Source organism: Pseudoalteromonas sp. SCSIO_11900, from assembly GCF_000576475.1.
Classification (GTDB): domain Bacteria; phylum Pseudomonadota; class Gammaproteobacteria; order Enterobacterales; family Alteromonadaceae; genus Pseudoalteromonas; species Pseudoalteromonas tetraodonis.
This window is the reverse complement of sequence record NZ_KK070025.1, coordinates 399,303-456,973: the sequence shown is the minus strand read 5'-3', so window position 1 is coordinate 456,973 and position 57,671 is coordinate 399,303. Positions and strand designations below refer to the sequence as shown.

The 57,671-nt window shown below is 40.2% G+C and carries 47 protein-coding genes and 3 pseudogenes (2 of these 50 cut by a window edge); 11 read left to right on the top strand and 39 right to left on the bottom strand.

The genetic code is table 11. The annotated features are described in order from the left end of the window. Nucleotides 1–32, top strand: partial view of an ABC transporter substrate-binding protein gene (locus tag BG00_RS16245; protein WP_036983934.1) — the final stretch only. 1,048 nt of this gene lie to the left of the window's left edge; only the last 32 of its 1,080 coding nucleotides appear in the window; its start codon lies off the left edge, out of view; the stop codon is at nucleotides 30–32. A gap of 52 nt (nucleotides 33–84) precedes the next feature. Here BG00_RS16245 and BG00_RS16240 read toward each other — a convergent pair whose 3' ends face one another. The 14 genes from BG00_RS16240 to BG00_RS16175 form a co-directional block, all read right to left on the bottom strand. Further along, a complete protein-coding gene (locus tag BG00_RS16240) occupies nucleotides 85–1,863 on the bottom strand; it encodes an alpha-amylase family glycosyl hydrolase (protein WP_036983933.1) in 1,779 nt (592 codons plus the stop codon). Between the two features lie 20 nt (nucleotides 1,864–1,883). Next, nucleotides 1,884–3,104: a glycosyltransferase family protein gene (locus BG00_RS16235; protein ID WP_036983932.1), complete on the bottom strand. Its 1,221-nt coding sequence runs from the start codon at nucleotides 3,102–3,104 to the stop codon at nucleotides 1,884–1,886. A 321-nt stretch (nucleotides 3,105–3,425) separates the two neighbouring features. Continuing rightward, a complete protein-coding gene (locus tag BG00_RS16230; RefSeq protein ID WP_036983931.1) occupies nucleotides 3,426–5,150 on the bottom strand; it encodes an HAD-IIB family hydrolase in 1,725 nt (574 codons plus the stop codon). A 146-nt stretch (nucleotides 5,151–5,296) separates the two neighbouring features. After that, the gene (locus BG00_RS16225; protein ID WP_028834749.1) at nucleotides 5,297–6,535 is read right to left on the bottom strand and encodes a uracil-xanthine permease family protein; all 1,239 of its coding nucleotides are present in this window, start codon (nucleotides 6,533–6,535) and stop codon (nucleotides 5,297–5,299) included. A 9-nt stretch (nucleotides 6,536–6,544) separates the two neighbouring features. Continuing rightward, the gene (gene upp, locus BG00_RS16220; protein ID WP_008115315.1) at nucleotides 6,545–7,177 is read right to left on the bottom strand and encodes a uracil phosphoribosyltransferase; all 633 of its coding nucleotides are present in this window, start codon (nucleotides 7,175–7,177) and stop codon (nucleotides 6,545–6,547) included. Nucleotides 7,178–7,310: 133 nt separating this feature from the next. Continuing rightward, nucleotides 7,311–8,258, bottom strand: coding sequence for a phosphotransferase (locus BG00_RS16215; RefSeq protein WP_036984068.1), 948 nt, complete (start codon nucleotides 8,256–8,258; stop codon nucleotides 7,311–7,313). A 288-nt stretch (nucleotides 8,259–8,546) separates the two neighbouring features. Next, nucleotides 8,547–9,503, bottom strand: coding sequence for a glycerophosphodiester phosphodiesterase family protein (locus tag BG00_RS16210; RefSeq protein ID WP_036983930.1), 957 nt, complete (start codon nucleotides 9,501–9,503; stop codon nucleotides 8,547–8,549). 494 nt (nucleotides 9,504–9,997) lie between these two features. Then, nucleotides 9,998–10,972, bottom strand: a complete 975-nt coding sequence (locus BG00_RS16205; RefSeq protein ID WP_036983929.1) for a hypothetical protein — start codon at nucleotides 10,970–10,972, stop codon at nucleotides 9,998–10,000. Between the two features lie 101 nt (nucleotides 10,973–11,073). Then, nucleotides 11,074–11,898 carry a PDZ domain-containing protein gene (locus BG00_RS16200; RefSeq protein ID WP_036983928.1) on the bottom strand — a complete coding sequence of 275 codons (825 nt, stop codon included), beginning with the start codon at nucleotides 11,896–11,898 and terminating at the stop codon, nucleotides 11,074–11,076. A 117-nt stretch (nucleotides 11,899–12,015) separates the two neighbouring features. Continuing rightward, complete coding sequence (locus BG00_RS16195; protein ID WP_036983926.1) at nucleotides 12,016–12,354, bottom strand: hypothetical protein; 339 nt, start codon at nucleotides 12,352–12,354, stop codon at nucleotides 12,016–12,018. Between the two features lie 76 nt (nucleotides 12,355–12,430). After that, nucleotides 12,431–13,117, bottom strand: a complete 687-nt coding sequence (locus tag BG00_RS16190; RefSeq protein ID WP_036983925.1) for a hypothetical protein — start codon at nucleotides 13,115–13,117, stop codon at nucleotides 12,431–12,433. A gap of 120 nt (nucleotides 13,118–13,237) precedes the next feature. Next, nucleotides 13,238–13,648, bottom strand: coding sequence for a hypothetical protein (locus BG00_RS16185; RefSeq protein ID WP_007991288.1), 411 nt, complete (start codon nucleotides 13,646–13,648; stop codon nucleotides 13,238–13,240). 406 nt (nucleotides 13,649–14,054) lie between these two features. Continuing rightward, nucleotides 14,055–15,143 (bottom strand): IS91 family transposase, encoded by a 1,089-nt coding sequence (locus tag BG00_RS16180; protein WP_036983809.1) that lies wholly within the window; start codon nucleotides 15,141–15,143, stop codon nucleotides 14,055–14,057. Further along, complete coding sequence (locus BG00_RS16175) at nucleotides 15,140–15,976, bottom strand: tyrosine-type recombinase/integrase (RefSeq protein ID WP_036983808.1); 837 nt, start codon at nucleotides 15,974–15,976, stop codon at nucleotides 15,140–15,142. The genes BG00_RS16180 and BG00_RS16175 overlap by 4 nt, the downstream gene beginning before the upstream one ends. Before the next feature lie 306 nt (nucleotides 15,977–16,282). On the opposite strand from BG00_RS16175, the pseudogene BG00_RS16170 reads away from it, so the two are divergent. Further along, nucleotides 16,283–17,250, top strand: a pseudogene (locus BG00_RS16170) (integron integrase). A 174-nt stretch (nucleotides 17,251–17,424) separates the two neighbouring features. Here the strand turns inward: BG00_RS16170 and BG00_RS16165 are convergent. The 5 genes from BG00_RS16165 to BG00_RS16145 form a co-directional block, all read right to left on the bottom strand. Further along, nucleotides 17,425–19,680, bottom strand: a complete 2,256-nt coding sequence (locus BG00_RS16165; RefSeq protein ID WP_036983924.1) for an acyl-CoA dehydrogenase — start codon at nucleotides 19,678–19,680, stop codon at nucleotides 17,425–17,427. A gap of 291 nt (nucleotides 19,681–19,971) precedes the next feature. Continuing rightward, nucleotides 19,972–20,997, bottom strand: coding sequence for a zinc-binding dehydrogenase (locus BG00_RS16160; protein WP_036983922.1), 1,026 nt, complete (start codon nucleotides 20,995–20,997; stop codon nucleotides 19,972–19,974). Between the two features lie 8 nt (nucleotides 20,998–21,005). Then, nucleotides 21,006–22,418 carry a TolC family protein gene (locus BG00_RS16155; RefSeq protein ID WP_036983921.1) on the bottom strand — a complete coding sequence of 471 codons (1,413 nt, stop codon included), beginning with the start codon at nucleotides 22,416–22,418 and terminating at the stop codon, nucleotides 21,006–21,008. Then, on the bottom strand, nucleotides 22,411–25,560 hold the full coding sequence (locus BG00_RS16150) for an efflux RND transporter permease subunit (protein WP_036983919.1): 3,150 nt from the start codon (nucleotides 25,558–25,560) through the stop codon (nucleotides 22,411–22,413). Before BG00_RS16150 ends, BG00_RS16155 begins: the two co-directional genes overlap by 8 nt. A 9-nt stretch (nucleotides 25,561–25,569) precedes the next feature. After that, the gene (locus tag BG00_RS16145; RefSeq protein ID WP_036983918.1) at nucleotides 25,570–26,739 is read right to left on the bottom strand and encodes an efflux RND transporter periplasmic adaptor subunit; all 1,170 of its coding nucleotides are present in this window, start codon (nucleotides 26,737–26,739) and stop codon (nucleotides 25,570–25,572) included. Nucleotides 26,740–26,857: 118 nt separating this feature from the next. Between BG00_RS16145 and BG00_RS16140 the strand changes: the two genes are divergently transcribed. Next, on the top strand, nucleotides 26,858–27,796 hold the full coding sequence (locus BG00_RS16140) for a LysR family transcriptional regulator (protein WP_036983917.1): 939 nt from the start codon (nucleotides 26,858–26,860) through the stop codon (nucleotides 27,794–27,796). 72 nt (nucleotides 27,797–27,868) lie between these two features. Here BG00_RS16140 and BG00_RS16135 read toward each other — a convergent pair whose 3' ends face one another. The 4 genes and pseudogenes from BG00_RS16135 to BG00_RS16120 all read right to left on the bottom strand — a co-directional run bounded on the left by BG00_RS16135 (nucleotide 27,869) and on the right by BG00_RS16120 (nucleotide 31,213). Then, complete coding sequence (locus BG00_RS16135) at nucleotides 27,869–28,714, bottom strand: IS3 family transposase (RefSeq protein WP_250653896.1); 846 nt, start codon at nucleotides 28,712–28,714, stop codon at nucleotides 27,869–27,871. Beyond that, on the bottom strand, nucleotides 28,711–29,211 hold the full coding sequence (locus BG00_RS16130; RefSeq protein ID WP_036979831.1) for a transposase: 501 nt from the start codon (nucleotides 29,209–29,211) through the stop codon (nucleotides 28,711–28,713). Before BG00_RS16130 ends, BG00_RS16135 begins: the two co-directional genes overlap by 4 nt. Further along, nucleotides 29,175–30,181, bottom strand: a pseudogene (locus tag BG00_RS16125) (GGDEF domain-containing protein). The gene BG00_RS16130 and the pseudogene BG00_RS16125 overlap by 37 nt, the downstream one beginning before the upstream one ends. A 168-nt stretch (nucleotides 30,182–30,349) precedes the next feature. After that, nucleotides 30,350–31,213 (bottom strand): DUF6279 family lipoprotein, encoded by an 864-nt coding sequence (locus BG00_RS16120; RefSeq protein WP_036983916.1) that lies wholly within the window; start codon nucleotides 31,211–31,213, stop codon nucleotides 30,350–30,352. A 316-nt stretch (nucleotides 31,214–31,529) separates the two neighbouring features. Between BG00_RS16120 and BG00_RS16115 the strand changes: the two genes are divergently transcribed. Beyond that, complete coding sequence (locus tag BG00_RS16115; RefSeq protein ID WP_013463177.1) at nucleotides 31,530–32,255, top strand: tetratricopeptide repeat protein; 726 nt, start codon at nucleotides 31,530–31,532, stop codon at nucleotides 32,253–32,255. A gap of 62 nt (nucleotides 32,256–32,317) precedes the next feature. On the opposite strand, the gene BG00_RS16110 is transcribed toward BG00_RS16115, so the two are convergent. The 11 genes from BG00_RS16110 to dnaK form a co-directional block, all read right to left on the bottom strand. Continuing rightward, nucleotides 32,318–33,736 (bottom strand): coniferyl aldehyde dehydrogenase, encoded by a 1,419-nt coding sequence (locus BG00_RS16110; RefSeq protein WP_036983915.1) that lies wholly within the window; start codon nucleotides 33,734–33,736, stop codon nucleotides 32,318–32,320. A gap of 188 nt (nucleotides 33,737–33,924) precedes the next feature. Further along, nucleotides 33,925–35,400 carry an SLC13 family permease gene (locus BG00_RS16105; protein ID WP_036983914.1) on the bottom strand — a complete coding sequence of 492 codons (1,476 nt, stop codon included), beginning with the start codon at nucleotides 35,398–35,400 and terminating at the stop codon, nucleotides 33,925–33,927. 11 nt (nucleotides 35,401–35,411) lie between these two features. Next, on the bottom strand, nucleotides 35,412–36,368 hold the full coding sequence (locus BG00_RS16100; protein WP_036983913.1) for a porin: 957 nt from the start codon (nucleotides 36,366–36,368) through the stop codon (nucleotides 35,412–35,414). A 174-nt stretch (nucleotides 36,369–36,542) separates the two neighbouring features. After that, nucleotides 36,543–37,904, bottom strand: coding sequence for a sigma-54-dependent transcriptional regulator (locus BG00_RS16095; RefSeq protein WP_036983912.1), 1,362 nt, complete (start codon nucleotides 37,902–37,904; stop codon nucleotides 36,543–36,545). Next, a complete protein-coding gene (locus BG00_RS16090; RefSeq protein ID WP_036983911.1) occupies nucleotides 37,897–39,627 on the bottom strand; it encodes a sensor histidine kinase in 1,731 nt (576 codons plus the stop codon). Before BG00_RS16090 ends, BG00_RS16095 begins: the two co-directional genes overlap by 8 nt. Nucleotides 39,628–39,798: 171 nt before the next feature. After that, the gene (locus BG00_RS16085; RefSeq protein ID WP_008112375.1) at nucleotides 39,799–40,062 is read right to left on the bottom strand and encodes a CBU_0592 family membrane protein; all 264 of its coding nucleotides are present in this window, start codon (nucleotides 40,060–40,062) and stop codon (nucleotides 39,799–39,801) included. Between the two features lie 163 nt (nucleotides 40,063–40,225). Then, nucleotides 40,226–40,477: a hypothetical protein gene (locus tag BG00_RS18315; RefSeq protein WP_013463170.1), complete on the bottom strand. Its 252-nt coding sequence runs from the start codon at nucleotides 40,475–40,477 to the stop codon at nucleotides 40,226–40,228. Between the two features lie 135 nt (nucleotides 40,478–40,612). Beyond that, complete coding sequence (locus BG00_RS16075; protein ID WP_036983910.1) at nucleotides 40,613–40,981, bottom strand: response regulator; 369 nt, start codon at nucleotides 40,979–40,981, stop codon at nucleotides 40,613–40,615. A 182-nt stretch (nucleotides 40,982–41,163) separates the two neighbouring features. After that, nucleotides 41,164–41,625 carry a Cys-tRNA(Pro) deacylase gene (gene ybaK / locus BG00_RS16070; RefSeq protein WP_036983909.1) on the bottom strand — a complete coding sequence of 154 codons (462 nt, stop codon included), beginning with the start codon at nucleotides 41,623–41,625 and terminating at the stop codon, nucleotides 41,164–41,166. Between the two features lie 105 nt (nucleotides 41,626–41,730). After that, entirely contained in the window at nucleotides 41,731–42,870 is a 1,140-nt protein-coding gene (dnaJ, locus tag BG00_RS16065) for a molecular chaperone DnaJ (RefSeq protein WP_036983908.1), read from the bottom strand. A 215-nt stretch (nucleotides 42,871–43,085) separates the two neighbouring features. Beyond that, nucleotides 43,086–45,002 carry a molecular chaperone DnaK gene (dnaK, locus tag BG00_RS16060; protein WP_036983907.1) on the bottom strand — a complete coding sequence of 639 codons (1,917 nt, stop codon included), beginning with the start codon at nucleotides 45,000–45,002 and terminating at the stop codon, nucleotides 43,086–43,088. Nucleotides 45,003–45,241: 239 nt separating this feature from the next. Between dnaK and BG00_RS16055 the strand changes: the two genes are divergently transcribed. Beyond that, on the top strand, nucleotides 45,242–46,051 hold the full coding sequence (locus BG00_RS16055; RefSeq protein ID WP_036983906.1) for an acyl-CoA thioesterase: 810 nt from the start codon (nucleotides 45,242–45,244) through the stop codon (nucleotides 46,049–46,051). Here BG00_RS16055 and BG00_RS16050 read toward each other — a convergent pair whose 3' ends face one another. Together BG00_RS16050 and BG00_RS17175 are read right to left on the bottom strand one after the other, a co-directional pair. Further along, nucleotides 46,052–46,615: a type 2 periplasmic-binding domain-containing protein gene (locus tag BG00_RS16050; protein WP_036983905.1), complete on the bottom strand. Its 564-nt coding sequence runs from the start codon at nucleotides 46,613–46,615 to the stop codon at nucleotides 46,052–46,054. Between the two features lie 15 nt (nucleotides 46,616–46,630). After that, nucleotides 46,631–46,804, bottom strand: a complete 174-nt coding sequence (locus BG00_RS17175) for a hypothetical protein (RefSeq protein ID WP_253861433.1) — start codon at nucleotides 46,802–46,804, stop codon at nucleotides 46,631–46,633. A 147-nt stretch (nucleotides 46,805–46,951) separates the two neighbouring features. Here BG00_RS17175 and BG00_RS16045 point away from each other — a divergent pair. The 3 genes and pseudogenes from BG00_RS16045 (at nucleotide 46,952) to BG00_RS16035 (ending at nucleotide 50,440) form a co-directional block, all read left to right on the top strand. Beyond that, nucleotides 46,952–48,180, top strand: a pseudogene (locus BG00_RS16045) (PqiA/YebS family transporter subunit). Next, a complete protein-coding gene (pqiB, locus tag BG00_RS16040; protein WP_036983903.1) occupies nucleotides 48,177–49,832 on the top strand; it encodes an intermembrane transport protein PqiB in 1,656 nt (551 codons plus the stop codon). The pseudogene BG00_RS16045 and the gene pqiB overlap by 4 nt, the downstream one beginning before the upstream one ends. After that, nucleotides 49,832–50,440 (top strand): PqiC family protein, encoded by a 609-nt coding sequence (locus tag BG00_RS16035; protein ID WP_036983902.1) that lies wholly within the window; start codon nucleotides 49,832–49,834, stop codon nucleotides 50,438–50,440. Before pqiB ends, BG00_RS16035 begins: the two co-directional genes overlap by 1 nt. On the opposite strand, the gene BG00_RS16030 is transcribed toward BG00_RS16035, so the two are convergent. After that, a complete protein-coding gene (locus tag BG00_RS16030; protein ID WP_036983900.1) occupies nucleotides 50,437–50,952 on the bottom strand; it encodes a GNAT family N-acetyltransferase in 516 nt (171 codons plus the stop codon). The two genes, BG00_RS16035 and BG00_RS16030, sit on opposite strands and share 4 nt — an antisense overlap. A 303-nt stretch (nucleotides 50,953–51,255) precedes the next feature. On the opposite strand from BG00_RS16030, the gene BG00_RS16025 reads away from it, so the two are divergent. Beyond that, nucleotides 51,256–52,638 (top strand): Na+/H+ antiporter NhaC family protein, encoded by a 1,383-nt coding sequence (locus tag BG00_RS16025; RefSeq protein WP_036983899.1) that lies wholly within the window; start codon nucleotides 51,256–51,258, stop codon nucleotides 52,636–52,638. A 101-nt stretch (nucleotides 52,639–52,739) separates the two neighbouring features. On the opposite strand, the gene BG00_RS16020 is transcribed toward BG00_RS16025, so the two are convergent. Next, the gene (locus BG00_RS16020) at nucleotides 52,740–55,622 is read right to left on the bottom strand and encodes an insulinase family protein (RefSeq protein WP_036983897.1); all 2,883 of its coding nucleotides are present in this window, start codon (nucleotides 55,620–55,622) and stop codon (nucleotides 52,740–52,742) included. Nucleotides 55,623–55,775: 153 nt separating this feature from the next. On the opposite strand from BG00_RS16020, the gene BG00_RS16015 reads away from it, so the two are divergent. After that, entirely contained in the window at nucleotides 55,776–56,195 is a 420-nt protein-coding gene (locus BG00_RS16015; protein ID WP_028834120.1) for an MAPEG family protein, read from the top strand. 40 nt (nucleotides 56,196–56,235) lie between these two features. Here BG00_RS16015 and BG00_RS16010 read toward each other — a convergent pair whose 3' ends face one another. Further along, the gene (locus BG00_RS16010) at nucleotides 56,236–56,850 is read right to left on the bottom strand and encodes a peptidylprolyl isomerase (protein ID WP_253861422.1); all 615 of its coding nucleotides are present in this window, start codon (nucleotides 56,848–56,850) and stop codon (nucleotides 56,236–56,238) included. A 76-nt stretch (nucleotides 56,851–56,926) separates the two neighbouring features. Here BG00_RS16010 and BG00_RS16005 point away from each other — a divergent pair, with 76 nt between their 5' ends. Next, a protein-coding gene (locus tag BG00_RS16005; RefSeq protein ID WP_036981369.1) for an IS982 family transposase crosses the window boundary here: on the top strand, nucleotides 56,927–57,671 show its 5' portion. 116 nt of this gene lie beyond the right edge of the window; the window shows 745 of its 861 coding nt (coding positions 1–745); it begins with the start codon at nucleotides 56,927–56,929; its stop codon lies beyond the right edge, outside the window.

Sequence of the window (57,671 nt, the reverse complement as noted above, 5' to 3'; positions counted from 1 at the left end):
CTATAGAAAACTTACTACTCGCGCTTGAGTAATGTAACTGTAAAGCCCCTTTACAGTTACATTGATTACTTTAAACGTCGTTATTTATGCTCTATTAGATAACCAGAGTGTTTGATACGGTGCTAATTGCATAGTTTTAAGCTCTTCATCCAGCACTGTTATAGAAATAAGCTCAACCCATTGCTGAGTATTTATTAAGTTTAAATCGGCTAAGGTTAAGCTTTGTGGCTGACTGCTAATATTATAAACACAAAAAATACTTTGCTGACGGTCAATGCTTTGTCGCCAAAATCCAAATAACCCCTCTCCTAAGTGCAAAGTAAATTGTGTGGCATTAGGATGGAATGCTGCTTGCCTTTTACGCACTGCTAATAACTGTTTTATTCCCTTAAATACCTGGTGGTGATGGCTGTATTTTTCTTCAATTGCCGCTAACAATTTTGATTCTTGACAGCGATGACGATTAATTGCGCGATTGTGCTGCGAATTTTCAAAACGCTCATAGTCATTAGTTGTACCAAGTAAACTATGTATATATAGCCCTGGTATGCCTTCCATTGCAAACATAATGGCATGGGCACACAAAAAACGCTCAAGGCCATATTTATCTGCGCCGTTATGCGTACCTTGTAAGGCATCAAACAAAGCAATATTTAGCTCATAGGGGGTATGCGTGCCATCGTGACTGGTGCGCATTGAAACACGCCCCCCAAATTGCATGGTCGTACTGACTAACGAAGCAACTTCACTCGGTTGTAATAACCCTTCAATTGGCCTCAAACCAATGCCATCATGAGAGGCTATAAAATTAAAATATGCGGTACCATTTTGTGCTGGCGGCATGCTCATCATCCAGTGCTTAAGCGCCGTACTATCACCGCTAAGTAAGGTATGCAATAACAACGGAGGCAAAGCAAAGTTATAAATTGCATGGGCTTCGTTGGCATTACCAAAGTACGATAGGTTTTCTTGATTAGGAATATTGGTTTCGGTAATAATCACCACACTGGGCTCAGCATGCTCAATCAGCGTTCGCAGTAAACGCACCACTTCATGCGTTTGCGGTAAGTTTATACAACTGGTATTGAGTTGTTTCCATAAAAATGCCACGGCATCAAGGCGAAACAAGCGAATACCGTTATCTAAATAGTGGCGAATAATGCCGACAAACTCTTTTAACACCTCGGGATTTTCAAAATCAAAATCCACTTGATCATGACTAAATGTGCACCATACATGTTTTTCACCACTAGTTGTTGTTACCGTATTTAATAGTGGCGACGTACGAGGACGAACAACTTGGCTTAAATCGTCAGTTAAACTGGCTGTTTTAAAGTAATCTTTTCCGGGGTGTGTGTCAGTTAAAAAGTTTTCAAACCAAATACTTCGACTAGAGCAATGATTAATTACTAAGTCAGCCATTAACTTTACATCGTTGGCAATCGCATTTATGTCTTGCCAGTCGCCCAGCGCTTCATTAACGTGTGCATAGTTCATTACCGCAAACCCTTCATCTGAGCTATACGGATAAAAGGGTAAAATGTGCAGTGCATTAAGCTGATGATCGCACTGCTCTTTTATAAAGCGATGCAAGGTTTTTAACGGGGCTTCTAAGGGAGTCCCAACGGCTAACTCACTGTCTTCATGGTTTATTATCGAATCGCCATAGGCTATTAGCACAACATCTTGTTCATCCCAGCGGTTAGTGTGTGGCGTGGGATCGCGAAGTGGGTTATCACCTAGAATTAAGGTGATCAATTCTTCAGTCAATTCGCTTATTGCTATCGGTAATTCAACATCTTGATAAATAGCATATAAATGTTGTTCAACTCGTTGAAAAAACTGTTCTTTAACTATACTCACAGGCGCCTCGTTTAATGATGTTAACTGTATTGCTCGTTATCTAGCTCAACGGCTTCTTTTAAACGCTCAAGTACGTCTGGCATTGCCGAGGCCACACGGTTCCAACTCGGCACAAATGGCGCTTCCATTGGGTTTTCTAAAAAGTGTTGGCCAGCATTCATAATATTTTGCGCAAACATTTCTACCGCTTTTTCTTCTTGGTGAATATCAAGTGTTAAACCGTTCATTAACGCATCATTATGATAGGTTTCAATAAAATCTAAACCAATGCGGTAATAAGTCGCTTTTAATGAGCGAATGGTCTCGCTGGTAAAGGTAACCCCCTGGGTCGCTAGCTTTCTAAATAACGCTTTGGTTATATCAATCGACATTTTAGAAAGGCCAGCGGTTTGGTCGTCGAGCGATAACGCCTGATGTTTATGATCGTAGTTATCGGCAATATCAACTTGGCATAATCGGTTATGAGAATAATTACGATACATTTCACTTAATACGCCAATTTCTAACCCCCAGTCACTAGGAATACGAATATCGTTTAATACATCACGCCTAAACGAAAATTCACCGGCTAATGGGTAGCGAAACGAGTCCATGTACTCAAGGTAGTCTCTGCTGCCTAAAATGGTTTTAAACGAGCGCAATAACGGAGTAACCAGTAAACGCGATACTCGACCATTTATTTTTCCATTGGCGGTGCGCGGGTAAAAGCCTTTACAAAATTCATAGTTAAATCGAGGATGTGCAACAGGGTAAATTAATCGCGCTAATAAGCCTCGGTCATAAGTTAAAATATCGCAATCATGTAGTGCTATTGACTCAACCTCAGCGGTGGCTAATTTATACCCCATGCAATACCACACATTACGCCCTTTACCAAGCTCGCGTGGCGCCACACCTAAGGCTTGGAGCTCTTTATCGAGCGCCTGCAAACGGGGGCCATCGTTCCACAACACTTTATGATTTTGATCGAGCGATTTAAAAAAGTTAAGTGCATAACGATATTGGCTTTCGTCGGCTCTGTCTAAGCCTATGGTAATTTGTGATAAATAAGGTACTTTTTGCAGCTCTTTAACAATATTTTGTAGCGCGGGGCCTTCTAACTCACTAAATAATGAGGGCAAAATAAGCCCCATGGGTCGCTGCTTACTAAAACTCAGCAACTCTTTTTCTAAATCGTCTACGGGTCTGTTGGCAATATTATGTAACGTTGTAATGATGCCATTTTGATAAAAATCAGCCATGTAAACTATGCTCCTCAGAACTAGGGTCTGTTGACCTTTGCGGATTAAAATTTGTTCAAACTAGGGGCGGTTTAATCGCGGCGCGAGGTTTGTAACCTAGTGGGCTAAGTAAAAACCGAGCAAAGCTTCCGCGTCCTGCTCACGCCCCTTACCTACATCCATGTAGGCAACAAAGAGTAAATCGCCCCTAGGCAGAACCCTTTGGGCAGCGCCTGTTTGGCATTGATGCTGCGTTATCACCTATTTATGGGGAATAAACACCACATAGGCTCTGCCTTGCCTAAATACCAAACAGACTGCTGTAAATTTAACCTTGAAAGGTCAACAGACCCTAAATAAAATGCTGTTAATACAAGGTAATGCAGTGATTTCTTCTACCCAGCCTAACGGCGCTGGCAACTGAGAATAACGCGCTTTGTTATGGGTTAATTTAACCGGCTTTTTGCTCTCTGGATTGGCAATAATAATGGCAATATCTGCCTCTTCGAGCATTTGCTTATCGTTATCACTATCCCCTAGCGCAATAATGCTTAGCGGCTTAGTAAACTGCGCAGTAAACTGTTTCACTAGCCATTGTTGCGCCATGCTTTTATCGGTATTTTTACCAATGTGAATAAAGCGCCCGCCTACTTTAACGTCGTAGCCGTACACTGTTATTGCGTTTATAAATTCGTTGAGTTTGTGCTCTTCGCCATGCCAGCAGAGCGGATCTGAATATTGACGATTCTGTGCTTGCGCCGCCTGTATCGCGTTTAACCCAGTGATGTGCATTACCTGCTCACACGATAACTCACTGAATAAACTATATTGATCGCCGTAGTCTTTTTTTAAGTGTGTTAAATCAGCCCATAAATTGCTAATGGGTGCCGCAAATGAATAACACCAATAGCCTTGGTATTCGCTGCAGCCAATGGGTCTGAGACTAAAATAATTTTTAGGAATATAAACAGCCGAGCCATTTTCAACAATAAAAGGCTGTTTAATATTGAGCGCTTGTTGCAGTGCCACTACTTCACTAAATGTTTTACTGGTATTAAATACCACGGGTACACCACTGTATTGCAGCTCTTGTAGTAAGGTATCTACCGCATCGGTGTTGTAATCTCTGTGATTTAATAACGTACCATCTAAATCGGTAAAAATAATGGGCTGACCAATATTGTCGCTAGTTAGCTGCATTGCGACTACATCACGATTACTATCAAGCTCTATAAGTGCATTTGCTTTAGCACTGAGGGTATTGAGGTTTTCACGAGTGATGCGTTCAAAATGAGCAATAAACCACAATAACTGCTCATCGGTCATAGTGCCTGCGCCCTGCCCTTGTTTAGCAATTAACTTGTGCTCTTGCTCTTGTCGCCAGGCAAACACATCATCAAAACTTGGGGCTTTGAGCATTATTGTGTAGTCGATTTTATCAAAAACGGTTTTATATTCATTGGCTAAACAGCTGTTAATACAGCGACGCCACAACCCTTGTTGATCGTATGATTTTTCTAGCTCATTAATAGGCTCAACTAAAGTAAAAGGCTGCTGTGGTTCACTGGCTACACACCACCCTTCTAAAATAACAATATCGACCGGCTGACTATTGGTTAACCATTTATTTTTTGCTACAGGTTCATCTTGTTGCTTGTCAAAACGTGGCAGCGGTACATTTACTTCTGCATTTAATAAACGGCTAATGGTGTTATCCATCAACGCAACATCATGTGTACCCGGTACACCTCTAGTGGCGAATAAACAATGCACATCTTGGGCTAACTGCTGACGTTTTTGGGTTGATAAATAAAAGTCATCAATAGAGAGTGCGACACAATTTAGGTGGGTGTTTTGCTCAAACCAAGTCACTAAATAGTCACCAAGCGTGGTTTTTCCTGAGCCTTGGCAGCCGTTGATGGCAACAAATAAAGGCGCATTTTTTTTGCTGGTTAAAATATCCTGAGCAATCACAGAAAAATACTGCTCACTAATATATTGATATTTCAACGGCAATTGATGTTTTACTAAAAAAGCATTTATATCCACACTATTGGCCTCCAATATAACAACCCCTAATTCAACTATAGGGTATGAATAAGGAAATGCAGTTACTAGACCAATATTATTTATTGTTACTTTTTAGTAGGTTAAAAAAAAAGCGCATTTAAAATGCGCTTTTTTGGTGCAATATTTTTAACCACAGTGCAAATTTAATTCTCGTTGCTCTGTGCTTTTGGGAATACTAAATTTAATACTATACCTAAAACAGCGCATAAGCTCACACCTTCAAGGCTGAACTGGCTGCTACCAATGTGCATACCACCAATACCGCAAATTAAAATAAGCGCCACAATACTTAAATTGCGAGGCTCACTTAAGTCATCGCCCGATTTAACTAAGGTATTTAAGCCAATAACGGCAATAGAGCCAAATAATAAAATCATTATGCCGCCCATTACAGGGACCGGAATGGTTTGCAAGCCCGCGCCCATTTTAGCCACAAACGCCAAACAAATTGCAATAATGGCAGTCCACATCATCACTTTAGGGTTAAAGTTTTTAGTTAGCATTACCGCACCGGTTACCTCTGAGTAAGTGGTGTTAGGTGGGCCGCCAAATAATGACGCAGCAGACGTGGCTAACCCATCACCAAATAAAGTGCGATGTAGCCCTGGCTTTTTCAAATAGTCTTTTTTTGTAACTTGGCTAATTGCCATCATGTCGCCAATGTGTTCAATAGCAGGCGCAATTGCCACCGGCACCATAAACAAAATGGCTTGCCATTTAAACTCTGGCAGTACAAAGTTAGGCACTGCCAACCACTGTGCATTACTGACTGTTTCAAACTGCACTACACCCATAAATAACGATAGCGTGTAACCGGCAACAACACCGGCTAAAATAGGTATTAGTTTAAATACCCCTTTGCCCCACACGGCAAACACTAAAGTGACTAGTAATGAGAACATAGAGATAATAATGGCACTATCGTAGGCAATAATTTGTGTACCACCATCGCCACTTTTACCCATGGCCATATTAACCGCAGCTGGCGCGAGTGCGAGGCCAATCACCATAATGACTGGGCCGACCACAATTGGCGGCAAAATTTTATGTAAGGTTTTTGTGCCTTTAAACTTCACCAATAAACTCAACAGCATATAAGTAAAGCCCGCTGCCATTAAGCCGCCCATAGTGGCGGGTATGCCCCACATTTGCACTGAGGCAATAATGGGTGCAATAAACGCAAATGACGAGGCTAAAAAGATAGGCACTTGGCCTTTAGTGACAAATTGAAACAACAAAGTACCTAAACCTGCGGTAAACAAGGCAACACTCGGATCGAGGCCGGTTAAAATAGGCACTAATACCAGCGCACCAAACGCTACAAATAGCATTTGGGCACCCGTTAAAATGGTTTTTATTGAAAACGTAGAATTATTTTGCACTGCTAAACCCTAGTAAACCGTACCGAAAATTTTATCACCTGCATCCCCTAATCCCGGGATAATGTAGCCTTTTTCATTGAGGTGGCTATCAACTGAGGCAGTAAAAATCTCTACATCTGGGTGAGCGGCTAATGTTTTTTCAACGCCTTCAGGCGCAGCAACCAGTACAATAACTTTAATTTCTTTACAGCCTGCTTTTTTAAGCATATCGATAGTGGCGATCATAGAGCCACCAGTAGCCAGCATAGGGTCAATCACTAAGCTCAAACGCTCATCAATATTACCCACTAGCTTTTCAAAATAAGGCACTGGCTCAAGTGTTTCTTCGTTACGCTCTAAACCCACTACACTCACTTTAGCCGCTGGGAGTAATTGCATTACGCCGTCCATCATGCCAAGGCCTGCGCGTAAAATTGGCACAACGGTAATTTTTTTACCCTTAATGTGCTCAACTTTAAGTTTATTACCGTCCCAACCTGTAATTTCGTTATCTTCTAATTCTAGGTTTTTAGTGGCTTCGTAAGTTAATAAGGTGCCCACTTCTGAACACAACTCGCGAAAACTTTTCGTGCTAATTCCATGCGCGCGCATTAAACCTAACTTATGTTGAACAAGGGGGTGAGAAATAACGTGAATAGCCATAGTAATAAACCTAGTGATAAAAAATTTGACGTATTTTATATTAAAACAGGCCGTTTGACTGTTAATTTTAGCCTTGATTTCATAGTTCGTGCCAAAATATTTAATTTAGCCATAACTGTTCAACTTTTTGTGTTTATGAGTTGTTACTGGCTAACCAATTATTTACTTGGGCTTGCATGTAGCCGTTAATTTTTTTGTGCTCGGGGCTCCACCCAAGTAAAAACCGATAAAAGTCTGCCCACGCCACCGGCCATAAATGAGCCCATTGTGTAATAACGTCATCCGCATTCACTGCTGGTTGGTAGTGACTGAGTGCGTTTTTAAACTGGCTAAAATAATAGTTGAGGTAAGTTTGTGCGTATTTGTGAAGCTCAGAATCATCCATACAACTGGTCATAAAGTACATAACATCTACCACCCCAACACCCGCACCCACATATTGAAAGTCGTAACCGCGTATATGCCCTTGGCTATTAGCGGCAAAATTAGCAAGCTTGGCATCACCATGAATTAACGTTTGGTAGTCACATTGCTTTAACGCATTATTTAATTGATTAGCAGCCTGTTTAATATCGGACTTTTCAGGTAAGTTATTAAATTCATCAGGGCGTGTATCCAAATGCCAATAACTTCCTTGCGGCCATAAACCATCAAATTTTGTATTTAAATGAAAGGCATGAAAATGTGCCAACCACATTAAAATCGCTTTTATATTCTCGGTAGATGCTTGGATATAACCCTGCTTTGAAAAATCTTTAAACACCAAGGCAAACTCATCGCCTTTGTTGATTGCTTTAATGCATTCAATAGCTGCCGCTTGCTTGGGCAGTTTATGACTAAATTGCTGATAAAATGTATATTCAACGTGGTAAGAGCCACGTTTCCTGTTAAGCGCAAACGCACTTTGTTTAATTTTAGAATGATTAATGTGATCGGGTACTTTAATCGCTTTAATCACACAGGCTTGCTCATCAAGTTGGCACTTCACAATTTGACCACAGCCACTCCAAAGTGAAGTTAGGGTTTCGCCAATGGCTATACGCTCAAAATGCGGGATAAGTAACGGAAGATAAAAAGACATAGCCATATTAGGTTGCTAAATTTTAGTTAGTTTAACATTAGACGGTGTTTTTAATAAAAGGTCTTAATAAAAAAAGCCCTGCGCGCACAACATGAAATACAGTGTTAATATCGCGTATCAGCCAACTGACTTGACGCTTTCATGCAATTGCCATGACACACAATGCTCATTACTTATACTTCTTAAGGCATAGTTTGAAGCCATTGAAAGTAAGAAATTTAAGGTGGGTTTCTGCATAACTTGTACATGGTCCCCTTGGAAACTTAACGCCCGCGTAATAAGCGCGAGCTAGCGAGCGTCCTGATTGACGCGTTTGTTAGCTTGTGTTGCACGCATAAAATCAAGATCACTAGTGATAACTCCAATACCCGATGCGACAACGTCATCGTAGGGTTGAGTGATCGATTCATGTCGAGACCAAAGATAAACATCCGAACCATAGCTCTGTAATCTTGATGCAAGGCGTTCAGGATAGCCCCAAAAATACTTTGTCATCGAGGGAGGTATAAAAAGAATGGTGTTCCTACAGGACTTAGGAACTAATCCCGCCCATCCAACTAAAAGATAATCTATTCCGCAACTCTTTACACTACCAACACTTGCTAACCGTAAAGATGAATCCTTGTTTCGAAACCACTCTTTACCTTTTGAAGAGGTAATTACAATATGGCTAGATTTTTTGCCAGATAGATACTCATATAGAGTTTCGAATGAACGTATGTCGTTATCCTTTAGGTTTAACCAAAACTCATGCTTTGGATACCGTTCGTAAAACGCCTCTAACTTGGAAATCCTAAAACCTTTTCCTCTAAATGGGAAAGTCGCACCATCATCAAACGTATATCCATATCCTGCATCAATACTTTTCAACTGCTCAAACGATGTTTTATGTACCGGCCCATACCCGTTTGTAGCACAATCTAACGTCCAGTCATGAAAAACAACCAGTTGATCATCACGAGTTCTGTGAACATTTAGATGAATTACGTTCGCTCCGGCTGCAACGGAAGAAGCCACGGCTTCTAGTGTGTTTTCAACAGAATTGATGTTTGATGGTTTTATTGAAAGGGCGGTACAGCCAGTTTTATTTAGTTTTTCATAATTAACTGCGCTTCCGCCTCCTCGATAGGCCACGATCTCGCCATGTCGCTGTAGGTCAGGAACGAACACATAAGCGTTAACAACTCCTAGAGTAATTATGCAAGACAGTGCGATCAAAAACGTCTTAACTATTTTTATAAACATTTATTACCAGAATCCTTGATAGATGGTCGATGAAAGCTAACGCCAAGCTCAGCGCGCGCCTAAAAATATCATACGATGACACCCATTTTAATGACCTATTGAACCTGTGTCACAAAATTCACTATTAAGCTCTGCATTTAGTTTCTTGCAACTTTAAAAGGCTGGTTTCAGCTTTAAAAAATATCATACGATGACACCCATTTTAATGACCTATTGAACCTGTGTCACAAAATTCACTATTAAGCTCTGCATTTAGTTTCTTGCAACTTTAAAAGGCTGGTTTCAGCTTTAAAAAATATCATACGATGACACCCATTTTAATGACCTATTGAACCTGTGTCACAAAATTCACTATTAAGCTCTGCATTTAGTTTCTTGCAACTTTAAAAGGCTGGTTTCAGCTTTAAATAAGTAAATATCGTTGTAAAACTTAAATGACAGACATGGAAATACCTGCTCTATACAGTAAGTTTACGTATTTGATTGATTAAGCTTTATGCGAGTAATTTTTCGCAGTTACTCATGTTTGCTCGCCGCTTTCTCCCTAAATTTTCACAATAGCTTTCATGTGAAGAAGGTCTACCGACTGCACCATGAAACACACGCGTAAATTGTGTCGTCAATTTCAGCCAGTTCTCAGGGCTAATATTGACTCGCTCTAGTAAAGGAAGGTATATATTGTCAATGTGTCCCTGCTTGTCTTCTCTTATAACACGGCCTGTTAATTCAACGAGTTCAAGGTAGGATTTAAGTTCAAAAGGTAGGCCTTTTGGCATGATTTGGCGTGGTAATCCTGCAAAACGTAATAAACTTTTAGGCTGCTTGCCTGTTGCTGCACTTTCTAATCGCTTTTTCACGCTGGTATGATTTGATTCTTCGGGGATGCTGGCTACCTTTGCTCTAATTGGATTTAAATCTACATACGCCATGCAAGCAGCTAGTGCGGCTTCATCTAGCAGGGCCTGTGATTTAAAGCGCCCTTCCCAGAATCGACCAGTGCAGTTGTCTTCTTTATTCGCTTTGCGCGCAATATCTTCATTTAACAAGCGCATAAACCAACTGATGCTAGATAGCCGCTCTCGGTATTGTTTTACTGTTTGATTGAAAAAGATAAGCTCTGCTTTAGTGAGTTTTTCACCTTGCAGGTATTTTTGCGTTAATAACGTGCCTTTACACACTTTATGCCAACGAATAATAATGGCTTTGTCATTTAGCCTATTGGCCTTTTTATCATCTACATATAATACTAAATGAGTGTGATTACTCATCACAGCATAAGCACACACATCTATGCAAAATACTTTTGCTAAGGCAAGTAGCCTATCTTCTACCCAGCCTCTGCGGTGCTCATAAGACTGACCTGTAAAATGGTCTTCTCCGCATAAAAAGGCTCGGCGTACACAACGTGAAATACAGTGATAATATCGCGTATCAGCCAAACTAACCTGACGCTTTCTTGCAATTGCCATAGAACACCCAGCCTATTTATTCATACTGCCTAAAGCATAGTTTGAAACCATTGAAAGTACAAAATTAAAGATGGGTGTCTGTTTTATTTCTCTGGCATGCCTTAGAACTGAACCTGAATATCTTTTTCTTGGCCATTGCGAATTACTTGTAAAATAGAGTGATCTTGGGAGGCGGGAATGCTGCCCATTAACTGCAAGGCGTGTTTCGCATTCTTGACGGCAGCACCATCAACTGCAATAAGGACATCACCAGCAAGAACATTTGAGTAGAAAGCAGGACTATCTTCGATAACTACATTTATTAGCACGCCGGTATTTCGTTCGTACTGAGTTCTTTGTGCTGGAGTTAGATCGTTGAACAGCACCCCGAACTTATATTTTTGGTTTGATTTAACGAAATACACTGCGTTTTGATCATAGCGGCGTTGATGAGACGTTATTGGAACAGCTTTGGTTCCATAAGTTGTAGATGTGGCGCTGTATGTGCCTGTTGTGGTGCTATTGCCCAGGTAGCCACTATTAGCACTGTTGTATGAGGTATTTCCGTAAACTGAACCTGAATGATATGTGGTTTTATTATCGGGTAAGAGCAATGTTGAAGTTGTAGTTTGAGTGTTTGTGTACTGAGAGCTTACAAGCACAATAGTTGCACCAACACTCTTGGCCTGTGCTGCTGCATTTTTTGTATCTTCGTAACCACCATTGAAAGAGGAGTAGCCTACAGGTATATATTTTTTGGAGCGGAGAATAAGAATATCTCGGTCAAAATTATCAGTGCCGAAAACCTGTGGTTCTTGACCTTGTGAAATAAGCTCCACATCAGGCAGTGTTTTAGCATCTACGTATGGATTATAGAATTGCTTGTATCCACTTTGAGCACACCCAGCCAAAGTAATAGCGGCTACCAATAATACTAAGATTCTCATCGTTTTCTCCTTGTGTACTTAAGCCTTACTAATGAGCGCATAAATGCTTGGCTAAAATTAGCGACGAAGGAGCGCAAGCCAAGCGTTTTGCGTCCTTTTGAGTAACTTGTTAGAGCACTAGTACTTGCTACGTTTAGTTTCAAAGCCACCACCAGATTTTGCAAAATTAAGTGCATCTAATTTATTGAAAGAGCGATCAAACAATTTGGGCTTACAAAGAGTGCAAATATGTACGACCCCTTTATTACTCTCATTGTAGCGCCAAAGTAAATCTCTATAAACTTTACAAGAATCACAAGACATTCTTTCGTTAACACGAACGCCTCGTTTACTAATAAGAAGCAATGGCACTGGTTGAGGATGCTTTACTTTACGATGTTTTTTTAATTGGTTTCTGCCAAATTTTTCTCCACATATTTTACATGGGAAAAGTTTTTTAGGCTTCACTGTATCCATAGTGCTCTAACGCCACGCTCTGCGGAAATATAGGAGCCTTAGCGAATAAATTTTCCGTAGTAGCGCCTTGTTAGTTTCACAGCCCAAACACCACTTCAAACTTCTCTCCATTGTTTAACCTTTCCAATCCTGAGTACAAACTTTTAGTATGCATTGGTTCAACAGCTATTCTTGATGCTTGGTAGTATTTCACACTTGTATTTGGAAAGTCGCTTAGAAAAAAAATAGATTTAACTTTTGCTAGTTCTTCCTCTGTTATCTCTATATTTTCAAGTAAAAAAGGTCTGCGATAGTCAACTTTAATACCTGTTCCTTCAATAAACCAGGCTGGTAATTGCGTAAGCTCTACAAGAAGGTCAGTTCTGTACCTTACCTCTGCATGAACAAATTCATGCGCTATCACGTCTGTGTTGAGCCCCTTAGGGCCTAGAAATATGCATTCTCTAAAGAACCCTGATGCTTGCATGCCCGTTGGATTAAAGCCAAAACTGGAGTACTGGTCCCCAGTTGTAGCAATAATTCTTGGTGAAGATATAGGGTTACCATACACATTTGAAACTCTTTCGATTGCATCATTTATTGCTTCTATCAAGTTCGATTGTTGTGCTTCGTCAAGGCTGTCATCAACATAGAGATTTGTTGAAATCTGAGAAAAATGCGTCTGCCCGATCATTTCGCATGCTATCGCATCCTTTTTAAAGAAGATAAAAGACGCAAAAAGAAGCAATATAAAAACAGGTACAAGAATTTTAAATATTCGCACAAACTTTCCTTGTGAAACTAACGCCACCTTAAGCGGCAAAAAATTGTTTGCTAAAATGTTGAACGAAGTGAAAACAGCAAACTATTTTTTGTCCGTTTGAAGGTCTTGTTATATGCCGTATTATGCTAAGATATCAACCTTCCCATTTAACTGTTTACCGTCAAGATCTTTAAATTTACTTAAAACACCTGATAAAAAGTCAGTATTCTCACCAATGCTTTTTTTAAAATCTATAGATTTTTCAACTTGCCCAATTAAGTCTACTTTGATTTTACCTATTTTTTCGGGATCATTATTATATTGTTCAAGTACATTTAATGGTATAAATGGCACTACATCAAGTAAAGCACTTTCCCCTGATTTAATTAATGTATTAATTTCATCAATTGATATGTTTCTCATATCAATCTTTGTAGGTTGTGAATTATTTTGGTTTATGTTTTTTTCTACAGCAATAGATTCAGTCGGCATTTTATTGCCGCTAGCTGCTGTCGTAATGGAATAGTTTTGCCCTACATTTAAAATATTCATATTAATTCCTCATGTATTAATAGATATTTGATATTAATGCAAAAGGTGCACCATGTTAGATATTATACTAATGCCTATTTTAGGCATATAACATTTTAGTATTTATGCGACACGCTGTTTGTGTTGCATAATCGCTTGTTGGACTGAGCCGCTACCTGCTCGGTGTGTCAGAGTTGGTGTTGTTTATGCTATGGGAATTTGCTTTTTGGAGGCTCTCACTTTCCTAGCTGATTTAATCAGCTTAGCTAGTGTTATGTAAGCTTTCCCTGCATTGCTCAGCGCTTATTATGTATTCATTACACCTAAATTTGCCTTAATAAGCAATTATATTTTTTACACGTACAGAGGCCGCTAGCCTGAGCAGTTAAGCAGGTTAACTAATTGATTTTAAGCAGCTACCTAGCTGCTAACTCGTTCGCTCTACTTTGGTCCTTGTTTCATATAACTGGAATACGCCAATTAACCGCAAGATACCTGCCTTACAATGCTGGCAAGGCCAATGCGGTATCAGTGTTACGTTTTCTGTCTTTAGCTTCTCCACTTTACCTCTGTGTGATTCTTGTGACCTTATTAATGCTAACTTTCGCTTGCGACACGCATTAGCTAAAAAGCCATAGTGGCGAATGCGCATAAACCCTTTAGGCAATACATGTTGAAAGTAGCGCCGTAAAAATTCATTACAACTCAGAGTCATGACTTTATCGCGGTTGTTATCTGCATAATCGCGGTATTTAAAGCTCACTGTTTCTTCAGTCGCTGACACTAATCGCGATTCTGACATCACGCCTTTTCGGGTATAACGAGCAAGGTAACTAACTAGCTTTTCACTGTACGTTAAACAGGCTTTGCTATACACGCACCATTTGGTTGGGGTGTTTATCTTCGCGAATGAACTATCGCATTCATTAAGCGCCGCCAGCATTTTCCCTCTGAACACTGTTGATAATGCTTTAACGGGGTATAAATAGCCTTTTTCTATTTCATGCCAGTGTGCTTTATCAAGCGCACCTGCGGGTATCAAACAATGCAAGTGGATATGCTGACCTAAGTTTTGCCCCCACGTATGCAGTACACTTGTCATGCCTAACTGACCATGCCTCTTTCGTTTCGCAAATTTACTCAGCGTTTGCCATGTGGCTTTGAATAAACACTGATACAACGCGTTTGGGTTGTAGTGCGCAATGATATTCAACTCATGCGGGAGTGTAAAAACAAGGTGGAAATACCTACATGGTAATAAATCCTCCTGCTGTTTTTGCACCCATTTAGCCGTAGCCATGCCTTGGCAACGCGGACAATGACGGTCTCGACAGCTACATCCAATCTTTTGCGACTCACCACAGTTATCACATTGCCATGCTTGATAACCGAGCTGACCCGTTCTGCATGATTGAAGGTGCTGACACACGCGCAGTTGTTGATAACTCACCGTATGATGTTGGCGATAACTCTCAAGGCTTGAGTTTAAAATATCAGCGAGGTGTAAGGCGTTCATTGTTTACTCCAGCTCGCAAGCAAATCAATGCCGCCATGACCTAACTCTGGTAACCAATGTAAGTAACTTTGTGTGGTTTTAATATCACTGTGCCCAAGCTGATGTTGCAGTTGATGAAGTGGCATACCTGATTCAAGTTGGTGTGTTGCATAAGCATGGCGTAAAGTATGTGGATTACAGTGCTTTAAGCCACACGCTTGTGCATGTTTTCTCAATGGCTTCCTGAAGGTTGATGCTGACATAGGTTTATCCATTAATAACCGTGAATAGAACATCCAACCTGTTGGGTGATACATTTTCCAATAACAACGTAATTGAGCCAGCACGCTATCTGATACAACCACATAGCGTGATTTATCCCCTTTACCTTGTTCAATTAAAATAGTTTTACGCTGTCCATCGATATCTTGCACTTTAATGCGTAGCAGTTCATTAATACGTAAGCCACACCCATAGCACACCATAATCAATGTTTTTAAGCGCATATCATCCGTGCAGCTCTCTATCAGCCGTCGCATGTCATCGCGCGATAAATACGTGGGTGCGCGAAGTTTTACTTTTGGCAGTACAATATCTAAGTTCAATGGCCGATGTAAAATATTCTTAAACAAGAACCAAATACTGTTTATCTGTATTTTTTGGCTTGCTCTAGAAAGTTTACGAATCGCAGGATCGTTAAAAAAGGCGTTAAGTTCCTCATCAGTAATCGAATCGAGCGGTTTATTAAAATAATGACTGAGTTTTAGTAAATGTTCACAGTAGCTTTTACATGTACTTTGCGAATAACCACGATAGGCTATTTCAGTTTTGACTTGTTCAATGAGTGTATTCATGACTTACCTCCAAGTTATGGGATAACCCCAAGGTAAGTGTGGCTCAAATGATAAGAATAGGATCTCCGCGTAGCGGCTTAGTTCAACAATTTTATAGTGCGCTCATCGCGCATATTTCTGCCAACGATACGCTCATGTATTTTATAAATCATTTTTACCAAATAACTTAACACATTGCTATATATAATTTTTTATTAGCACTCAAACTCTCAATAAAAGAGAAAATGCGCTCGCAGCTCATTTTCTTGAATATGTGAGCATCACAACTATACTGTATATAAAAACAGCACTATTATTGGTAATAGTATGAAAACACGTTCCCCATTTTTAAATTACATAGCTGAATATATGCTAGTTCGTCAGTATTCATTACGTACCGTAGATACCTACCTGAGGTGGATTGCATCTTATATTCATTTTCATAATAAGCGCCACCCCGCCTCAATGGGAGACAATGAAGTCGAACGCTATCTAGAACACTTAGTTTTAAAGCAAAATGTTGCACCACGAACGCAAGCCACAGCACTTAATTCATTGTCATTTTTATACAAGCACATAATAAAAAGTGAACTATCGTTAAACTTAAATTTTGCCCGCAGTAAAAAACAAGCAAAACTGCCTGTCGTAATGACGCCAGAAGAAGTTAAGCTGCTTATGACTCATTTAAATAAGCGCTATTATCTTATTGCAGGCCTTATGTATGGTAGCGGTTTAAGAGTAATGGAAGCGGTGCAGTTAAGGGTGAAAGATATTGATTTTGATTATAAATGCATTCAAGTATGGAATGGAAAAGGTAATAAACACCGTATTGTAACGCTAGCCACAGAGCTAATTCCTATGCTGAGAAATCAAATTTTGAACGTTGATGACTATTTAAAACTTGATTTAAATAATACGGAATATTCTGGCGTATGAATGCCATATGCTTTAACAAAAAATATCCAAGTGCCGTAAAACCGCTTGCTTGGCAGTATTTGTTTCCTTCTCATATATTAAGTTCAGATCCTCAACGTGGTGAAATAAGACGACATCATTTTCATCACTCTTGTATTAGAAAAGAGGTTAAAAAAGCCGTCCAAAAATCAGGATTAACAAAAATAATAACACCTCATACATTAAGACACTCTTTTGCTACTCATCTACTGCAAAATGGCGCCGATATAAGAACTGTTCAAGCTCAGCTTGGCCATTCTGATGTTAAAACCACACAAATATATACCCATGTACTGCAACAAGGTGCCAACGGGGTTGTTAGCCCTTTTTCAAGATTATAAGCATCTCTTTTTAATTCTCTACGCATACATATTCGCTTTAAGACCAATACCGCTATCTATTTCTACTTTGAAAACCCATAAAAAAGCCCCGCTTGTTTTTACACAAGCGGAGCTCCACACTAATTTTGTATCAATAAAAGCGCCTAAACTGCAGGCGCTTTGCATTATTGAATTTTATTGGTTAACCACGCTTTTAAGTGGATTAACTGGCTGTGCGTTGTCGTCTAGAATGTTCATATCGAAGTCGAACTCATCAACACGAATCGCTTTTTCACGTTTTTTGTTGTAATCACTTAACTGAACAAACTCAGCGTCGTTAATTACTTTTGCAGCAAGTGCATTTTCAAGCGTGATTGAAAAGCGCGTACCCGGCTTAAAGGTTTTAGCACGTAGCGCTTTTTTCACTTTTGCTAATAACTCAAGTGATGCCATTTTAGCTTTGTAAGCTTGCTCGTTGATGTGATGACCATCACCTTTAATTGGCTTAACTAAATGGGTAATTTGCGCTTTAAATGCTGTGTCAAGCTGAGCTTGTTTCGCTAATTCACGAATTAAATCATCGCTAATTTTTGGCATTTTAGTTGAGTAGTTCATGGTAATGAAACGAATGAACTTACGTGTACCACTTGCAGGGAAGTTATCTAAGAACTTGTGCAATGCCTCCTCAGCACTTTGTAATGCAAAACGTGTTGCGTAATGGAAGTAAGGAGCCGCTTGCTCACGCTCGCTGCTTGCTACTTTTTGCTCGTAATACTTAATAGATGCCATAGCTGCATACAAGAAGCTCATTACATCGCCTAAACGTGCTGAAAGCATCTCTGCTTGCTTTAGTTTACCGCCAAGTACTAGTAACGAGAAGTCAGCATACACAGCTAATTTAGCTGATAGTTTATGCACTGCTTTTTCGTAGTCACGTACTTCTGGTAATGCCGAGTTTGCACCAGCAGTAAACGGTAATACACCTAAACGGAATGCACGTAAGCTATTTGCTGTACTGTAGCCAATTGTTTTACGTAAAATACCATTAAATTCTGCATCTGCGTTTTTGTCATCGCTGTGGATAGACTCAACCATAGATTGTAAGTATGGGTGACAACGCATAACACCTTGGCCAAATATCATAAGGTTACGAGTCAGAATGTTCGCGCCCTCTACCGTAATGGCAATAGGCTGCGCCACGTAACCACTCGCTAATGTATTTTGTGGACCGTTTTGAATCGCTTTACCTGCTTGAATATCCATTGCTGAATCAAGTACATCACGACCAAGCTCTGTCATATGGTATTTAGCGATTGCAGTCACTACCGATGGTTTTAAGCCCATGCCTAAACCTTCAGTTGTCAGTACTCGCATTGCTTCTTGTAGGTATGTTTTACCTGCAATGTCAGCTAGCTTTTCTTGAATACCTTCGAATTGACCAATTGATAAACCAAACTGTTCACGCACGGCTGCGTACTCAGAAGCTGATTTAAATGCAACTTGTGCTGTACTTACACCCAATGCTGGTAATGAAATACCACGCCCTGCGCCTAAACAGCTAACCAGCATTTGCCAACCGCGACCGATGTTCTTCTGGCCACCGATAATAAAGTCCATTGGTACAAATACTTTGTTACCACGTGTAGTACCGTTGTAAAAACGGATACCCATAGGATCATGACGGTTACCAAGTTCTACACCAGGGTGCTCTTTTGGAATAAGTGCACAGGTAATACCTAGGTTTTCTTTGCCACCTAGTAGACCATCTGGGTCAACTACTTTAAACGCTAAACCAAGTACAGTAGCAATTGGCGCGAGTGTAATATAGCGTTTGTCCCACGTGATTTCTAAGCCAAGTACTTCTTCGCCTTTGTACATACCTTTAGTTACGGTACCTACATCTGGAATACCGCCTGCATCAGAGCCTGCTTCTGGGCTGGTTAATGCAAAACATGGAATGTCTGTACCATTTGCAAGGCGTGGTAGGTAGTGTGCTTGTTGCTCCTCTGTACCAAAGTGAAGAAGTAACTCACCCGGGCCCAACGAGTTTGGTACCATTACGGTTACCGCAACCGCTGAGCTTTTAGTAGCAATTGTACCTACAATTGTTGAGTTAGCGTATGGGCTGAACTCTAAACCGCCAAACGATTTAGGGATGATCAGCGAGAAGAAACGCTCTTTTTTCAAAAACTCTAAAATATCGTTTGGTAAATGAATACCATTTTGAATGACTGAATCGTCAATCATGCCAAGTAATTCTTGTACTGGGCCATCTAGGAACGCTTGCTCGTCTGCGGTTAATTTAGCCGCAGGTACGTCGCGTAACGCGCTGAAATCTGGTTTACCTTGATAGATAGACCCTTCTAGCCATACATCACCAGCGTCTAACGCTTCTTGCTCAGTAACTGAAATGCTTGGTAGTACTTTTTTTAATTTTGTACGTAAACTCATAACGAACTCATCCGACCAGATAAATAATACCTACATTACGTCATAAAAATCGCTTTAGATCAATTACTCTATTCAATTAATTAACAGTTTTTGCAATTTATTTTCTTTACCTGAACGTAAACTGTTGAAATAAAAAGGCTTGCACCTGTACGCTGAATTGTTATTTTTTTTGTTAAAAATTTAATAATTCTGGTTGTTGGCGCCGCAAATACGGATTTGGTAATAAAGTAGAAACAAAAAAACGCAGCCTAAAACTAGGCTGCGTTTTTTAATACGAGAATTTGGGTGAAATTAGCTTATTTTAACCACTTGTTTACCTGTAAAACCACCTGCTAACTGATTGTTTAATGCGCTAGAAACAGCCTTTGCGTTAAAATCAACAGCTAATACTTCTGGAGGAATTATCTCGCCATTTGCTACCTTTTCAAGCAACAAATTGCCCATAAAACTCATCCGCTGCTGCGCACATAAGCTGTTAGCTAGCCACGCACCTCCTAAGGAGACAATACTAATATTAGGCGCACGCCGATACATTAGCTGCTGTTCAAAGTTAGGAAGTGGATTTAAACAAGCAATACGACCACAAAAACGCATTAGTTCGATATTTTGAATGGTCGATTCCCCCCCCATAATATCAATAACAGCGTCAAACCCTTGTGGACCTAACTCTCGACGAATTTTGTCACATAAGGCTTTATCGTTGTAATCAAAGACCACATCGGCGCCGAGTTGCTTAACTAACTTATGATTGCGCTTAGAGGCGGTGGTAAATACATCTGCACCGCGCTGCTTGGCAAACTGAATAGCAAATTGCCCTACAGCGCCAGCGCCACCTTCAACAAAGAGCGTATCGCCCTCAGTTACTGATAGTTTATCTAAGCTAATCAATGCCGCCATTCCGGCGCAGGGTAAAGTTGCAGCTTTGTCACTGGCTAATTGCTGAGGAACGATAGACACCGCATAATTAGGCACTTTTGCGTATTCGCTCAGTACCCCTTGCTCACCTACGCTGGCGTGCCACATAACACGCTCCCCTACCCCCGGAAAAATACCTTTACCCGCTTTAACCACTGTTCCCACTGCATCCAAGCCTAAAACATGCGGGTATTGCCACGTACAAAAGCCAGACTTGGCAAATTGTGCATCCACCGGGTTTAAACCAACGTACTCTACTTTTACTAATAACTCATTCCCTGTGCACTGAGGCACAGGTAACTGAGTATCCGATAAGTTAATATCCTCATTGGGCTCGTTTAACACAATAGAGCGCATTAATGTAGGAATAGTATTTGGGTTTGTATCTGCAGTATTAGGCATCAAAAACTCTACTTGTTAGTATTACTTAACGCGTAACTCCATCGCCCATTAAATGACTGGTAGGCATTTACTTTGGCAAGTAGCGATGAAATAGTTGAATCAACGGCATTTTCTTGCGCTATTAAAACATCCTGACGCGCATCTAACAACTCTAAGTAAGGAATTTGCCCTTCTTCGTACATTGCTTGTGCTTGTAAAAATGCATTATTAGCAAATTGATAACGCTGCTCAGCAAAGCGCGATTGCTGTGCTTGATTGACCAATAATTGCAGAGAAAGTTCACTCTCGTTAATCGCTTTTAATACCACTTGCTGGTAGTCAGTATACGCTGCTTGGCTTAAAAACTGCTGCGCATCGCGTTGTGCTAAAAGCGCAGGGTAACTTAATAATGACCACTGCAATTGCGGCGCTACTTGCCATTGCTGCTGGGTATCACTAAAACCGTTGCTCCCTAAACTTAACACGCCTGCAAAGCCGCTTAAGCTAATATCCGGCAATAAAGCTTTACTGGCTGCTACACTTAGGCTATTTGCCTGGCTAAAATCAAATAAAGCACGACTTATATCAGGTCTTAGTGCTATTGCATCATTAGGCTTTGCCAATGACACCGCAAATGCCTTAGTTAATATAGTACGCTCATCATTAATGATCAGTGATTGCGTAGTTTGCGCGCTTAATACGGCCAAAGTAGATAAGTCACGGTACTTCGCATATTTAATTGCCGGCACCAAGGCTTGCTGCTGCCTAAGTTGCGCCATAGTGCGGTTTAAGTCGAGCTCATTGGCCACACCTTCATCAACTTGGGCCTGTAGCACTTGAATGCTTTGTTCAAGCGCTTCTATTTGCATCTCAATAATTTGCTGCTTTTGCAGATTACCTTGATAACTCACAAAGCCTTTAACCACAGCCGACACCACTTCAATTTGCAATAACCTAACTTGCTCAGCTTGGCTCATTGCTTGTGAATTCGCGGCATCGACTAACGCAGTAATTCGACCAAATAAGTCGAGCTGCCAATCAAGTGCTACATTCGCACTTGATTGTCGGTTATTGGTATTGCCTAGCCCGCTTCGTTTTGCACCAACCTCAATACCTCCTTGCGGTAAGTATTGCGCTTGTTGCTCGCCAATACGCGCCAAAGCGCTTTTTAATACCAGCTGACTAGTTTGTAAGTCGTAATTATTAGCAAGTGCGTTGCTCAGCAGTTGGTTTAGCTGCGCTGAGCCCAGCTTATGCCACCAGTTTTGCTCATTTTCACCCATAAACTGCTCTGCAGATATTGCCTTGGCAATAAACTCATCAACCTGTTGTTGCTGAGCAGCTGTGTCAATTTTACTCGCGCAACCTGATAACACAGCAACCGCTAATGCAGAACTCAACCATGGCGATAATTTAAGTGCGCTTAAGTTAAATTTAGTCATGTGAAGACTCCTTAACGCGCGGCTTTTTTACCACCAGCATATAAAACACCGGTGTAAATAATAGTCCAAACACAGTTACTCCAATCATGCCCGAGAACACTGCATTACCCATGGCATGACGCATTTCTGCACCGGCACCGGTTGCCAATACAAGCGGTATAACACCTGCGGTAAACGCAATTGATGTCATTAAAATTGGGCGTAAACGTAATCGACACGCCGCTAACATCGCCTCAAGGTGCGATAACCCAGTGTCATGCTTATCTTTAGCAAATTCCACCATAAGGATGGCATTTTTAGAAGCCAATGCGACCAGTACAATCAACGCTATTTGCGTAAATATGTTGTTGTCTGAACCTACAAACCACACCCCTAATAACGCTGAGAAAATAGTCATAGGTACAATTAAAATAATGGCCAGTGGTAAACGTAAGCTTTCATACTGTGCGGCCAGTACCATAAACACCAGCAACACAACCAGAGGGAATACATACACCATGGTATTACCTGCTAATACTTGCTGGTACGTTACCTCAGTCCACTCATATTCAATGCCAGTAGGCAATGTTTTTGCTAGGACAGCTTCAATCGCCAATTGCGCTTGATCAGAACTATAACCGGGCGCTGGGCTGCCATTAAGCTCTGCACTTGGGTAGCCGTTGTAATGCATTACACGATCTGGGCCGATGGTAGGCGTTACCGTTAATACTGAGCCTAACGGCACCATATTACCGGCACGATTACGCACTTTTAGGTTTAGTATTTGCTCTGGGTCTACCCTAAAATCAGCATCAGCTTGGGCATTAACCTGGTAAGTACGACCAAACAAATTAAAGTCGTTTACATACACTGAGCCTAAATAAATTTGTAACGAGTTAAACACTTCATCTAATGGAATACCTTGAATAAGCGCTTGCTCACGGTCAATATCAATATCCATTTGTGGCACTTGAATTCTAAAGCTTGAATACAGCCCCATTAACGCCGGATCTTTTTGCGCCGCAGCAATCACTGATTGCAAACTGTTAAATAAGGCTTCAAAGCCTTTGTTAGCTCTATCTTCTATTTGCAATTTAAAGCCACCTGTGGTGCCTAAGCCTTGAATTGGCGGTGGCGGAAACACAGCGACAAAGGCTTCATCAATGGCCGCAAAACGTTGGTTTAATTGCGCTGCAATAGCCGAAGCCGACATACTCGGATCCGTACGCTCTGCAAAAGGCGCCAGTGGTGTAAATACGATGCCGCTATTTGGGCTATTAGTAAAACCATTCACTGAAAGACCAGGAAACGCTACCGTGTTCGCAACCCCAGGTACCTCTAATGCAATTTGCTGCATTTGTTTTACCACCGCTTCTGTACGGTCTAAACTTGCAGCGTCAGGTAACTGCGCAATGGCGACTAAGTATTGCTTATCTTGTTGTGGAATAAAGCCACCCGGTACCGCATCAAACAATTTAATCGTACCGCCAACTAAGGCAATATACGCAACCATAACTACAACGCTCATACGAATAAGCTTTTGTACCAGCTTTTCATACCCTTTAGCACCACGGTCAAACACGCGATTAAAAGGTTGGAATAACCAACGGCCAAATAATTTATTAAGCACGCGGGTAAACGCATCAGGCTCGGCATCATGTGATTTCAACAATAAAGCAGCCAGTGCTGGCGACAGCGTTAATGAGTTAAACGCCGAAATTACCGTTGAAATAGTAATGGTTAATGCAAATTGCTTATAAAACTGCCCTGAAAGCCCAGTAATAAAAGCCGTCGGAATAAATACCGCACATAATACTAATGCAATCGCAATAATAGGGCCGGTTACTTCCGTCATTGCCACGCGGGTTGCTTCAAGCGGAGATAAGCCATCTTCTATGTTTCGCTCAACGTTTTCTACGACCACAATTGCGTCATCAACCACGATACCAATAGCCAGTACTAAACCAAATAGCGATAAGGTATTAATAGACACCCCAAGCCATTGCATTACTGCAAAGGTACCAATGAGTGAAATAGGCACTGCAATTAACGGAATAATAGATGCGCGCCAGGTTTGTAAAAACACAATAACCACAATCACCACCAGCACGATTGCTTCGAGTAAAGTGGCGATCACCGCATCAATTGAGCCTCGCACAAATACCGTTGGATCATAAACAATGTCGTATTCAACACCTGCTGGAAAGTCTTTTGATAAACGTGCCATCGTTTCACGCACCTGATCAGAGAGCTCAATGGCATTTGACCCTGGGCGTTGAAATATTGGCATCGCTAAAGCGGGTTTATTATCAAGCTCAGCACGCAATGCATAAGAATCTTGGCCTAAATCAACACGTGCCACATCTGACAAACGCGTAAGCTGCCCTTGCTCCCCAACTTTAATAATGACTTGTTTAAACTCTTCAATGCTATTAAGGCGTCCTTTGACGTTTAATAAAATTTGGAACTGACTGTCATTTGAAATCGGTTGCGAACCTAAACTGCCCGCTGCAACTTGCTGATTTTGCGAGCGTAGTGCATTGACCACGTCACTTGCAGTAAGCTCACGTGATGCTAGCGCATCTGGGTTAAGCCAAACTCGCATTGCATATTTACCACCACCAAATAAACGAATATCACCCACACCAGGTAAACGCGCTATTTCATCTTTGATATTTAAATCGGCATAATTTGATAAATACGCGGTGTCATGGCTGTTTTGGGGTGAATATAAATGCACCACCATGGTTAAATCGGGTGATGATTTTTCAGCAACAACCCCTAAACGTTGCACTTCTTGTGGCAAACGCGGCAGCGCACTATTTACTCGGTTTTGCACTTGCACTTGGGCACGGTCTAAATCAGTGCCTAACGCAAATGTCACCGTGAGCGTCATACGTCCGTCACTGGTTGCTTGTGAAAACATATACAGCATGTTTTCGGTGCCATTTATTTCTTGCTCAAGCGGTGTTGCCACTGTTTGTGCAATAACCGTCGGGTTCGCACCTGGATAACTGGCAGTCACAACCACTGTCGGTGGTACGACTTCTGGGTATTCACTGACAGGCAGCTGAAATAATGAAATGCTACCTGCAATTAAAATAATCAACGACAGCATGGCCGCAAAAATCGGTCGCTGTATAAAAAAGTGTGAAAATTTCATCTAATAACCTTATTGCTTAGCAACTAAATCGGCAGGATTAGCACTTAGCGTAAATGCCACGCCTTGGGTATTAATTGCCACTTTATTTGGTGATATCGGCATACCCGGTCCTACACGAGCAGGGCCATTTACAGCAATAACATCGCCTTGCTTAAGTCCTGATGTGATGGCTCGCAACGATCCATAGCGCTCACCTACCGTTACAAGCTTATACTGCAGCACATTGTTTTCGCCTACCGTTAACACAAAGCGATTTTTTAAATCTGTGCCTATGGCTCTGTCTGGAATAATGACAGTGTCACGTACTGCATTAGCAGCTAACTTAATGCGTGCAAATGAGCCCGAACGCAACTCGTTACTGCGATCATCAAATACCGCACGAACGCGTAAAGTGCCTGTAGATGCGTTAATTTGATTATCTATAAAGTTAATATGGCCGCTATAGTTAAAATCGTCTTGTCCTACTTTTTGCATTACAACAGGCTGTTTGCTTGCAGCTGTTACTTCGTCAAATGCGCTATTCCAAGTACGTTCATCTACATCAAAGTAAGCGTACATTTTGTCATTAGAAACAATTGAAGTAAGCACGCTTTGCCCTGCAAGTACGTTGTTACCTTTGGTAATATTTGCGCGAGAAATCACGCCATCAATAGGAGAAACCACTGACGTAAACTCTAAATCGAGCTTTGCAGCTTTAAGCTGCGCTTGCAGTGCAGCAAGTTGTGCTTCACGCTGACGCAGAGTCGATGTACGCGCTTGTGCTTGCTCAGTCGAAATGGCTTTTCGCTCAGTTAAGCGTACCGCACGCGATGCTTCGCTTTTTGCTTGTTCAAGTGCTGCTTGAGCACTTTTAACCTGAGCGCTTAAACTGTCAACGGTTGCAGCGAATGAGCGATCGTCTAAACGAAATAATACATCGCCTTGTTTAACGCTATCCCCTTCTTTAAATTCAATTTGCTCAATAATGCCGGATACACGCGGCATTAATGCCACTTTTTGCGGTGACTCTAAGCGTGTTGTATAGGTGTGCCAACTTTGAACTGGCTTAACCAAGACCTCGGCTACATCAATTGCTTGTTGTTGCTGTGCGGGTGCTGATTGTGTTGTATCTTCATCGGCACAACCGGCCAGTGTGATTAATGCAACAGATAATGCTATAGCAATTAAGTGTTTGTTCATAACGACGCTCCTTTTAATTTAGCGTTGCATAATACGGAACATACTTGATGACAAAAACAATAGATTTTTAAATTCATTAGTGCCAAAATGGCATCAATACTCACTACGTGATGAAATAATGGATACAACCAGTCGACTATTAATGCTGCTTGAAGTGGTAGAGCAAGGCTCATTTGCAAAAGCAGCCGAAATACGAAATATTGACCGCTCAGTGATCTCTAAGCAAATTAGTCGGTTAGAGGATGAACTTGGAGTAAGGCTATTGAACAGAACAACCCGCTCATTCTCTCTTACAGCAGCGGGCGCTGAAATGATAAAAAAAGCAGGTGAGCTACGAAGTCTGCTTGGCGAAACGGTGCGCATGGCAGAAAACTACCACCAAGAGCCACGCGGCGTATTAAAAGTAACCGCATCTACTTTAATAGGTCGACGCTACTTACAGCCAGTGATAAACGATTTTCAAAAACGCTTTCCGCAAGTGGAAGTAGAACTGCGTTTGGATGACCGATTGGTTGATATTGTATCTGAAGGATTTGATTTAGCGTTTAGAGTGGGTGAGCCCAAAGACTCATCATTAATTGCTCGTAAAATTGCCCGTAATCGTTTGTTACTATTAGCCGCGCCAGCGTTTATAGAAACATACGGTATGCCTACAACAATCACTGATTTGGCACAATTGCCAGCGGCCAGTTATGCCAGCAACTCACTGCGGGTAGAAGGCATAAATTACTATAACCACACTGGCGAGCACTGCGCACAAAAAATAAAAAGTGTGTTTAGAGCAAACGATGCAGAAGTATTACTAATGAAAACTCTCTCTGGCACCACCTACTTTTTAGCGCCGGCATTTATTTTAGATAAAGAAGTGATTGATGGGCAACTGGTGCCCTTACTTACGGATGTAAAATTAATGGAACATAATGCAATGTATGCTGTATACCCACACCGAGATTTACCGGTAAGAACACGATTGTTTTTTGATGCCGTGCGTGAATACATTGGCAAAGAAAGACCGATTTGGGAGAACAGTATTCCTAATTTTGATCAAATGTATTAAGCCGCATCTGCACAGAGGTTAATATCAGAAAAAACCGCATTGTGAAGTGACCCCATAAAGTTGGACTCATTTTTAAGCGGCTGCCAAGGCCTGATTTCGATACTGTATCGGACTCAGGCCTTTTAGTTTCAGCTTAATACGCTCGTTGTTGTAATAGTCGATATATTCTTTGATGTTTTCAATAAGCTCATTCACGTCTTTAAACGTTTCGTTGTGGTACATCTCACTCTTCAATATGCCGAAGAAGTTCTCAGCAACCGCATTATCTAAACAATTTCCTTTTCTAGACATACTTTGTTGCAACCCTTTTTCCTTGAGATGATTTTGATATTGTTTGTTTTGATATTGCCACCCTTGATCTGAGTGTACAACTGGCTTTTCATTTGGCTTCAACCTAGCAGTTGCTGTTTTAAGCATGTCAGTTACCAAAGGGAGTGCAACGGATTTTCTGACTTCGTAACTGATTACCTCTTGGTTGAATAGGTCAATCATAGGCGATAGATATACCTTCTCATTATTCACTTTAAACTCTGTCACATCCGTCACCCATTTTTGATTTGGCTTCTGCGCACTAAACTCACGGTTAAGCGTATTTTCTGCGATTTTACCCACTTCACCTTTATAGGATTTATAACGCTTAGGCCTTACTTTTGACTTGAGGCCTAACTCATTCATCAGCCGTTGAACGCGCTTATGATTAACAAGTACCCCCATTGTTCTCAGAGCACTCGTAATTCTGCGATAGCCATATCGTCCTTTATGCGCGTGATAGATATCACGTATTTTTACCAGTAAATCATTGCTTGCACAGGGTTGCTTACAAGTAGTGCGATGATAATAGTAAACACTCTTTGGCAGCCCTGTAGCCTTTAAAAGGTGTCGTAAGCTATGTTTTGCCTTGAACTCTTCGACGACTATCGTCTTGTCTTTGCTTTTTTCTTTCTGGCTTGAGCCAAGGCTTCTAACTTTTTTAGCACATCATTCTCTGCTCGTAAGTATGCTAATTCTTCTCGTAACTCCTCCTCAGTCATTTGCTCTACTGGTTTTGATGAAGAAGAATTATTAGTCATGACTGGCCTACCTTTTATTTGTGGTTTGAGACGTGATATACCATCACGAGCATAAAGCTTTTGCCATTGAAAAAGAATGCCAGGGGACGATAAATCGAAAAAAGCACTGGTATAACCGAGTGACCAACTGTTTGCTGTCATCGTTTTTAACACTTCTACCTTAAATGCTTGAGAATAAGGTTTGTGAACAGACCTGAAGCTTTCAGCGCCATGAATTCGATAAATAGCGGTCCAATATCGGACCTGCCTATCTGTAACATTAAATCTGTTGCTTACTGTCGAAGAGCTTTCAGACAAAGCGAGCTCTGCTATTTTGAGCTTAAAAGCTCGATGATGTTTGGACATAAAAAGACCCCCAGTAATTGGAATGTCCAACTATTGGGGGTCACTTCATTGCGCCCCGCATCTTTTGCCTTATAAAGCTGCTTACCTGCTTGCGCTATTAATTCAGCCAAATTTAGTTGTTGGTACTTAACTACGCCAACACTGGCTGTTAAATTTATGGTTATACCATTGGCTTCAATATATTTATTTGCAACGGCTTGTCTAAGATTTTCAGCCATTGCCAGCGCGGATTGTGCACTATCAAAATTGCTCATTAAAGAAAATTCTTCACCCCCCACCCTAAACACATACCCTTTTGCAAAAGTAATCCTAAATAGAGTTGCCAACTCAACCAGCACTTTATCTCCTACATGATGGCCGTATTCATCATTTATTTGTTTAAAGTGGTCAAGATCAATTAAAAACAAGTACAACTGTGATTTGTCTTTTATCTCCACTTCAAAATAATGACTCATAGATAAACGGTTTCCTGCGCCCGTAAGAGGATCAAGTAAAGCCAAGTTTTTAAGTCGCTTAGAAAATTCGGCCCTATTTTCTTCAAAAACATGAGAAATGACCCATATAATAATATAAATAAACAGTAAGTTGAGCGCTTGGTTAAAAGAGGAAAAAGAAGGGCTTGGTAATTTATAAAGCAACACTGATGATTGCATAACCAAAAGTGTGGCCGATAACACAATACCGCATTTTCGACCAAGAAGTAGATAAAACAAAATGGGTAAAGAAAACGCCCACAAAAACAAACCATTTTTAAGTGGTGCCAAAAAGGTTCCACATAATATAACGAGCGTTACAGTCATACAAACCGTTATGGCATACCAATTTCGTTGCTTGTTTTTAACCAATGGTATAAAAACATAAAAACAAAGTGCGGAAATCACACTTCTAAGCCACCTACAATATAAAAATGATTTTTTGATAGGTTAAACACAGCAAAAATAAATGACAGCAAACCTAAAAATAAACACATCCATTTTAAGACATGCTTACGTAATATTTTTGTACTGTTGAGAGCGGCTATATCCATAAAAGACTTAAATCAAAGCTACTGGTTTAAATTAATCCTGAAATGCAATAATCACAACTTTACGCTTAACAACCACCTTTAAAATAAGCAAAAAGGACTGGTTAAATGCAGCTATTCTGTAAGCAATTCATTAACTGTGCCAACCAAGTCAGCAAACTCCTCATCAACATGTGCAATTTGTTTAGGGCTTAAGGTTTGATTTAATTTAACCAGCAACTGTGCGTATGCCCTTAAATTTTCCTCATTTCTCTCAATGAGTTCAGCACTCATAAACAGCTCTCGTTCTGTAATGATAGTGCGTAACTGCTGCGCAAATTGGGCATCATCAAGGGTTTGCTGATTAAACAGTGCCTCAAGTGCACCTAACCGAGTTAGTTTATAGTCATACCATAAATTGCTGGTGCTGATATATTCACTGTTGGCTTGTGACACTAGCGTTCGCTGCTCTGAGGTGAGCTTACCAAGCCATTGTTCGTAGTAGTCTAGTTGCCTGTCTAAACGAGACTGCTGATGCTCCTCTTTGGTTAATGAAGCGTGCTCTTTTATTTCATCATTAATTTGCTCACGAATGTTTTCTACCATTTCACTGCGTTGTGATGGAGTTAACGTTTTTGCCAGCTCGATTAAGGGATCACTCGCGTACAAAAGTAAATTGCGCCAATGCTGCTTTACCTGCGTTATTTTTGCCATTAACTGCGCTGTATCGGCTTGTTTATCGAGCAACTGCCTCAAGTCGAGTAAATCGGCTTTATATTTTGGTAACTCAACCTCTCGATGCCAATCTCGGGTGTTATTAATAATCACTTTTAACTGCGTTGATTGGCTTTTGTTTAAGTCGACATAATCGTCTATCCAAAACGAAGACAGCCAACCAAGGTTGTTATAAGCAAAGGAGGTAGAACAACTGGCAATAAACAATAAACTGGTTATAAAAATAATTTTGCTTAGTTTTATATTTTTTAAATTATTTAACATTAACAGACCCCGTTTTATGATGCTTTAGTTGCCAAAAATCATCATAAGTAATTATGTAAGCTATTGCTCGCTTTTATTTTTTTCATTTTTCTATAGAATCGCAAGCTAACGCAATTTTTATCATGACTATGTGCTTAAGTTTAGAATTTTTGAGCTATAGTTAAAGCTACTTGTTAATACGTTTGTATACCTAGGTTATAAACGTTGGCGTTATTAATTTAGCTCATAATTTTTTACCTATCCCTAATAGATTCACTAGGTAAGTTTTACTTTTATGGCGCTTACATAGAACGACAACTAATTTGGAGACATGCTTATGTCACAGTCTAATTTTAAAGCACTGCTACTGGCCGGTATTATGCTCGCTACCCCTCTTGCTCATGCTGGACTAGAAGAAGGGATCAGAGCTGCTAATGCGGGTGAATTTGAAGAAGCACTTAAAGAGTTTAATTATTTAGCTGACAAAGGCTATGCACCGGGTATTTACGAATTAGGTAAGCTATACGAAGGTGGCCATGGCGTTACCCGTGACTATTACAAAGCAGCTGAGCTTTACCAACAAGCCGTAAAGAAAAACCATGTAGATTCAATGTTTGCACTTGCGGTTTTATATGATGAAGGTAATGGCGTTAAATTAGACAAACAAATGGCCATAACCTTATTTGAAAAAGCAGCAAATAAGAACCTTCCCGCAGCACAGTATAACTTAGGTGTAATGTACGCAAATGGCGATGGTGTTAGCCAAGATTATAAAGCCGCCAGAACATGGTATGAAAAAGCCGCTGCTAATAATTACACATTGGCGCAGTTTAATTTAGCACTGATGTATTTTGAAGGCTTAGGAATGCCAAAAAATCTTGAAATGTCGTATGTATGGAATACCATTGCCGAGTATAACGGCAACATGCAAGCCAGTCACAGCCGTAAACTTGATGAACGTACTATGCTCCCGAAAGAGGTAGCTGAGGCCAAAGAAAAAGCCGATGCAATTTATACCAAAATTTTAGCGGGTACTTATGCTGGCGAAGGACGACTGTTTTAAGTTAGCTATTAAAAAAGCTGAATGAAGTGATTCATTCAGCTTTTTATTTTAAGCGTTGCAAGCTATTTTACATAAAGCCACTTTAGCACTTTGATCTGTAATTTATTTTGTTTAAGTAATAAACCAATGCGCGGGTTAACCGAGCCAGAGACTAAGGTATTTTTTGCATGGCTAAAGGTGAGAAAACCTTCTTTACCGTGATAATGCCCCATCCCCGAATGCCCCACGCCACCAAACGGCACATCATCGGCAGCTACTTGTATTAATGTGTCGTTTACAGCAACTGTTCCGCTAAGTGTTTGCTTAATAATGTACTGTTGCGCCTGTTTATCTTGACCTAAAATATAAAGGGCTAATGGGTGGTCGCGTAATCGAATATAATTAAGCACGTCTTCTAATTTGTCGTAACTCATAATGGGTAAAATGGGGCCAAATAGCTCTTCTTGCATTAATGTCATCTCATCTGTTACGTGCGTAATAATATGCAGACCCATACGATGCTTTTCGCCATCTTGCTGGTTTTGTTCAAGCGGTTTAGTAATTTTAGCGCCTTGCTCTTGTGCTTGCTCTAAATAACCCAGCAAACGCTGATAATGTGCAGGGCTTATAATCGAGGTCAGGTTTTTGCCTTCAACACCTTGCTTAAAGTGTTTTTTATAAAGGATACAAAGCGCTTTAATGAATTGGTGCTCCAATGCTTTAGGAACAAACACGTAATCAGGCGCTACACATATTTGCCCTGCATTGGCCATTTTTCCAAATAATAATGCACGCGCGGCTTTATTTACATCGGCTTTTTCTAACACAATCACGGGCGATTTTCCGCCGAGCTCTAATGTTACCGGCGTTAAATTTTTACTGGCCGCGGCCATAACTAACTTGCCAACGGCAGTCGAGCCTGTAAATAGCAAATGCGCAAATGGCAATGATGAAAACTCACTTGCCACGTCGCTACCACCTTGAATAATTTTGCAGTGTTGGCTTAATTCACCTGCAAATATTTTTTCAATAACGGCATTGGTGTTAGGCGTAAATTCACTGAGCTTTAACATCACCCTGTTACCCGCTGCAATCGCAGTAATAACAGGTACCAATGCTAGTTGAATAGGATAGTTCCATGGTGCAATCACACCGACCACGCCAATAGGCTGATAGGTTACACTTACTTTTGAGGGCCATAAGCTTAACCCCGCGCTGCGCTGACTTGGTTTAGACCATCGAGGTAGCTTTTTAATAATATGCGCAAGTCCCTGCATGGTGGGCAAAATATCCCCCACTACGGTATCGAACGCCGTTCGGTATCCAAAATCTTTAGATACTTCAGCAATCAAGTCTTGCTCTAACGTTACAATGTTAGCGCGTACTTTCTTGAGTAAAGCAAGACGTTGCTCAATGGGTAAATAAGGGGTGTCTTCAAAAGCATGCTTTAGTTCATTAAATTGCGAACGCAAAGATCCTGTAGATAATGTGTCAGTGTTCAAAATAAGCTACTCGATTTATAACGTTTTCAAGACTATAACCTTGTTCTGTTACTCGAGCAATAAAGAGTGATTTTGCAACACGAGGAAAAGGATTGCAAAAACACTCAACAGGTTGGTTGGAACGCATACCGATGCACTGCTTTTGTGTGCATCGGTTATCTGTTTTGTTAGTTGATTAAAGTGGGTTATTAAAAACCAAAAACTTGGGCTGCTATGGTCATTGTTACTAAGGTAATTAAAACAATAGCGACAATATTTAACACAAAACCAGCACGGATCATGTCTTTCATTTTAATTTCACCCGAGCCAAACACAATCGCATTGGGTGGTGTGGCTACTGGCATCATAAACGCACAACTACACGCAATCGCAGCTGGAATAACCCACACTAACGGGCTGCCTGTTACTGACTCAGCAACGGGGCCTAGCAGTGGTAAAAAGCCTGCTGCAGTTGCCGTATTACTGGTTATTTCAGTTAAGAACGTAATCAGCGCAACCACAACAAGAATGCTCATTACTAATGGAATAGTACTCGCCCCTTCAATCATATTAGCAATATAATCAGCTAATCCTGATGACTTTATTTGCGAGGCAAGTGTTAATCCGCCACCAAATAAAAGCAACACACCCCACGGCACTTTAGCGGCACTTTCCCAATCTAAAATACGCGCATCGCTGCCTTTATTTGCCGGTAGTACAAACAGTAGTAATGCTGCAGCAATAGCAATACCGGTATCTGAAATTTTAAGCCCGGTAACATCACCTAATAAAGGTCTAAATATCCAACAAATAGCGGCAAGCACAAATACAAACAACACGCCCTTTTCAGCACGCTGCATTAGACCTAAGTCTTTTAATTGTGAAGAGAATACCGCTTTGGTATCAATACGCTTGTTCGCTTGTACATTCGCATCGACTTTATAAGTGAATTTAGTTAACCAAATCCAGCTGATCAGCAACATACCGAGCGCTAATGGCACACCAACAATCATCCACTCGGCAAAGCCAATTTCAATCTGATAACTGTCTGATAGGTACGCAGCCATTAATGCATTTGGTGGAGTACCAATTAATGTAGCAATACCACCAATACTTGCGCCATAAGCAATCGACAGTAAAAGGGCTTTACCAAAACCTTCATTACTAGGGTCTGAGCTTTTAACTAAATGGGTAATAGATAAAGCGATAGGAAGCATCATTACTGCGGTAGCGGTATTAGACATCCACATTGATAAAAATGCAGTCACTAACATCATCGCTAAAATTTGTAAGCTTGGTTTTTTACCTGCATAACGCATTGTTTTTAATGCAATACGCTTGTGTAACCCCCAACGCTCCATCGCTATTGAGATTAAAAAGCCACCTAAAAATAAAAAGATCAGCGGATGCGCATAAGGCGCTGCAACACTTTTTATCGCTGCTATATCAACAATCGGCGAAATCACTAAAGGGAGTAACGCAGTAGCAGGAATAGGCACTACCTCACTCACCCACCACGAGGCCATCCAAAATGCTAAGCCTGCGGTTTTAAATGCTGCCGCCGACATCCCTACTGGCGGCTCAACTAAGCAAGTAAGTAGCATGACACATGGGCCAAGTAACAATAACAGCCATTGCATAAATGGCTTTTTATTCGCGTTATTTTCTAAAATACGTTTTGTCATTTGTTTAGCCCTTAAAATTTATATTTAAGACCAAGTGCAACACTGCTATCAGCATTTTCTTCTAGGTCGAGGTCAGTGTATAAAAGGTAAGCTGTGGTTTGCTTGTCAAATACATAATCTACACCCGTGGTCCACTGGGTAGCGTCTGATGTTTGACGTAGTTTTGAATCATCTTTTGCAAATTGTACTTTAGGTACCCATTTGTCTAACTTATAGCTTGCGCTTAGTACATAACCGTTGCCAGACTTAGCGCCGTCAATCGATTCTGAATGCTGGTACAATGCCCCTAATTGTAATTTTTCAAACTTATACACACCCGCAATACGGCTTGCTTTTATGTTATTAAGCGAATCGACATGGCTGATTGAAATAGAGTAAGGTGTTTTATTTAAATTACGGTCGCCGTAAATTAGCGTAGCAGCAAATCCTGCTTCGTTATCTTTGTTGTCATCTTTTGGTGCATAGGTAAATGAAAACTGCGCGTTATGCCAATACTTAGAGGTATAGGTGATGGTATCGCCTAAGCGGTCTTGCCCTGCAATTACTTGAGCAATATCAGCTTGGGTTTCGTTAAAATTATCAAGCTTACCTTCTGAATATTTAAAGCGCGTGTCGTTTCGCCCAACCACCACTTCACCAAATGCGCCTTTTAGGCCCAAGTAAGTATTGCGTGCTGCAAAAGGCTCATTGGTATCGTCGTGTTCAAAACCTTTTACTTGAACTTCGTATTTAAATACCGCGGTAAAATACTCATTTAATTTATGGTCACCTTTAATGCCAATACGCGAAAAAGGGGCATCTATTTGCGTGCCTTCGTCAGCGTAACGCATTATGCCTGTATCGGTGTTAGCAATTTGTACTTCGGCTTTACCATACACTGTGTAGTCTGCTGCAAAAGTGGTTGCAGGTAACGTGGCAGCACTGCATAACGCAGCAAGTACTGAACCTTGGAATATATTGTTTTTCATTATGTGTCTTAATTATGTGATGCTACTTGTTGTCTGCACCTACAAAGCAAGAACATGACCAACTAAAAAATAATAAATACTTTCAGTAATTTAAAAAATAAAGGTTTAAAAATAAACATTGAAATGTGCGGGTTTCCACACATAAAAAACACTCAATATCACCATTTCCACCCATTAATCGGTGAACATATCTCGATTAAGGTTATATTTACTCATTTTATCGTAGAGGGTTTTACGCGCAATTTGTAAGGTTGTCATGGTGTCTTTAATGCTGCCATGGTTAAGCTCTAGCGCCTCTTCAATTAAGGAGTGCTCATAAAAGCTGACCTTTTCGGCTAGGCTCAAATCTAATGATAGCGTGCTGTTGCTTGAATCACTTTGTGCAAATGCCAGATCGGGGCCTAGCAATACCGCGCGCTCGGCTTGATTTCTCAATTCCCGCACATTGCCAGGCCAATCGTGCGCTAGTAAACGTTGTTGTAGTTCTATATTGAGCGCCCCTAACGGTTTATGGAAGCGGGTCGCAGCAATAGAACTAAAATGCTTAAATAACAGTGGAATATCTGCTTTTCTGTCTCTCAATGCAGGAATACTGACTTTTACTAAACTCAATCGGTAATATAAATCGGCTCTAAACTCACCTTTTTCTACCAGCGAAAGTAAATCGACTTTGGTGGCTGCGACAATACGAATATCAAGCTCTATCGCTTTATTAGCACCAACGGGGGTTACTTTTCGCTCTTCAAGCACCCGTAGTAATTTAACTTGAAGTGATAAAGGAGTGCTTTCAATTTCATCTAAAAAAACGGTGCCGCCTTGAGCAAACTCAAATTTACCTTTGCGATCGTGTGTTGCGCCAGTAAAGGCTCCGCTGATAGCCCCAAACAGTTCGCTTTCTATTAATTGCTCTGGGACTGCGCCACAGTTAATAGCCACAAACTGACAGCTTGAACGGTTACTATGATCGTGTAAATAGCGAGCAACCAATTCTTTACCTGTGCCAGTTTCACCTTCAATCAGCACATCAGCTGGTGTATCAATCACCGTGTTGAGTAGGTTCATCATATGCTGCATTTTAAGCGTATCACCTAAAATACGCACACCGGGCGCCGACGTTTTCTCAACCGCGCGCTTCAGCGCTCTGTTTTCCATTACTAAAGCACGTTTATCTGAGGCTCTGGCAATACAATCTAATAAATTTTCGTTCAGTGGTTTTTCAAATAAATCATACGCGCCTAGTTGCATCGCTTTTACCGCAACAGAAACATCAGCATAACCGGTTAAAAATATCACGGGTAGTTCGCTATCGAATGCTTTTACCTGCTCAATAAACGTTAAACCATCCATAGTGGGCATGTTTATGTCACTGAGTACAATGCCACAAAAACTGCGATTTAAGCGACTTAAGGCAACACTTGCATCACTAAAACACTGTACCTCATAACCCTCGAGCGTTAATAGCTGATTCAATGAATCGCGGATCATCGCTTCATCATCAATAACAATAATCTGTTTGCAAACAACGGCTTCAATCATTTTTAGTGGCCTCTATGCTTGATAAACTAATAATAAATTGCGCACCGCCTTCAGGGCGATTATGTGCAGTTAAGTACCCATTAAATGATTCAATAATTTGCTTTGAAATCGACAAGCCCAGCCCTAAACCGTTACTTGATTTGGTACTATAAAAAGGTTCAAAAATAGACCCCAGCACATGATACTCAATACCAGGGCCACTATCTAATATAGAAAGCTTAACGCGCTCTTCAAAGCATTCAACATCAAAACTGAGCTCTCTAACAGACTCACCTTTCATTGCCTGTGATGCATTGGTGATCACATTAACCAATACTTGTTCAAACCTTAACGCATCGACCCACACCGTGATCTCTTGCGAAAACTGCGGTGCACTTATGTTAACATCGTCTTGTTTAAGTTGCGGATGGGTGATCATCAACGCATTGTTTAATAACGCCGACAATGGATGAGGCCGAAGTTGCATGGTCGCCGGTTTACTAAAGTGTTTAAGCTGCGCCACTATTTTATGCACCCGCTCTACCAAATTCTCAATAATGATTAAGTTTTCACTTAATGCGTTAAGCCTTCCCTTTTTTAGGAAAATTTTAGCACTGGCTAAATAGGTGTTCATTGCGCTGAGCGGTTGGTTAATTTCGTGATTAATGCCCGCACTCAATTGCCCAATAGTGGCTAATTTTGCCGACTGTACTAATGCGGTTTGGGCTTTTTCGAGTGCTTGAGTACGCTCTAGTACTTCGAGCTCTAAACTGTGACGCGAATACAGTAATTTTTTATACCCGGCAAAGCGTGCCAATAAGCTATATCCAACAAAAATAAACACCCAATAAAATAACACTAGCCATAGTAATCTAGGCACCTGTAAGGCGTTAATGTTTGAAATATCAACAAGCACTGTCATGGTTGCATTCAGATGAGTTAAGGGTCTTGAGGCGGCAACGTATTCATCTTTAGCAATTTTAAATTGCTCAATGCCTTGGCTTTTGTAGCGCTGTTGCTTAATTTGTAGCGGTTGATGATCTAAGTAAGCACGGCGCTGTTTAATATCACGACGCGCGGTAATATCAAGCTCTGTAAAACTATTTAAACGCCATGCGGGTTCATCTGACATGGCAATAATATTATCGGCAAGTTGCAAATAAAAATGGCTTCCTTTTGAAGTATTTAAAAGCGAACGATCGTTTTCAAATTTAGCGACATTAGTTTTAAGCGCCACCACGCCAATGGCTTTTCCATCTAGGTAAATAGCTTGGGAAAAATAAATTCCGCGCTCTTTTGAGCGCTGACCAAGTGCAAAGTATGCGACCTTTTCACCGGCAAACGCTTGTTTAAAATAAGGTCTAAATGCAAAGTTACTACCTAAAAATGTATAGTCGGTTTGCCAGTTACTACTGGCAATAACATCGCCATGAGTATCTAGTATGTATACATCTGAGGCACCACTGGCTTGTTGAATATCAGCAAGGTAATTGTTAATTGCATTAAAGTGTTGTGATTCATTATTAGTAAAACGAATCAATACGTTATTTTCAATTAGCAGCTGAGGGATAGCCGCAAATCGAGCGAGTTCGTTATCGATATAATTATTTAATTGGATGACTTGTTGATCAGCTTGAATTTTGGCTTGCCCTAAATCATAAGCACGACCAAACGAAAAGGTGATCACCAATAATAGTACTAACAATATACAGGCAAAAATAATTTTTTTGGGGATGGAGAACATAAACGCCTATGACAACTATGATGCCAATAATAAGTAATAGCCAATATTGTAACGAGTTATCCCCCTTTGCAGAAGAAACTTTTTGTTAACAATTATACTGAAACTAAAAAACCGTGAAATATTACATTCCACGGTTTAATCACCTTTTAAGGTGTGCTGTTTTAGCTTAATTTACGCTTTTGCAACGACAGGTTTGTCTTTAAAATATTTGTATAAGCCAATTAATGAGGCTGCAATCCAAAATATTTCAATCACAAAGCTTGCTAAGTTAAAGTTATAACAAAGGCTAATAAGTAACAAAATAGCGCCACTTAAATTCATTAAGTTATACGTTAAACTTTTAGGTGAAACTTTATTTAGTTGCAGCAAAAAAAATGAACCAACCACTAAAAAAGTACCACTCATACCAACAATATCAAATAAAAGTGCGATCACACGTCTATCCTTTTCCATTTTAAAACCCAACTGACTGGCCCAATCCATGGGGAGGGTTTTTTTCAATCATTGAAACAGCAAAACCAGCGAAGCTTACCAGTGAAATAAAAGCAAACAAGGGCTTATGTCCGCCCCGCACTACTTTAGGCTATAAACGAAAGGTTTATTTAAAAGTAACTTTACCACCAATCATTTTATAGGCAGGGGTTCCTCTTATAATTGTAGGGCGGGCAAAAGGTCGTTCACAGCCTGGGCATACGCATTCAGTATGGGTGTGATCTTGGGTTATTCTTTCTATAAAACATTTTACTAAAGCACCTTTGCCACCTTTACGGTATTTGAATAACGGTGCCTTACACGCAGAACAAAATATATCGACCGTTTTTGTAGGCCCTTTTTTATTGGGCTTAGCCATACTTCCTCAATAATTACTTTACGATTAGTTAATAGCATAATGCTATCACATCAGCGGTAGAAAATAATGAATGGCTGTTGCGCTAATATATTTTTAAACAGTCGGTAGATAACTCTACTTTATAAACGATTCGCTTTAGGCTTTTATCGATAAACGGGTTAATTTAGCTGATAACACATTCATATTAAAAGGCTTTACGATAAAGCCTGACACTTTAGCATTAATCGCTTTTTTGACAGTCGAAGAACTATCTTCACAGGTCACCATAAGTACAGGAAGGTTTTTCAGCTCGGCATCTTTTCTAATATTATCAAGTAAAGTAATGCCATCCATTTTAGGCATATGAAGATCTGTTATAACCAAATCAAACATTTGATTTTGCAGTATGTTTATTGCTTGAAGCCCATCTGTGGCTTCAACAATATCTATATAATCCAACCTCCTTAACATATTAATTAATACATGACGCATTAACGGCATATCATCAACAACAAGTATTTTCATGCGTATGTTTTACCAAAATAGCTGCGAGCAAATTTTCATTAAAACAAAGTAAAGGCGACACGTCAATCCAAAAGGTATTAACAAAAACGTGTTATGTGTAGTAACAACATTAGTTAACAATACCTATTGCCGCAAGTAATCAGATGGATACTTGTATCCCCTTATTTTAGCTAAACAAAAGTTTAAAAAATTCCAAACGAAGCTTGGGTTATATGTGCTAAGCTTTTTGCACTTAGTGTTACTTCTAACCCGCGTTTTCCGGCACTAACATATATCATTTCAAAATCTAACGCACTGGAGTGTATGTATGTTTTTAGCCGCTTTTTTTGGCCAACGGGGCTAACTCCTCCTAAAATATAACCGGTACTCGCCTGCACTTTTTGTGGGTCTGCCATCATCACTTTTTTTACTGCACAAAGCTTCGCAAGCTGTTTTAAATTAACCTGCTGAGTGACGGGAGTCACCGCTACAATAAGCTGTTGCTCTGAGGTTTCTAGCACTAGGGTTTTAAATACTTGGGCGCTGTTAAGATTAAGCTTTTCAACCGCTTCGAGGCCGTAATTAGTATTGTTTATATCGTGCTCGTAACTAAGTATGTCAAACTTAATATCGCTTTTTTTTAGCTGCTCTATAGCGGGGGTCATCTGATAAAGTCCAAAAATAAATTTCCCTAATAATTTAGCACATTAAACATAAAAAAACGGCGCTAAAAAAGCGCCGTTTTTACTAAGGTCTATTGATCCTGCTCATTACTTAGTTAAGTCATCAAAAAACTTTTTAACCCCATCAAAAAAGCCTTGCTCTTTAGGGCGGTTTTTTGAGCTGTCTTTGCCCATACTTTCATCTAATTCTTTAAGTAAGGCACGTTGACGCTCGTTTAAATTAACTGGCGTTTCAATCACAACCTTACAAATTAAATCGCCTTGAGCGCCACTGCGTACTGACTTAACACCTTTGCCACGCATACGGAACATTTTGCCCGTTTGTGTTTCTGACGGTATTTTAAGCTTTGCACGGCCATCAAGCGTTGGTACTTCAATTTCACCGCCAAGGCCTGCGGTGGTAAAGCTTATTGGTACTTCACAATATAAATTGTTGGCTTCACGAACAAATATTTTGTGTTCACGAACAGATACTTGCACATACAAGTCACCTGCTGGTGCACCATGCATGCCTGCTTCGCCTTCACCTGATAAGCGAATACGATCGCCAGTATCTACGCCTGCCGGGATTTTAACCGATAGCGTTTTAGTTTTTTCTACACGGCCTTGCCCATGACATTTATTACAAGGATCTGAAATGATCTGACCTTGTCCATGACATGTCGGACAGGTTTGCTGCACGGCAAAAAAACCTTGGCGCATTTGTACTTGGCCTGCACCATTACAGGTTGTACATGTCTTTGGCTTTGAACCCGCTTTAGCACCACTGCCATCACATGGTTCACAACTAACCCAAGTAGGTACTTTAATCTCAACGTCTTTACCACGAACTGCTTCTTCTAAACTTAAGTCCATGTTGTAACGTAAATCTGAGCCACGTTGCTGACGTGATTGACGTCGACCACCGCCGCCACCAAAAATATCACCAAATACGTCACCAAAAATATCACCAAAATCACCTTGGCCGCCGCCAAAGCCACCGTGACCACCGCCACCACCTTGTTCGAAGGCTGCATGGCCGTATTGGTCATACATTTGACGCTTTTGCGCATCAGTCAGTATTTCGTAAGCTTCTTTAACTTCCTTGAATTTAGTTTCAAGGTCTTTATCACCGGCGGTACGATCGGGGTGATATTTCATCGCTAAGCGTTTATACGCTTTTTTTATGTCTCGCTCACTCGCATCTTTGCTTACGCCGAGGACTTCGTAATAATCGCGTTTTGACATATCTATCACACTACTCTTTTCTATTTACAGCGTTAGCTGCTGGACAAACCGATAAATCATATCGATTTATCATTGAATTTTTAAAGCGTTTTATTCGCTTCTCTTTACATGCAAAAGGCGCGTTAAGCTTTAGCCTACGCGCCTCATGTGTTCATCCTAACTCAAACACTTGATTTGGTCATGTGTTTTAAATTAGCGAGAAGCGTTAGCAACAATTACTTGTCGTCTTTAACTTCTTCGAACTCTGCATCAACAACATCGTCATCTTGTTTAGCTGACTGTTGTTGTTCACCAGCGTCACCACCAGCTTGTTGTGCTTTAGCTTGAGCGATTTCCATTAGCTTTTGAGACTTTTCAACAAGCGCTTGCGTTTTCGCTTCAATCTCAGCTTTGTCGTCACTCTTAATCGCTGCTTCTAGGTCAACAACAGCCGCTTCAATCGCGTCTTTGTCTTCGCTTGGCAGAGCATCACCCGCTTCTTCAATTTGCTTACGTGTACCGTGAACAAGTGCGTCAGCTTGGTTACGTGCAGCTACTAACTCTTCAAACTTTTTATCGTCTTCAGCATGCGCTTCTGCATCACGAACCATCTTTTCAACTTCTTCATCGCTTAAACCAGAAGATGCTTGAATAGTGATTTTTTGCTCTTTACCTGTATCTTTATCTTTTGCAGATACATGTAAGATACCATCGGCATCAACATCGAATGTTACTTCGATTTGTGGTGTACCACGTTGTGCCGGGCGGATACCTTCTAGGTTAAATTGACCCAGAGATTTGTTGTCGCTAGCACGCTTACGCTCACCTTGTAACACATGAATGGTTACTGCAGATTGGTTGTCTTCTGCTGTTGAGAATATTTGCGATTTCTTAGTAGGAATCGTGGTGTTTTTCTCAATTAGCGCTGTCATTACAGAGCCCATTGTCTCAATACCTAGCGATAATGGAGACACGTCTAGTAATAGTACGTCTTTCACGTCACCTGCAAGTACACCACCTTGAATTGCCGCACCCACAGCTACCGCTTCATCCGGGTTAACATCTTTACGTGGCTCTTTACCAAAGAACTCAGCAACTGTTTTTTGAACAAGTGGCATACGTGTTTGACCACCTACTAAAATGATATCGTTAATATCATTTACAGATAAATCAGCATCCGCTAATGCACGTTTAAGTGGTTCAATTGACTTAGTTACTAAGTCTTCAACTAATGACTCAAGTTTAGCACGCGTTAGTTTAACGTTCATGTGCTTAGGACCTGATGCATCGGCAGTTACGTACGGAAGGTTAACTTCTGTAGATTGTGCTGATGAAAGCTCAATTTTCGCTTTCTCTGCTGCTTCTTTAACACGTTGCATAGCAAGCGGATCATTTTGTAAATCGATACCTTGGTCTTTCTTAAATTCAGCTACTAAGTAGTTGATTACACGGTTATCGAAATCTTCACCACCTAAGTGAGTGTCACCATTTGTCGCAAGTACTTCAAATGTGTGCTCACCTTCAACTTCATCAATTTCAATGATTGATAAATCGAAAGTACCACCACCTAAGTCGTATACCGCTACTACGTTTTCGCCACGGTTTTTATCCATACCGTATGCAAGGGCTGCAGCTGTTGGCTCGTTGATAATACGTTTTACTTCAAGACCCGCAATACGGCCCGCATCTTTTGTAGCTTGACGTTGTGAATCGTTAAAGTATGCCGGTACTGTGATTACCGCTTCAGTTACTTCTTCACCTAAGAAGTCTTCAGCCGTTTTTTTCATTTTTTTCAATACTTCAGCAGAAATTTGTGGTGCAGCGCGTTTTTCACCGCCTGCTTCTACCCATGCATCGCCGTTATCAGCTTTGATGATTTTGAACGGCATAATACCGATATCGCGTTGTACTTCTTCGTCTTCAAAGCGACGACCAATTAAACGTTTGATTGCAAATAACGTGTTTGTTGGGTTAGTTACCGCTTGACGTTTTGCAGGTTGACCTACTAACGTTTCACCGTCTTGCGTATAAGCAATAATAGACGGGGTTGTGCGATCGCCTTCCGCATTTTCAATAACACGTGCTTTATCACCATCAAGTACTGCAACACAAGAGTTAGTAGTACCTAAATCGATTCCAATAATTCTACCCATGAATCTTCTCCAACTTCTAAATTCGTTAATACATTCGATGACTAGTTAATAGGGATGCCACAAAGTTAATTCAACTGTAAAAATGAAAAAAAACGCATTTTTTTTAATTTATTTACTAAATAACCCTAAAAAGAGTAGGGATTGCTGATTTTTTGTAATTTGGGAGCTTATTTTTTGTCTAGTCTGATGAGTTTGGGTGTGATATAAATTTAGCAAATAACAGCAAAAGGACATTATTTGTGCACTTTGAACAATTATTAAAACAAGCTGCCCAAGCGAGTCAGGAAACTGACCCGTTAACCAATACCATGCAGTTTCCTGCTAACTGGTGCCAAGGCCGTACTGCTTTTGGTGGCCTCTCTGCTGCGTTACTTTATCAAGCAATGCGCAATAAAGTTGATTCATCAAGAAGATTGCTTTCTTTAAGTACAAACTTTGTAGGGCCATTATTGGCTGAAAAACCGTTTTCATTATCGGTAGAAATATTACGTGAAGGTAAAAGCAGTACCCAAGTGCTCGCCAAGGCTATTCAAGATGATGCGGTGTGTGTCATCGTGCAGGCCTGTTTTGCAAAAAATCGTAACTCATCAATTAATGTGCCGGTATCAAAGTCGTTAACCTTACACCCTGTAAACGAAGGCCATTGTTTAGGCTTTGTACCTGGGAAAATGCCAGAGTTTTTTCAGCATGTTGATTTATGCCCACAGCAAGGCGCCATGCCGTTTAGTAGTGCGCAAACCTCTCACCTTGGTGGTTGGATGCGATTTAAACACAAGCCTGAAGAAATTACAGAAGCTCATGTTATTGCTCTTACTGACGCATGGCCGCCAACATTACTACAAATGTTTAAGCAACCAGCACCGGCTAGTAGCATGTCGTGGTATTTAGAGTTTGTACAAGCGCCTAATTTAGTGCCAGGTGAATGGTTGGGTTTTGAAGCAATCACTCATCATTCAAAAGATGGCTACGGCTTAGAAGATGGCTGTATTTGGTCACAATCGGGGGAGCTTATTGCACTCACCCGTCAAACTGTTGCCTTATTTGATTAATTAAAGAGCAGTGAAGTCGCGCTGAGTATATTGCTTATCTAAGTTAAGCATGATGGTGCGATATTCACCACTTTGAATTATGTTGGCCAAGCCTTTATCAAACTGCAGTCTCAGCAAATCATTGTTAAAATACGCAGGCCTTGCCACAGGTGGAAAAATAGCATGAATAACAAAATCTTTAGTGGCAATGGCTTTTTGATATTCCTTTAAATAGTGAAGAAATATAAGTCTATCGAGAATAGTCGTATCAACCCACCCTGCCATTAAATGGTGTATCTGCGCTTGTTGATTGAATACTTCTTCATAGCCTCTCAAGTTCTCTAAGTTGTGACCAAATTCTTTAGGTAAATAAGCAGGCGCATTTTGAAATGCTAAAACACTTTTAGTCGCCAGATCGTAAATAGTATTAATAGTGAAGTTACTCTTTTTAAGACTCACTACCACATTCTCATAACTAACAACCGATTGGCTTCGATATATGCCAGCAATTAAAATACCCGAGTAATTCAATGCAATATCAACATGCCCTTGATTCAATAAAGCATCTGCACGCTGATTTGACATGTAATGTACATCAACCTAATTTATGTCTTGATTGTTAAGTGCTGTCTTTACAATCTCGAGCTGAATACCTGAATCATTTTCACTTATTACATAAGGCGCAACAGTCGGGTTAGCCGCAATAATGACTTGGTGCTGCTTAATACCATTAACAAATGCAAAACTATCGCCACATAAACACACTAAGGCCAATAAAATACAATTTTCACTCTTTCACCTAATCCGTTTTTATTTTCAGTTATTGGGGTTACTTTTCTTTAGTAATTTAGCCGCAGCGTTTGTATTTAACTCTTATTTATAGCAATATTTAAATTATTGAATTAATTACAAGCTAACATTTTGCAAACTGCCTGCCCAAGCTGTGATCTTATCATTGATATTCCCGAGATTAATGCCAAACAAGTGGCATTGTGCCCACGCTGTAGCCATAAGATCCGCGGTATTAACATAAACCATGACACTGAAATAGTCGCACTGAGTTTAAGCGCATTATTAATGTTGCTCAGCAGTATGTTTTATCCGTTTATCTCATTTAGTAGTAATGGCATTACCCAAACTATTACCCTGCCCGACGCAGCACGGATTTTATTTAACTATGATAGTGACCTACTTGGCTTATTTATCGATATCAGCATTATTATTTTACCTATGAGTTTGCTCATTATTTTGATCCCTTTGCATTTAGGCGCACTCAAAGCACTGCCGCAAGCAGTTGCAAGAAAGCTATTAAAATTCACTTTAACGCTAGAGCCTTGGATCATGTCAGAAATATTTTTGATTGGTGTTTTAGTTAGCATGGTAAAAATAATGTCATTGGCTGAGGTTAGCTTTGGTATCAGCTTTTTTGCCTATGTGGGATTTGTTATTTTTTATATTAGTGCATTAACGCGTTTAAATCGTGCTAGGCTGTGGTCACAAGTAAGCCCTGTCACTACACTTCAAAATACTTCAAACACTGAGCGGGCTATTGATGAGAATATAAAAGCCTGCCATGTTTGCCATCAACTGAGCGTTGAATCAATCTGTCCTCGTTGCCACAGTAAAACGTATTTAAGAAACCCCTACAGCGTACAAAAAGCGGCTGCATGGTTAGTTACTTCTCTGATTTGTTATATTCCTGCGAATTTGCTCCCTATTATGTACACTATTAGCCTAGGAGATGAAACACCTGCAACCCTTATTTCGGGTGTTATTACGTTATGGAATAGCGGCTCATACCCTATTGCTATTATTATATTTTTTGCCAGTGTGGTGGTACCGTTAGCCAAAGCGCTTATTTTGAGCTTTTTGTGCTTTATGGTTACAAAACCTGCCAACCTGCATACAAAAGGTTACACAAAAGTGTATCAACTTACTGAATTTATAGGTAAATGGTCTATGATTGATGTGTTTGTTGTGGCTATATTAGTTGCACTAGTGCAGCTAGGAAACTTAATGTCGGTTACACCCGGTTTGGGCATCGTCTTTTTTACCGTTATGGTATTATGCCAAATGATGGCGGCACACGCATTTGACCCTCGCCTACTGTGGGACTCACCAAAAATAATAACGCAGAGAATAAAGCATGATTAAAACAGCTAACGTAGCACAAAAACCAAGTATTTCTGCAATTTGGATCATTCCTGTGGTTGCCTTATTTGTTGGTGTTTGGATGCTTTATCAGTATCAATTAAATAAAGGGCAAACAATCTACATCACTATGCCCCAAGCCGAGGGGATTATTGCTGGTAAAACAGAAATTAAAGTGCGAAGTGTCAAAATAGGTCAAATTGATCACGTCCGCCTTTCTGATAGCCAAGACAGTGTAATAGCCCGAGCACAAATAGATAAAAACTATGATAATTTACTCACCGAAGATGCCAGTATTTGGGTAGTAAAACCACGCATTGATGAAACTGGGATCAGTGGTATGAGCACCCTACTTTCAGGGGTTTATTTAGAGTTTTCACCGGGAGAAAGTAGCCAACTTAAAAAACGCTTTACCCTGCAAGAAGAGCCCGCATTAATTGGTAAAGATGTTCAAGGTGGGCGCTTTAAGTTACTCAGTTACAATGCTGAAGTACTTGATGTGAGTACTGGCATATTTTTTAAAAACTACAAAATAGGCCAAATAGAAACCGCCACCTTTGATTGGAAAAACCAAGCAATGCAATACGGTATTTTTATTAAAGCCCCCTATGAGAACCTGATCACCTTAAACTCTATTTTTTGGGTTAACTCAGGTATTGAAATAGATCTCTCTGCTGATGGCATAAATATTAACACCGGTTCACTAAGCAAATTATTAAAAGGTGGTATTTCTGTTGGCTTACCTGATCAGCAAGCCCCTGGCGATTTAGCACAAGATGGTCATAGCTTTTCTTTGAGTCAAAGTTATAAGCAAGCTTTAGAAGAGCGTTTTTATGATTTTGATTATTACCTTATTGAATTCGAACAATCGATTAGAGGACTCCGTGTTGGTGCGCCAGTTGAGTATAGAGGTACACGCGTCGGCACAGTGGTTGAAGCGCCCACCAATGTAATTATAGATGGGAAACCGGCTCATTTTCGCGCCAAAAATACCGCAGTTCCAGTATTGATAAAAGTAGAATATGGTCGTTTATACCATATCACCTCGGTAGCAAAAGAGTATTGGAAAACAAGCGTTAACGAGTGGATTAAAAATGGCATGAGAGCGTCACTTAAACCGGGTAATTTGCTAACCGGTGCAGTTTACGTCGATTTTGACTTTTATACCGACACCCCAAAAAGCGAGCTTAAAAAACTTGCTCAATACGATGTATTTCCTAGTGTATCGAGCGGTATAACGGTACTTGCCGATCAAGTATCGGATGTACTTAATAAAGTGAATAACTTAAAAATTGAAGACAGTTTAGCCAAAATGCAAACTACGTTCAGCGAGTATCAAGCTCTGGCCAGTGAGATGCGCACATTATTAAATAAGCCCGATACACAAAATTTACCTGGCGACTTTAATCGTAATCTCGAAAAAATAACCAAAAGTATGGAACAATTTGAAATAACCATGCGCCAGTTTGACAAAACCATGGCAAGCTATCAAGCAGGCTCTCAAATGCACTACCAACTTGAGCAAACACTGCTACAAATTAAGCGTTTAACAGAAGAGTTTCAGCCTCTTACTCGTGGCTTGAACGAGCAACCTAATATGCTCATTTTTGACAAATCACTACCTAACGATCCACAACCGAGGAAGCAATAATGAAAGCACTATTTTTACTTTTAACGGGTGTGATCTTTATCAGTGGTTGCAGCTCTGCTATTCAAACAACAATTCAGTATTACCAATTTGAGCAGCCCATTAATGACTCTTCGCGAAATGTGCAAGATACACAGGCACAACTGCGCGTGCAAACAGTTACCCTAAGAGGCGCATTGAATAATCGGGGTATTGCTATGAAAGTAGATAGTAATCAAATCCATGCTGCTAATTATCATCTATGGGGTGAGTCGCCAGATATTATGCTCAGTGCCAGCGCGCAGCAAACATTATTTAATACCATGACAAACTGGATGGTTATCAAAGGCTTACCCGTTATTACCGACCAACAGCAACAAACATTTTACGAATTAGAATACGAACTACACCACTTTAACGGTGATCTGCAAGGTAATGCAGATATTTCAGGTCTATGGCGTTTATACTACACTCACCCAGAATCGGGTAGGCGTTTACTAAGCATCCATAATTTTTCATCTGTTATGTCAATCGATGCTGATGGCTATGATTCATTGGTGGCTACTCTTGAAAAAATGTGGCAACAAATCAACATCCTTGCGGCAAAAGAAATTGAAAAAGCGCGAATTTAATTTCGCTCTGTATCAAGTAAATATACATCTACCGCAATGTTAGTGCTTTCTATTATAACTTGACCTTGGGTTTTAAAACCGAGCTTTTGTAATACATTTTTTGATGCGCGGTTATCACAGCGGGCGATCGCCGTAACCTGTTTAATCCCCAAGTTTTGTCTATGGTTTAGCAAGGTATTTGCCGCTTCAAAAATATAGCCCTTTTTTTCAAAACCGTCTTTTAGCGCATACCCTAAGTCGGGATATTGCAGAACAGCTCGCTGATAAAACCCAACAATACCAACTAGTGTTTCATCATGTAATGCGATTATATAAGGCCCAAAGCCATGCTGCTTATGAGCAGATATAAAACTGTCTTTGATGTATTTTTTAGCGTCGTCTAAGGTATAAATACCTTTATCACCAATGTATTTAGTGAAATTAGCCTGATTAACCAACTTAAGTAACTCCGCCGCATCTGCTATTTGTGCGAAGCGTATGTGTAAGCGCTCTGTTGTAAAAGCAATATTCAAAATAACTCCTGATAATATTTTTCACGACCCGATATTTTTTTATTGACTGAAATAAAAAAGAAGATTATTTTTGCGCCGATGTTTTTAAAGGCACAACAATAGCGGCATGCATTCCTTGCGCCGGCTGGCGCCAAAGCCAACGCGTTTCACTAAAACTATTAATTTAACATAATTTTTTAAGTGCCCTTCACGCGTGCAAAAGCAGTGACTTGGAAAATGATTTAACAACGAACTTATCATCTTCTTTGTTTTTGTATAAGCAGTTTACTTTTTAAATCTGCTTTTAATTTTGTGATCTTATAAATGCTTGAACCTTCTGCGTTAACTCTACTGCCGCCTGCGGTAGTGGTTGTATTGGCTGTTGTTTTACGCCGCCCTATTTTATCGTTACTGATTGGTGCATTAGTTGGCTTTGTTTTAGCTGACCCTAGCAAAGTTCTCTCAAATTTTGCCAGCACATCACTCAAAGTAATGACAGATGAAACCATTGGTTGGTTAATACTTGTGTGTGGCGGCTTTGGTGCGCTTATTGCCTTATTAGTGCGTACTGGAGGGGCTTCAGCGTTTGGTAGTTTGGCTTTAAAGTACACCCGAGGTAAACGATCCTCCTTATTTATGACCTTTTGTTTGGGTGTCGTGATATTTATTGACGATTATTTAAACGCGCTTACCGTGGGTGAAACCATGAAGCGGATCACCGACAAATTTAAAGTGAGTCGTGAAATGCTCGCTTACGTTGTTGATTCAACGGCAGCGCCTATTTGTGTACTCGTCCCTTTGTCAACGTGGGCTGTATTTTTTGGTGGCCTGTTAGTGGATAACGGCATCGCAGAAGAAGGCAAAGGCATTGCCGTTTATATTCAAGCCATTCCGTACATGTTTTATGCCTGGTTTGCGGTGTTGACTGTGGTGCTGGTTATTGCCGGCGTGATCCCTACTTTTGGCCCAATGAAAAAAGCCGAGCAACAGGCGCTAACTCACGCTCCTATTTTAGAGCCTGCGATTTATACTCAAGTACAAACCGCCGATGAATATGCAGTAAAAGCAGCAGAAGAACACTTTGAAGATGCCGATCCTAAAGGTAAGTTATATAACTTTTTGTTGCCGATTTTTTTATTAGTCGCATTTACCGTATATTTTGAAATAGATGTGTACAAAGGTCTATTAGCGACAATGGCTGTCACTTTGCCATTTTATGCGTTACAAAAATTAATGAGCTTTAGCGAAATGATTGAGCGTATGCTGGATGGTTTTAAAAGTATGATCCCCGCAATTGGAACCGTGATTGCCGCCTTTATTTTTAAAGATGTATGCGACTTAATTGGCTTGCCACAATTTGTGATTGGCAGCTTAAGCCCGTATATGACCGCTGGCTATTTACCTGCGGTGGTATTTATTGCGATGTCGATATTAGCGTTTGCGACGGGTTCAAGTTGGGGGATTTTTGCGGTTTCAATTCCTATTGTCATGCCCCTTGCGACGGCGGTTGATGCAAATATTCCATTGGTGATTGGCGCATTACTTTCAGCGTCTTCATTTGGTAGCCAAGCCTGTTTTTACTCTGATTCAACCGTACTAGCAGCACAAGGCTCTGGCTGTAATTTGATCACTCATGCTATAACGCAATTACCTTATACCTTAATTGCTGCAGGCTTTGCCATCATTGGCTTTTTACTTATGGCCTAACATGACAATGGTAGCCATTTTACTAAAACCATAATTAACGCCGTTAAAACAAAACCCAGTCATTGTTACTGGGTTTTGTTTGGTTTTTGAGTAATTTCAACTTACTTTTGCAATTTTATATCGCTGTAGTAAACATCTAAACTTGTCACTTTAGTTTGGTTTGGCAAATCAGCAAACTCGCTATCACTAAACTTACTGCCACGTAATTGCACATTTAAGCGGGCTGCTTGTGGATTTAACATGGTTTGCTGGTAGTAGTCTTTAATATCAGCAAGGGTGACTTTTTCTACTTCTGCAATTAACTTTTGTTTTGAATCAAAATCAAAGTTCTCACGGTACCAATCGTTAATCAATGGACTCATTTCGTCGCTTAAATTCTTTGGCTGTTCTTTTAACGAAACCAAAGTTGCATTTTTAAGCTGTGCAAATGTTTCTTCACTCATAGCATTAAGCTCAGAAGCGTACTCTTTTTTGAACTTATCAAAGCGTACTTGAATTTCTTTTGGCCCTTTAACCGGTGTTTGAATAAACAAACCAATACCAGAGTAATCCTCAATAGGACGCGCTAACGCCCCTACCGCATAAGCTAGTTGTTCTTCGGTACGCATTTTGTCAAACGCGATTGTTCTAAAGTGTCCTTGTAAAACCGCCGCCTGCGCTTTTTGTTTGTAACCTGGCGTTGGGTGAATGGTCATATCGACAACGGCTACATCGGCTACATCAATATCTTTGTGTAATACGCGCGCTTCACCTTGTTGTGGTAACCAAGCTTTACTGCGAGCAAACTCAGATTTTGTATGATTATTTGGTAAGATAGCCGTTAATTCAGCAGCAATGGCATCAATATCTTTTTGATCATAGTTACCAAAGCTAAATACACGTAAGTTATTATTCGCTAAGGTGCTTTGTTTTAATGCTTGTAAATCAGCGAGTGTCAGTGATTGAGCTGCCTTAATAAGCGCGTCAGTATCAAAACTACCGGTTCGAGTCAGTTTTGAATATTCACTAAACGCTTGTGCATACGGGAACTGTTTTTGCTGATTGAGTAAATCACGTTGATAACGGTCAATCGCTTGATTAAATGCTTGCGCTGAAATTTCATCGTCAAATCCAGCTAACGCTTGTTTAAGTAAAGTATCTTGTTTATCGGTAAAACCACTTAATGATAAAACTAAGCCATTGCTTGAGCTTAAATTAACATTCATACCGGCAATAGCCGCTTCGGTTCGTAGCTGACTTAATTGGGTGTTATATAAATCTGCCCACACAGAATAAAGGACGGTTGAGTTAATATCACGCAACCCTGTTTGTGTGTTGATATACACCTCAACTAAACCTTTAGGCTGCTCTGCAAACTGCTGGCTTGCTTGACGCCAGATTTTTACACCGTTTTTATCATAGCTAAGTTCAGGGTGTTTTTGCTCTTTAAAAGCCTGCGTTTTAATTGCAAAACTCTCTGGCAGTAAATTGTTAACACTTGGTAAGGCTAAATTAAATTCACTTGGTTTTTCCCAGCTGGCAATTTCTGCATCGCTAATATCATTAATTTTATATTTGCCATCGTAAAAATGCAGCTCAGAATCTGTATCTTCCTGTTGAGAAATATACCAAATGCGCAGTGTATCGGCATTAAGTTGCTTAAGTACATTGTTCACCGCATCAGCGTCAAACTTAGCATAGTAGTACGGTGCGTTTATCGCATGATTTAACGGATAATCTTGCATGCTTTGAGTCAGCGCACTGACGTAGCTAAACTCATCGCCCTTTTCTAAAAATTTAAACTGATTATTTAAAGAAGTGCGAATTTCATTAAAGTACTTACTATTAACGCCCTCACGCTTAATCAAGTCAATATATTGCATGATTGTCGCGACAATTGATTCGCGGTTTTTCATGCCTTCATCAGTCAGCTCTATGTTCACATTTAAAGAGCCATAGTTACCATATTGATTTGGTGAAGCAGACGCTGATAACTGCGATACCCAGCCTTTATCACGTAATATTTGTGCTGGGCTACCTGGCATTTCATTGCTAAGTAAATAGGCAACAAAACGATTAGGTTTTACTGCAAATTCAGTTTGATTATTAGTAATTGTGAAATCGAGTTGTAATTGTTTAACGTCTTCGTTTGGCGAGTAAAAAACACGTTTACCACCGGCATTATCAAAATCTAGCTTGGCTGATACTTTTGGCTTTTCAATATTTTTATTTTTAATATCAGCGAAGTATTTTTCTGCTTTTTTCTGCATTTCTTCAAGCGGTAAATTAGAAATTAACGCCACTTTCATAATATTTGATGAATAATATTTATTATAAAAATCAACAGTTTCTTTGTGTAATGAACTATCAGCTTTATCGCCTAACGTTTCAAGGTTACCAATTAAGAATCGATTAGCTGGGTGTTCACCCATCATTTTACGTGCAAGTTTAAATTGGCCAAAAAAGTCCATTTCACGACGCATTGACCACTCAGCATTCACTGCGTTTTTTTCTTTTTCTGTGTATTCTGGGTAAAGCTTAGGGGCTTTAAAAAAGTCTGAAAAGCGGTCTAAGCCTTCATCAAACGCATCGTTATTAATTTTAAACATGTAGTTTGTAATATCGAGCCACGTATAGGCATTATGCGCCCCGCCGTTTTTAGTCATAAAATCGGAGTACCCTTTAGTGTCAGGGTAGCGCTCAGTGCCTAAAAACAACATATGTTCTAAATAATGCGCCATTCCTTGTTGGCTCATTGGGTCGTGCAGCAGGCCGACACCGACACTCAATGAAGCAGCTGATTTTTCTGCGCTTGGATCAGAAACTAAAATCACTTCAATATCATTGGCAAGTGTTAGTGTTTTGTATTCACGATTATCGTTAGGGCTTACAACAAGCGTTGGTGATAAAAGTGATGTTTGTGATGATTGAGAAAGAGTGGCGGTATTCGAACAACCGCTTAATATTGCCAGTGCAATTGCACTTAAGCCGATGATATGTTTCATTTTAGTTATATCCATTGCTGTTAAATATGGGCTTAGTGTTATAAAAAGACTAAATCACTTATAAGCTACCATTATCTATTAATACTATGCTACTAATTAGCACTTAATTGTGTAACACATTGTGAATAGTTAATATAAATAATAAGGTAAGTTATGGAAAAGATAATAATAATAGCCATGTTCGTTCAGGTAACACTTTCATTAGTTGTGATGGTAATAATGGGAAAACGACGTTTTGCGGCGGCTAAAAACAAACACATACAGCTAAGTGACTTTGCTGCTATGCGCCTTGATAATGCGGGCGATCATGTCAGAGTCGCTGATCGTAATTTTAGTAATCAATTTGAAATACCTGTGCTTTTTTATGCGGGATGTTTGCTTGCTTTACAGCTTAATATGGCGAGTGTCCCTATTGCAGTATTGGCGTGTATATTTGTAGCGACACGCATTATTCATAGCCTCATTCACCTTGGTAGTAATCATTTAAGAGCCCGTTTTAGAGTATTTTTGCTAGGCTGCTTAGCTGTGTTTGTAATGTGGGTAATGCTACTGGTGAGCGTACTTTACAACTAAAAAAACGGCGGCTATGATAAGTCGCCGTTATTTTTACGGCTTATTTAGTGCGTTTTAACCTAGGTGCTACAAGCAATAGTGCGCCTAATAACCATGCCATACTGCCACTAGAGTCTGAACTTTGTGGTGGTGTCACTTCTACGTTATCAATTAATGTATTCTCTTTAGGTGTTAAATTTTGTGCTGAATTAGGATCGTCATCAAGCACAACCACCGTTTGTATTGATACTAAGTTTTGATTACTAATAACCACATTTTCATCTGAACATTGCTCTTTAGTAATACCAACCAATGGTACCTCTGCACAATGAACTAAGGCCGCTATTTTATCTAAAGTTTCTTGGCTTTGTGCTGTTATTTGTCCGAAAACGGTAAACCCACCATTTTGTAAATCTAAGTTTTGGCTGTTATCACTCATATTAAAAAACCATTGGCTAGTGGCGCTGTTTTCATTGCCGCCCTGCTTTGCCATGGCAATTGTGCCTTTTACATTTGAGTAAACAGGTTCGTTAATAACCGCTGGCTTGGTTGTAATGGGATCCATTTCATCAGAAAAAGTAAAACCTCCCCCTTGAATGACAAACTTATCAACAGAGCGGTGTATTACTGTTTGATTATACGCAGCATCATTAACATAACTTAACCTGAGCTGCACATAAGAAATGGAACTAAATGCCCTTGCGGTGATCAGATCTTTCGACCAAGAAACATAAGATTACCGAGGCAAGGGCATGAATAACTTAGATGCAATTTACGTAGATGTCGATGATTTTTGTTTATTGTTTGAACCTCAATGGCTTAAACACCTAATAGAATCAGGTGAAAAGCAACGCATTAAGCCATCTCGACTATCCTCTAGCGAAGTGATGACTATATTAATTGCTTTTCATCAATCAGGTTATCGCGATTTTAAAACTTACTACACCAAATTTGTTTGTCAGTATTGGCGACATTATTTCCCTGATTTAGTCAGTTATACACGTATGTTGAAGTTACTTCAGGCCACGTTACCTGCTCTGTGTAGCTATCTGAAGCAGCGCTTTGATAAACCAACAGGCATTGCATTTATCGATTCCACTTCTCTCAAGGTGTGTCACAACATGCGTATTCCTCGCCACCAAGTTTTTGCAGGAGAAGCCAAACGAGGCAAAGGAACAATGGGCTGGTTTTATGGTTTTAAACTTCACCTCATCATGAATGATGAAGGGGGTTTATTAGCTGTAAAAGTGACAGCTGGGAATGTTGATGATAGACAGCCGGTATTAGATATGGTCGATAATGTTGCAGGTAGTTTATACGCTGATAAAGGTTATGTATCTGCAAACTTAAAAGCGGAACTTGCTGAGCAAGGTATTGATTTTATTACAGGTCAAAGAAGTAATATGAAACGTCAGCCAATATCATCTTGGGATAGAGCGATGTTATCAAAGCGTTTCATCATCGAAACAGTTTTCGACCAGCTGAAAAATATGGCTC

Bases quoted from the DNA above. Each gene is read 5' to 3' on its own strand.
- BG00_RS16235 (WP_036983932.1), bottom strand. From the start codon at position 3,104: ATGGCTGATTTTTATCAAAATGGCATCATTACAACGTTACATAATATT.
- upp (WP_008115315.1), bottom strand. From the start codon at position 7,177: ATGGCTATTCACGTTATTTCTCACCCCCTTGTTCAACATAAGTTAGGT.
- BG00_RS16215 (WP_036984068.1), bottom strand. From the start codon at position 8,258: ATGTCTTTTTATCTTCCGTTACTTATCCCGCATTTTGAGCGTATAGCC.
- BG00_RS16210 (WP_036983930.1), bottom strand. From the start codon at position 9,503: ATGTTTATAAAAATAGTTAAGACGTTTTTGATCGCACTGTCTTGCATA.
- BG00_RS16205 (WP_036983929.1), bottom strand. From the start codon at position 10,972: ATGGCAATTGCAAGAAAGCGTCAGGTTAGTTTGGCTGATACGCGATAT.
- BG00_RS16200 (WP_036983928.1), bottom strand. From the start codon at position 11,898: ATGAGAATCTTAGTATTATTGGTAGCCGCTATTACTTTGGCTGGGTGT.
- BG00_RS16195 (WP_036983926.1), bottom strand. From the start codon at position 12,354: ATGGATACAGTGAAGCCTAAAAAACTTTTCCCATGTAAAATATGTGGA.
- BG00_RS16185 (WP_007991288.1), bottom strand. From the start codon at position 13,648: ATGAATATTTTAAATGTAGGGCAAAACTATTCCATTACGACAGCAGCT.
- BG00_RS16180 (WP_036983809.1), bottom strand. From the start codon at position 15,143: ATGAACGCCTTACACCTCGCTGATATTTTAAACTCAAGCCTTGAGAGT.
- BG00_RS16175 (WP_036983808.1), bottom strand. From the start codon at position 15,976: ATGAATACACTCATTGAACAAGTCAAAACTGAAATAGCCTATCGTGGT.
- BG00_RS16165 (WP_036983924.1), bottom strand. From the start codon at position 19,680: ATGAGTTTACGTACAAAATTAAAAAAAGTACTACCAAGCATTTCAGTT.
- BG00_RS16160 (WP_036983922.1), bottom strand. From the start codon at position 20,997: ATGCCTAATACTGCAGATACAAACCCAAATACTATTCCTACATTAATG.
- BG00_RS16155 (WP_036983921.1), bottom strand. From the start codon at position 22,418: ATGACTAAATTTAACTTAAGCGCACTTAAATTATCGCCATGGTTGAGT.
- BG00_RS16150 (WP_036983919.1), bottom strand. From the start codon at position 25,560: ATGAAATTTTCACACTTTTTTATACAGCGACCGATTTTTGCGGCCATG.
- BG00_RS16145 (WP_036983918.1), bottom strand. From the start codon at position 26,739: ATGAACAAACACTTAATTGCTATAGCATTATCTGTTGCATTAATCACA.
- BG00_RS16140 (WP_036983917.1), top strand. From the start codon at position 26,858: ATGGATACAACCAGTCGACTATTAATGCTGCTTGAAGTGGTAGAGCAA.
- BG00_RS16130 (WP_036979831.1), bottom strand. From the start codon at position 29,211: ATGTCCAAACATCATCGAGCTTTTAAGCTCAAAATAGCAGAGCTCGCT.
- BG00_RS16120 (WP_036983916.1), bottom strand. From the start codon at position 31,213: ATGTTAAATAATTTAAAAAATATAAAACTAAGCAAAATTATTTTTATA.
- BG00_RS16115 (WP_013463177.1), top strand. From the start codon at position 31,530: ATGTCACAGTCTAATTTTAAAGCACTGCTACTGGCCGGTATTATGCTC.
- BG00_RS16105 (WP_036983914.1), bottom strand. From the start codon at position 35,400: ATGACAAAACGTATTTTAGAAAATAACGCGAATAAAAAGCCATTTATG.
- BG00_RS16100 (WP_036983913.1), bottom strand. From the start codon at position 36,368: ATGAAAAACAATATATTCCAAGGTTCAGTACTTGCTGCGTTATGCAGT.
- BG00_RS16095 (WP_036983912.1), bottom strand. From the start codon at position 37,904: ATGATTGAAGCCGTTGTTTGCAAACAGATTATTGTTATTGATGATGAA.
- BG00_RS16090 (WP_036983911.1), bottom strand. From the start codon at position 39,627: ATGTTCTCCATCCCCAAAAAAATTATTTTTGCCTGTATATTGTTAGTA.
- BG00_RS18315 (WP_013463170.1), bottom strand. From the start codon at position 40,477: ATGGCTAAGCCCAATAAAAAAGGGCCTACAAAAACGGTCGATATATTT.
- BG00_RS16075 (WP_036983910.1), bottom strand. From the start codon at position 40,981: ATGAAAATACTTGTTGTTGATGATATGCCGTTAATGCGTCATGTATTA.
- ybaK (WP_036983909.1), bottom strand. From the start codon at position 41,625: ATGACCCCCGCTATAGAGCAGCTAAAAAAAAGCGATATTAAGTTTGAC.
- dnaJ (WP_036983908.1), bottom strand. From the start codon at position 42,870: ATGTCAAAACGCGATTATTACGAAGTCCTCGGCGTAAGCAAAGATGCG.
- dnaK (WP_036983907.1), bottom strand. From the start codon at position 45,002: ATGGGTAGAATTATTGGAATCGATTTAGGTACTACTAACTCTTGTGTT.
- BG00_RS16050 (WP_036983905.1), bottom strand. From the start codon at position 46,615: ATGTCAAATCAGCGTGCAGATGCTTTATTGAATCAAGGGCATGTTGAT.
- pqiB (WP_036983903.1), top strand. From the start codon at position 48,177: ATGATTAAAACAGCTAACGTAGCACAAAAACCAAGTATTTCTGCAATT.
- BG00_RS16035 (WP_036983902.1), top strand. From the start codon at position 49,832: ATGAAAGCACTATTTTTACTTTTAACGGGTGTGATCTTTATCAGTGGT.
- BG00_RS16025 (WP_036983899.1), top strand. From the start codon at position 51,256: ATGCTTGAACCTTCTGCGTTAACTCTACTGCCGCCTGCGGTAGTGGTT.
- BG00_RS16020 (WP_036983897.1), bottom strand. From the start codon at position 55,622: ATGAAACATATCATCGGCTTAAGTGCAATTGCACTGGCAATATTAAGC.
- BG00_RS16015 (WP_028834120.1), top strand. From the start codon at position 55,776: ATGGAAAAGATAATAATAATAGCCATGTTCGTTCAGGTAACACTTTCA.